Genomic DNA, 57,671 nt, shown 5'->3' on the forward strand with positions numbered 1-57,671 from the left:
CTAACAGAAAAAAAAGAGGAATTTGTAATATTCTTTATGAAATTGTCGGTGTTTGTATTGATTCTGTTACAGAATTAACAGGATTTACTCTTACAAGTATGACATCTTCCCCAATTTTCACAATTTCCTTCCAAGGAATTACAATCTCAACATCTTTTCCAAAAATACCTAGCATACGTGTCTGTTTGGAAATAATAACAGAACAAATTTTCCCTGTGTTCATATCAATTTCAATATCTCCAATATTCCCAATCCTTTTTCCATCTGAAATATTTATAACATCCTTCATCTGTAACTCTGAAATTCGTATCACCATTTTTATCCTCTCCCTTATATGACGAATTGGAAACTGTTTCTCATATTTACAGGAAGCCACCTATACGAAACACCATGATAGTTTCATTATATGAACACTAATCCCCTACTATGAGCACAAACCATATTACATATAAAAAGGTCTCACCATAATTGGTGAGACCTTATCCTTGAATCGTTTTATTCATTTGTTTAATGGCTGACTTCTCTAAACGTGATACTTGCGCTTGGGAAATCCCAATTTCTTCTGCAACTTCCATCTGTGTCTTTCCTTGGAAGAAACGTTTTCTAATAATCATTTTCTCTCGATCATTTAAACGCTTCATTCCTTCTTTTAATGCTAATTCTTCAACCCACTGCTCGTCCTTTTGTTTTTCATCACTTAACTGATCCATAACAAAGATAGGATCTCCTCCATCATTATAAATCGGTTCAAATAATGAAACTGGGTCTTGAATCGCATCTAAAGCAAATACTATCTCTTCATGAGTTACTTCTAGCACTTTTGCAATATCCATTGCTGTTGGTTCTTTTGAATTTTCTGCAATCAACTTTTCTCTTACTTGCAAAGCTTTATACGCAATATCTCGCAATGAGCGCGATACGCGAATTGGATTATTATCACGCAAATATCTGCGTATTTCCCCAATAATCATCGGCACAGCATACGTTGAAAATTTTACATTTTGGCCTAAATCAAAATTATCAATTGATTTCATAAGTCCAATGCAACCAACTTGAAATAAATCGTCAACATATTCTCCTCTGTTATTAAATCTTTGGATGACGCTCAGTACAAGACGTAAGTTTCCATTCACTAATTTTTCTCTTGCGCTTATCTCTCCACTTTGCATTTCACGAAATAATTTACGCATCTCTTCATTTTTTAATACTGGAAGTTTAGCTGTATCAACACCGCAAATTTCTACTTTGTTTCTCGTCAAAGTGTTCCCTCCTATCGGGAGTTGCTGTACAGTGTAAAGTATTTCCTTTGAAGGGGATTTTATGCATATGGTTTTTTCACGATTTTTTATTTAAATTATCTTTCCTAATACAACTAAATAGAATAAGACCAGCCTACATAACGGCTGGTCTTATTCTTCACACCATTTTATTAAATTCTTTTCGTAATCTTTTTATAATTCTTTTTTCTAAACGCGAAATGTATGACTGTGAAATCCCAAGCATATCCGCCACATCTTTTTGCGTCTTTTCCTCTCCTCCAGCAAGACCAAACCGAAGTTCCATAATTTGTTTTTCACGATCATTTAATTGGTGTAATGCTTTCATTAAAAGGTGACGATCTACAGTAGCTTCTAAATCTTTTGTAATAATATCATCATCTGTACCTAACACGTCAGACAACAACAGTTCATTCCCATCCCAATCAATATTTAGCGGTTCATCAAAAGAAACTTCTGAACGATTTTTGTTATTTCGACGTAAATGCATTAAAATTTCATTTTCTATACAACGCGATGCATATGTTGCTAATTTTATTTTCTTTTCTGGATTAAATGTATTTACCGCTTTAATAAGGCCGATTGTTCCTATACTAATCAAATCTTCAATATTTATCCCTGTATTTTCAAACTTTCTTGCTATATATACAACGAGCCTTAAGTTACGTTCAATAAGTAATGACCTTGCTGCCTGATCTCCCTTTGGCAATTTATTCAAAAGAACTTCCTCTTCTTCTTTCGTTAACGGTGGTGGCAACGCTTCACTTCCACCAATATAATAAATTTCATCGGTCTTAATTCCTAATTTCAGCAATACTTTATACCAAAGGTATACTAAATAAAATTTTAATTTCATCATATTATCCCGCCTCTCATTATTAAGCGATCACCATTTTTTGTGAAATCAACATTTTTGGATGCACAATACATTGATACTCCCCATTTGTAGACAGTTGTTGTGTATTTAATCCAATTAATACTTTGTTTACAACAATAGAACTACCTTCATGATCAACTTGCACACTGTCAGGCTTAATTGCCCACAAAAATTGACTTTCTACTCCTACTGCACGGAAAGGAATTAAACGTAATTTTGTCGCCCAACCAGAATCATTTTCTGGTATTTGAGGAATTTCTGTTTTGGAATAAATTTGTTCTGTTAACCAAGATGGTAAGCAATGTTCTAATGATGAAACATGCATAATCATAACGGGTGTTTTTGTTAATGGATCGTAAAGTTGGTTCCCACTGTCAATAAGACCTGCCAGTTCTAGTTCTTCTTCGGCCAATTGAATTTTTACTTTCACAATTTGGTCATAGTGTATTTTCGTGACCTCTACGCTTTCAATACGCTTTTTAGAAAAATAATAAATTACCGGAAAGCCAAAAATAACAAATAACCAACTAATTGGATCGCCGTAAGAAATTGACTGAGATTGAACCAATCCATTTACCATTTCATTCGTTTGCAAAAAGAAATGAGTTCCAATTAATCCTCCGCCAACCATAAAGGTTACAAAGTAAAAAGTAAAAACAGTCTGTGCATAATTTCTAAATGTTGTAAACCCAAATGCTGTATACACAATAAGTAACGAGTACAGTAGTTTCATAATTGGATGTGTCATCATAGAAGCAAAAGGAGTAAAGGCAAAAATAACAATAGTTGAACCTATAAATGCCCCTAACACAAGCCTCCATCTTTTGATTTTCTTTTTTAACACGGTAGCTGTTAATAAAAGCAAAAGAAAATCAATGCAGGCGTTTAACAACCAAACAACGTCGGCGTAAACAACCAAACAATTCACCTCTTTTTTCAAGTTGAGACTAGTATAATGCATATCCAATAGGAAAGTGTGTCAATTTGCGGAGGTGTTTTTTTGTTATTTTGTGATTTCTAGACATAATCTGTCGGTAAAGAATAAAAGTACAAATTCATAGAATGATATACTCTTATTTTCACCAACAAAATATATTGAAATATACGAAATAAAAAAAGACCTGCTTAGCAGGTCTTTTCCATTTAAAAAACAAAAAAGGAGCATGAAAGCTCCTTTTTTTATCGTCTACGACGGTTACGTAAAAATGCTGGAATATCGATATCATCTGAATCTGAATGACGTTCATGTACAACTGGCTCTTCACGCTTCATTTCACGTTTTACTTCACGTTGTTTTGAAGGTTGAGCTACTGGTTGTTGCTGTTGTTGCGTGTGGTTCGCATTCGGACGAATAATTGGTTTTGGTGGTTGAGTTGCAATGCTATCATCAAAACCAGTTGCAATTACAGTTACAACGATATCATCTTTTAATCCTTCGTTAATAACAGAACCGAAGATCATATTTACTTCTGGATCTGAAGCTGAGGCTACGATATCTGCCGCTTCTTGTACTTCATATAAGCTTAAGTTAGCGCCACCCGTAATATTCATGATAACACCTTGAGCTCCATCAATAGATGTTTCTAGTAATGGACTAGAAATCGCTTTTTTCGCAGCTTCTGCAGCACGATTTTCCCCGTTACCAGAACCAATACCCATTAAAGCAGAACCTCTATTAGACATAATTGTCTTTACGTCTGCAAAGTCTAAATTAATTAAACCTGGCGTTGCAATTAAATCCGAAATACCTTGAACACCTTGACGTAATACGTTATCAGCTTCACGGAATGCTTCTAACATTGGCGTATTTTTATCAACGATCTCTAATAAGCGATCGTTTGGAATTACAATAAGAGTATCTACATTTTCTTTAAATGCTGCAATACCAGATGCTGCTTGCGTTGCACGTTTACGTCCTTCAAAAGTAAATGGACGTGTTACAACACCAACTGTTAAAGCACCTAATTCTTTTGCAACTTGAGCAACAACTGGAGCTGCACCAGTTCCAGTTCCACCGCCCATACCAGCAGTTACGAAGACCATATCCGCACCACGAAGTGCTTCTTGGATCTGTTCTTTACTTTCTTCTGCAGCTTTTTTCCCTACTTCAGGGTTTGCGCCTGCACCAAGTCCACGCGTTAATTTTCCACCAATTTGCATTTTTGTTTCAGCTTTTGATAGATTTAATGCTTGTGCATCAGTGTTCACAGCGATAAAGTCTACACCTTGTACACCGTGTTCAATCATACGGTTTACAGCATTGTTTCCGCCACCGCCGACACCGATAACTTTTATATTCGCTAATTGATCTTGAGTAGTATCAAACTCTAACATGTCGAAATCCCCCTAGAACCTCATTTTTCGTGTCCAATTTTAATCCCATAAATAACGGAATACACGTTTTACTTTTGACATCATACGGTCATCATTTTGATTATTATTGTTTTGATTACGAGTTTTTTGTTTCGCAGGTTGCTGTTGTACCGGCGTTGGTGCTGGTGCTGGTACTGTTTCAAAATGCTCTTGCTTTTCCTGCACATTTTTCCCACGTAATTTAGCTTTTTGATAAGAATGTTTAATTAATCCAACTCCGCTTGTATATTGGGGCTCACGCACACCAATATAATCAGGAGTTGCTACACGAACATTTTCATGTAAAATATCATATGCAAGATCAAGAACACCTGGCATAGAAGCAATTCCGCCAGTTAGTACATAACCAGAAGCCACTTGCTTTACTCCTAACTTACGCACTTCATCTTGAACAAACATTAAAATTTCCTCTACACGAGCCTCTATTATATCCGATAATTCCAACTGAGAATATTGTTCTGTTTGATCACTTCCCATAATAGGAACCGTAAACATCTCTTCTTCAGATGCTGTATCATAAAAAGCATGTCCATATTTCAACTTAATTTGATCTGCATTTTCTGTTGAAGTTTTCAACCCAATTGCAATATCCTTCGTTATATGGTCTCCACCTAATGGTAATACGCTCGTCGCTTGTAACTCTCCGTCTTTAAAAATAGATAAAGTTGTAGATCCTCCCCCCATATCAACAAGGGCTACTCCTCTATTTTTTTCATCTGAAGATATAGCAACTGTTGCAGCCGCTAAAGGTTGAAGACAAATATCAACAATTTCAAGACCTGCTTTTTCTACACAACGAAGTAGGTTATGTAGTAAAGTTCTCGAGCCTGTAATAAGTGTACCTTCCATTTCTAATCTTACACCGATCATCCCGCGTGGATCGTTAATCTCGTCAAGACCGTCTACGATGAACTGTCGAGGTACCACATCAATAAACTCACGTTCTGGAGCAATTGACACAACTTGTGCTGCATCTAGAACGCGTAAGACATCTTCATTCCCGATTTCACGATCTTCATTTGAAACAGCGACTACTCCGTGACAAGGAAGTAGCTGTACCTGGTTTGCATTGACACCTACTACAACTTGCTCAATATGGATTCCCACCATACGCTCAGCTTGTTCAATTGCTTTTTTAATTGATCGAACAGTCTCGTCTATATCAACTATCGATCCCTTCTTTAAACCATTTGATTTTACATTTCCAACACCAATAATGTTTAAGCTGTCATTAACCATTTCACCAATGATGACTTTAACATTGGATGTACCGATGTCAAGACTAACATATATTTCATTGCTGTTCATTCTTTGGCACCTCCTTCTTTATTTATACCATACAACTCAATATATGGAACAACAATCGCAACTTTACTATTTATAAGAAAAATATTCAACGTCTTTATACGTTTCCCTTTTTTAACCCTATATTTTTCTTATTTTTATTTAGCATTCAATTAAGAATATCGCAGTAAACTATGAATAACTGCTTATCTTGAAATAATTCTATTTCGAGTGTAAAGTTTACCGCCAAGTATAAGTCTACACTAAGATGTACTCATAGAAAAGTGAAACTTGTACCAATACTAGTATGAATCTAAGAATTTTTACATATTTTTCATCAAATGAACCATTCTTCTAAATTCGTATGCATATAATAGAACGTTTGTTTTGTTTTTTCTGCTATAAGCAACGAAAACTACCATTCTATTCTTTTTTTTCTTCCGCACCTAATTCTTTCGTATATGCACCTACTTCTAAATCAATTAATACCTTCTTACCTGGCTCAATTGTTTTTAAAATAAGCGGATAGGCTTCCATACGTTTTGCGAAATTTTGAATCGTAGTGCTCACTTCATAACCTTCATTCATATATAAAGTAAGATGATCTTCATTCGCATTCGTTGGAGAATAGCGAATCTCCGAAATAGATTTTAAAATAGCTGGTGTTAATTTTTCTAGTTCAGCGATTAACTCCTTCATTTTCTCTTCTTTAAAAGGTTCGAAAATCGGTGCTGCAACAGGAAGTTTTCCATTAGGTAGTACATCAAGTGTTTTTCCATTCTCTAATAACGGTTGTAATTTTCCCTCTTTATTTATATAACCAATCGTTAAATATTCTTCAATATGAACATCAATCTTGTTTGGAAAACGTTTTTTTACATTTACTGCTTTAATTTCTTTTCGCTTCGTTAAGTTTTCTTCAGCTTTATGTGCTGTCACTCGGAAATAACTTGTATCATATGTCACGCCTGAATCCTTCATTACTTGCTCATCCGTCATATAATGATTTCCAAACACACTAATCTTTTTTATATTACTAAGCGGAGACCGAAAATAAATTAAAAAGAGCACTAATAAAAATAAAATTGATATGTATAAAATCAATCGATGATTAACATTTTTTTTGTTTTTTTTCTTTTGATTTTTCAATTTTGGTACACGATCTTGTAGTTTAATCACTTTACTATTATTCATGTACGATCCCCCTATGTAACATAAAGAACGGCATGTTCCTCATGCCGTTCTTATCTTCTTATTATAACATAAATGATAATGAGCGGAACGAATAACCGTTATCTTCCAATGATTTCTACTTCTGTGTGCATATCTACATCAAATTTATCCTTAATTGTATGTTTTATTAATTCAATTAAGGACAATACATCTTGCGCTGAAGCTCCCCCGGTATTAACAATAAAATTGCCATGCATTTGAGAAATTTGAGCTCCACCAATCCTATAACCACGAAGCCCTGCTTTTTCTACTAAATCGCCTGCAAAATGTGGGATTGGATTCCGAAATATACTTCCTGCACACGGGTGATTCCATGGTTGCGTTTCACGGCGGTAATCTTTATTATTTTGCATGCTACGTACAATTTCTTCACGTTTTCCCGCCTGTAATTGAAACTCCGCCTCTAAAACAATACCAGGCCGTTTCGTTTGCAATACAGATGCCCGATAAGAAAACTCCAGTTCTTTATTCGTTAACCAGTCAATTGTACCGTCTTCAAACAGAATGAGAGCCTTCGATAATACACTCGATATATCCGATTTATGTGCACCTGCATTCATATATACTGCACCACCGACACTTCCTGGAATGCCGCTTGCAAACTCCAATCCAGCTAACCCTTGACGACTAAGTAAAGTTGACAATTTAATAAGAGAATATCCACTACCAACTCTTACCTTATGTTTTTCGACCTCTAAGTGATCTAATCCTTCTCCTAAACGAATAACAACACCTTCTATGCCTCGATCAGATACAAGAAGGTTTGAACCGCGCCCAATTACAGTCCACTTCGTTTTGTATTGCTTTACTAACTGTAATGTTTTTTCAATACCGGCTACATGCTTAGGCACAATTAAAATATCCGCTGGTCCACCTATTTTCATAGTTGTATAACGCGCTAACGACTCGTTAACTAAAACACGACCAACGTCTGCTTCTATAAGCTCATTTACTAATTGTTCCATAGACAATCTCCCCCATATTAAGTCTCCTTATGACAATAATATGCAGGGCGTTCACCTAACGTTATCCCTCTATTTACGGGCATTACAGCTCCTAAATCAAAATTCGGCGGTAACAAAGAAGTTAGGCGGTATCGGGATGCCAGTAAACATCCGATTAGTGAAAGGTAATAATCAACGAGAGAGAATCACTCCCCACTGATTAAAGCCTCACTTTATTTTTTTACAAGCTTATTCATTACTTCATACAGCTTATTTGCTGCATCTGGAATACCTAGTTTCTTAGCAGCTAGCTTCATATTTTGTAATGTTTGTGCATCCAATAAAATCTCATCAATATCACGAATAAGTGTTTCAGCTGTTAAATCTTTTTCAAGTAACATTTTTGCCGCTCCTTTATCAACAACTGAACGTGCATTCTTTTCCTGATGATTATTTGTTACGTACGGACTCGGTATTAACACACTTGGTTTTCCTAACGCTGTTAATTCTGCAAGTGTTGTTGCCCCAGCCCTTGAAACAACAAGGTCTACACCAGTTAGTACCTCTGGCATATTATGAATGAACGGCTTAATAATAACATTGTTCGGGTTCCCTTTTTGCTTCACGGCTTCCATCACTTTGTCATAATGTACTTCACCTGTTACATATAGTATTTCGTAGCTTTTGTTCCCAAACTGTTCAATTGCTTCAACGAAGGCATCGTTAATCGGTCTAGCCCCACGACTTCCACCAAATATAAGTACAGACTTTTTAGGAAGAGAAAGCCCAACTGAACGTTTCCCTTTCATTCCATTTTGATCCATTACCTCTGATGCTCGCGGATTACCTGTCATTACCACTTTTGACTCTGGAAAATGCTCTGTAGCTGCTTCAAAACAAACAGCAACTTTATCAACATAACGACTTAAAAATTTGTTCGTTACACCTGGTACACTATTTTGTTCATGTACAATAGTCGGAATACCTAATTTGGCTGCAGCGTATACAACTGGTCCACATACATATCCACCCGTTCCAATTACGATATCCGGATTAAAACGGCGAATATATCGTTTACTATCCTGTACACCTTTTAGAAAACGCATTACTGTTTTCACATTATCTAATGATATTTTTCGTTTAAATCCGCTTATAACAATAGATTGAAATGGTATACCTGCTTTTGGAACGATTGTACTCTCTAGTCCATTTTCCGTACCAATATATAAAAATCTTGCTTCTGGATTTAACTTTTTTATTTCTCTAATTAAAGCAAGAGCTGGATAAATATGACCACCAGTACCCCCACCACTCACTAATACACGCACTACTAACTCCTCCGCTTCTCTTTTCTTATTTCCATTATATTTATTTCTATATACATATTGCATTTTTACACACATACGAAAAACCCTGTCTTATAAACAGGGTTTAGTAGCGAGAATGGCGACTTATATTTAATAATACACCTACTGCCATTAACATTAATGTCAAACTTGATCCACCATAACTTAAAAACGGCAAGGTAATACCCGTAACGGGCATCAGTCCTGTTACAACACCAACATTAATCATTACTTGAATCGCAATCATCGCCACAATACCTACTGCTAAAAACGTACCATATAAATCTGGCGCTCCTAATGCGATACGAATCCCGCGCCATAATAATAGACTAAATAATAATAACACAAATGAACCACCAATAAAACCTAATTCCTCGGATAAGATTGCAAATATAAAGTCAGTTTGTGGTTCAGGTAAATAAAGAAATTTTTGTCTACTTTGTCCAAGCCCAAGTCCAAATAATCCACCGGGTCCAATTGCGAGTAATGATTGGATAATTTGAAATCCACTTCCAAGCGGATCTGCCCACGGGTCTAAATATGATGTAATGCGCTTCATTCGATACGGTGCTGATGCGATTAACCCTACAAACCCTGCTACACCAAGCAAACCAAACATCGCAAAGTGAAAGACCCTCGCTCCCGAAATAAATATCATAATGATACATGTCCCAACCATTACCGTTCCTGTCCCAAGGTCTGGCTGTAACATAATCATCCCAAAAGCAAGAAACACAAAACTAAGAGCCGGTAATAAACCACGTTTAAAAGATGTAATCAATTTTTGCCGTTCCGCTAAAAACTTTGCCAAGAAAATAATCATCGCAAACTTCATAAATTCTGACGGTTGAATCGAAAATGCTCCGATCCCAATCCAACTTCGTGCTCCTCCTCGAACAAGACCTACTCCAGGAATAAGAACGAGAATAAGAAGAATGAAGCAAACTAGCAAAATTACTTTTGAATACGTACGCCACACCCAATAATCAATTTTCATAATAAAAAACATAGCTACTACACCAAGACCCGCAAACAGTAATTGTCTTTTGGCAAAAAAGAATGAGTCCCCCATTTTATAAGAGGCCCAAACTGCACTCGCACTATAAACCATAATCATTCCGATTGTCAACAATGAAAGTGTTACGATGATGAGAATAAAATCAGGCGTTTTCTTCATTACCCACAAACACCACCTCTTTAGGCAGAACCTTTTGCCCTATGTAACAAAACATCAGTAGGTGTTAGCCTACTGATGTTTTGATTTACTTTATATAAGTTTATGCACAGCTTGTATAAAAATGTCTCCTCTTTCTTCAAATGTTTTAAATTGATCCCAGCTTGCACACGCTGGAGAAAGAAGAACAACATCATCTTCTTTAGAATGAGCATAAGCTTTCACCACTGCTTCATCTAAAGTATCGACACTTTCAATTATATCTAATCCCGCTTTTTCTGCCGCTCTTACTAGTTTGGGAGCTGTTTGTCCAAATGTTACAATCGCTTTTACATTTTTGAAATACGGAATTAAATCATCGAATTCATTTCCGCGATCAAGCCCACCTGCTAGTAACACAATCGGTTGTGTAAACGCAGATAGTGCTTTCTCAGTCGCTAACATATTCGTTGCTTTTGAATCATTATAAAACTTACGGTTGTTAATCGTTGTTACATATTCTAAACGATGTTTTACACCAGTAAAACGTTTTAACACGACCGTAATTGCTTCATTAGAAGTACCTAATAATTTCGCAATACTCATCGCAGCTAAAATATTTTCTAGATTATGTTGACCAGGTAAAACGATATCACTTACTTCAACAACTTTTTCACCTTTGAAATAAAGAGCGTTATCTTTTATACACGCACCATCTTCAATTTCTTTCGTTGTCGAAAACAGGATTTTTTGACCTTTAGTATCCGCAGATAACTCCATCACATCTGCATCATCCGCATTTATTACACTATAATCGTTTTCTGTTTGGTTTTTAAAAACATTTGCTTTTGCTAAACCATATTCCTTCTTCGTCCCATGGTAATCTAAGTGGGCTTCAAATAAGTTTAAGAACGCTGCAATTTTAGGTTGGAACGATTCTACTCCCATCAATTGGAACGATGAAAGCTCTGTAACTACAACTTCATTTTCTTTTGCATCCTGTGCTACTTCACAAGCTACAGTTCCTATATTCCCTGCAATAACAGGATGCTTTTGCCCTTCTTTTAACATTTCAAATGTCAGCATTGTTGTCGTCGTTTTACCATTAGACCCTGTAATTCCAACAAATGGTGCTTTTGAAATACGATATGCTAATTCAACTTCCGTAACAATTGGAATTTCTTTTTCTTTCGCAGCAACTAATATTGGATTAGAATACGGGATTCCTGGATTTTTAACGACAAGAGAAATATTTCTCTCTAATAATTCTAAAGGATGGCCACCGCATACAACGTCCATTCCTTTTGCTTGTAATTCTGCAGCAAGTACATTGTCTGCTAAAGGCTTTCCGTCATTTACAATGACATTCGCCCCTAATTTTTGCAACAAAGTAGCTGCTGCATAACCACTCTTTGCAATGCCTAATACAAGAATATTTTTATTTTGAAATTCAGTTACAGTTTTCAATTACATCCACACCCCGATATAAATTCCTAACACAGCTAATAAAAATCCTACAGACCAAAACGTTACAACAACGCGCCATTCTGACCAACCACATAATTCATAATGGTGGTGTAATGGACTCATTTTAAAGACACGTTTTCCTGTTGTTTTAAACGAAATAACTTGAATAATAACAGATAAAGTTTCCATTACGAATACTCCACCAATAATTACAAGTAGTAATTCTTGTTTTAATAAAATTGCTACAGCTGCGATAGCTCCACCTAAAGCTAAGGAACCTGTATCCCCCATAAATACTTTTGCTGGATTCGCGTTGAATACTAAAAATCCCAGTACTGCTCCGACAACTGCCATACAGAATATCGCAACTCCAAATTGTTCTTGCGCTACTGCAATAATACTAAATGCTCCAAATGCAATAGCCGCTGTTCCTGATAATAAACCATCTAAACCATCAGTTAAGTTAACCGCATTCGAGCCACCGATTAGCATAAATAGCACAAGTACAAAATACGCCCAACCTAATTCAAACTTAACATCCGTACCTGGAATCATGATATATGTGTGAAATGCTTGCCCTTTTCCAATTAAAAAGAACGCAATAGCAATAACAAGCTGACCTACTAATTTTTGTTTTGATGTTAAACCAAGATTTCTCTTCTTAACTACCTTTATGTAGTCATCTAAAAATCCAATCAATCCATAACCAAATGTCACTAATAATAATAACGAAACCTCTGCACCTAAATGATTAAACTTAATCGCCATAATAAGTGAAGTGACCATCATAGATACATATATGACAATACCGCCCATTGTCGGTGTCCCTGATTTTTTTTGATGTGACTTTGGTCCCTCATCACGAATACTCTGTCCGAACTTTAATTTTCTTAAAAATGGAATAAACAATGGCGAAAGGGCAACAGAAATTAAGAATGCTACCCCAGCCGTTACTAATAAACCTTGCTCAAGCACATGTAGTCCTCCTCTCACGTTGTTACTCTTCGTTGTTTAAACGCCCTGTAATTGCTTCTTTCGCAACTTCACGATCATCAAAATGATGAACTTCTTTACCAATAATTTGATACGTTTCATGACCCTTACCAGCAATAATAATGATATCATCTGCTTTCACATTAGCGATCGCATGGTGTATCGCTTCTTTTCTATCAATAATCACTTCATAATTATTCCCACTTGCACCCTGTACCATATCATCTAAAATAGCCGCTGGATCTTCACTTCTTGGATTATCTGATGTATAAATTGCATGAGTTGCATATTTTGTTGCAACACTTGCCATTATCGGTCTCTTTGTTCGATCCCTATCGCCGCCACAACCAACGATACAATACACATCACCTTTTGCAAATTGTTTTGCAGTTTTTAATACATTTTCTAAACTATCCGGCGTATGCGCGTAATCAACAATAACTGTATAATTTTGTCCGCCATCAACAACTTCAAAACGTCCTGGAACCCCAGCTAGTTCTTTTATAACAGCAATGATTGTTTGTAATTTCACACCCGAAACAAGTCCTGCTGCTGTTGCTGCAAGTACGTTATATACATTGAATTTACCTATTAATTTCATCGTAACATTTACACTTTCATACGGTGTGACAAGCGTAAATGTAGTCCCGCCACTCGTCATAACGATATTTTTTGCCATAATGTCACTTGTTGTATCAATACCATATGTTACAACTGTTGCTGCAGTACTTCTCATATACTCTTCTGTTACATTATCATCGCTATTCAGCACAGCGTACTTTTCACGATTATGATTATAACTATTGCCAAGCTGTGCAAATAGTAACCCTTTTGCATGTTTATATTCTTCCATCGTTTTATGATAATCTAAATGATCTTGTGTTAAATTCGTAAACACCGCTACATCGTAATCACATCCGTGTACACGACCAAGATCTAACGCATGTGACGAAACTTCCATTACCGTGCTGTCCACACCTTGTTCAACCATTTTTGAAAACGTCTGTTGAAGTGTTAGTGCATCTGGTGTTGTATTTTTCACCTCAAATGTTTCATCACCGATTTTCATATTAATCGTCCCAATTAGCCCTGTTTTATGACCATGTGCTCGCATAATCTCATCCATAATATGCGATGTTGTTGTCTTTCCATTTGTACCTGTAATTCCGATTAAATGTAACTTGTGTGTCGGTTGACCATAAAAATAATCAGCTAAAACCGCTAACGAACGAAAAGTATTTTTCACAAGTACAACTGGAACGTCAACATCAATTGGTCTTTCCGCAACAATAGCAGCCGCTCCTTGTGCCGCTGCTTGCTTAGCAAAATCATGGCTATCAACCGTATATCCTTTCATACATACAAATAAGCTTCCTTCTTTCACTTTACGTGAATCAGCTTCTATAGATGTGATTTCTGGATTTTCTTTTGGAACAACTGGAAAATCATGCAAACATGATAAAAGTGTATGCAACTTCATTTCACTAAACCCTCTCTACATTGTTTATTTATCTTTTTTTCAGTAAGCAACACATTACCTCCTATATAAGGAGGTAATGTGTTGCTGGCCTATTTATGAATGAGACACTTATTGTCTCACATTAAGTAACTGTTCTATAAAGAACTCACTTCCACCAATTGTACCATAAAACGTACTATGTTACCTTTAATTCCCGAAGTAAATTCTAATTTTTGAGCCTTCTTTTACTTTAGCTCCCGCTTCTGGTGATTGCTTAATTACTTTCTCTCCATCTCCACTTATATCAAGCTGCAAATCGACGAGTTGTGTTTGTAAGTCTTTCTTTTTCATTCCAATTAAATTCGGAACTTCCACAGTTGGTGTATCGCCCCATTTATATTCTTTCTCAACTTGTTCTTTTCTCGGTTTCACTCCCATAACAGGAAGAGCATCTCGAAGGATATTCCCGACAATTGGAGCTGCTACCACTCCACCAAACTGTGTAACCCCTTTTGGATTATCCACAGCAACATACACAACAATCTCTGGATCATCCGCTGGGGCAAATCCGATAAAAGATACAATATAATTATTCTCTAAATATTTACCATCTTTCACCTTTTGAGCAGTACCCGTTTTTCCACCTACACGATATCCATCAATATAAGCTCCTTTACCAGAACCTTTCGCTACAACATTCTCTAATGCATAACGAACTTTTTCTGAAGTTTCCTTGGAAATAACTTTTCTTTTCTCAACAGGTGTCTTTTTACTAACAACTTGATTATTTTTTGGATCAATAAACTCCTTAGCTATATACGGCTGATACAATGTTCCACCATTTACAGCCGCCGCTACAGCTGCTACTTGTTGAATTGGTGTAACAGAAACCCCTTGGCCGAATGAAGTTGTTGCTTGCTCTACTGGACCAACTTTATCTAAATTAAATAAAATCCCACTACCTTCACCTTGCAAGTCAATTCCAGTCTTCTGCCCAAAACCAAAATTACGAATGTATTTAAATAATCGGTCTTTACCAAGGCGATCACCAAGTTCAATAAATCCCGGGTTACATGAGTTTTGAACGACTTCTAAAAACGTTTGACTGCCATGACCTCCTGCTTTCCAGCATTTCAATCTAGCTCCACCGACTTCAGCTGCTCCATCATCATAAAACGTATCCTTCTCTAAGTCTACTAAATTTTCATTCAATGCTGCAGCTAATGTAATGATCTTAAATGTTGAACCAGGCTCATACGTACTCCACACAGGTAGATTTCTGTTATACACTTCTGGAGAGACACTTTGAAAATCCGCTGGATCAAAACTCGGCCGACTAGACATACCTAAAATTTCACCATTTTTAGGATTCATTGCAATCGCAATCATACCGTCTGGATTATAAGTTGACTCCGCAATATTCATTTCTCTCTCCATAATCCTTGTAATACGCGCATCGATTGTTAATCCTAAATTTAAACCAGCTTCTGGTTTTTTGAAATCATCACCAACATTAGGCATCCTTTGTCCTTTCGCATCTGCAAAAAAACGCACATGACCTTTGTCCCCATTTAGCTCCTTATCATAATATTTTTCTAGTCCCATAAGACCTTGGTTATCGCTACCTGCAAAACCTAATACATGTGATAAAAAATTCCCAAATGGATAGTACCGGATAGAATCCTCTGCGATATACACGCCCTTCAAACTTAAGCCTCGTACCTCTTTCGCTTTGTCATGTGATATTTTCCTTCCGCCTTTATCTAACCTTACAATCGATTCTTTTTTTGTAATCCTCTTATAAATCTCATCTTTTTCCACACCTAATACTGCAGCTAACTTCTCTGCAGTCTCTGCTGGTTTTTCAATTTGCCTCGGTACAACAAAGACAGTTGGAGCACTTTTATTCGTGGCAAGTTCCACACCATTTCGGTCTAAAATTTTCCCACGTTCGGGTTCAAAAGTAATATTACGACTCCATGAATCTTTCGCACGATCCGTTAACATATTCCCAAGAAAAAATTGCACATATCCAAGACGAATATCGATAATAGTGAAGATAAGTATACCTGATATAAGTATAAAAATAAGTCGTTTTCTAACTGTTACATTTGATACACGCATATCGGAACAAGCCTCCCTTACGCCTAGCTTGTTCCAATATATGCTTGTACTTATTTAATTAGAACTTCTTCTCTTTTACCATTACGGCTTTTCTGCTTCTTGTTGTGGTTCAAGTGGCGGTACGAGTGTGACACCTAATTCTGTACCCGGTTGTAATAATGTTCCTTCCGCCACACTTTGTTCTGTTACGTATCCTGTACCAGAAGGCTTCAAGTTAAGCTGTAATGTCTTCGCTAAATTCATAACATCACGCAGTGCCCATCCTTGTATATTTGGCATTGTAGGTTTATCTCCTACCAAGAAGACTCGGTCGCCTTTCAATGTTTGTTCAGTCGCTTTTGGTACTTGTTGCTGTACTTTCCCTTCACCTAATACGATTGGACGAAGTTTTGCTTTATCAATTGCTTTCCCCGCTTCAGCCATCGTTTTACCAGTTACATCTGGAACAGTAGTTTGTTGCTCTTTCAGATGTTTTTTCGGATCTTTCACTTCATTTGGCTTAATCTTTAAATACTCTAAACTATTTTTTGTTACATATTTAAAAATATCAGCTAAAGGCTGTGCACCGTTCTCATCATCTTTTAATTTCGGCTGTTTTACAGCTACATACACAACAAGTTGTGGGTCGTCCATTGGTGCCATACCTAAGAATGAGAATATATAATTCTGTCTTCCTGTCATATAGCCGCCTTTTCCATCCGGAATTTGCGCTGTACCTGTTTTACCACCAACTGAATATCCATCAATTTTATAAGCTGTCCCTGTACCTTTCGGAGATGTAACAACACGTTCTAATAACTGTCTTACTTGCGCTGCTGTTTCCTTTGTAACAGGTTTTCCTACTTCTTCTGGCTTATGTTCTAATTTTACTTTCCCTGTTATCGGATCTACAATTTTATCAATTGCATAAGGTTTCATCATTTTCCCATCATTTGCAATAGCTGTTGCAGCTTGTACAAGCTGAATTGGTGTTACAGTGGAACCTTGTCCAAAAGCTGTTGTCACTTGTTGTATTTGCTGATCAAATAAAATTGTATTCGATCCTTCACCTGATAAATCAATGTTCGTTTTTTCATCTAATCCAAAACTATGAATATATTTTCGGAAACGTTCTGGACCAAGTTTTTGATCTCCTAAAATTGCAAACGCTACGTTTGAAGAACGTTCTACCCCTTCATCAAACGTGATAGAGCCCCAACCAGCACCGCCGTTATGATCTTTTATTTTCCTATTTCCGACTTGATATGTCCCGGACTGATAATAATCTTGCCCTTTGTACACACCTTCATTAATAGCTGCCGCTAACGTGAAAATTTTCATTGTTGATCCAGGTTCAAATGCATTGGCAATTGCGTCATTGAAGAAATATTTAATTTGACGATCATTAGGGTCATAACTAGGTTTAGTAGACGTCGCTAATATTTTTCCAGTTTTCGGATCTGCAACAATCCCTATTAAACTTTCTGGTTCATATTGCTTACTTGCTGCTTTCATCGCGTCTTCTAAATAACTTTGGACACGGTGATCAATTGTTAAATACGCGTTATCTCCATTTTTAGGTGCCTTTACATTAACTTTTCCACCATCAAGAGACACACCTTTACGGTCACCTGTATATGCTACTTCTCCGTTAGAAGCACTTAAATATTTATCCAAGCTTTTCTCTATGCCAAATTGACCTACCGAGGTTCCATTCTCATTTGGTTTTGCATGACCTATAACGTAAGATGCGAAATCACCGTTTGGATACACCCTTGCATTTTCTGTAATAAAAGATATTCCCGGCAACTTCAACGCTTCTATTTGTTCCTTCTTTTCTTTCGTCAAATCCTTACCTAACGTTCCAAATTCGACTTGACTTCTACCTTCCTTATTTAAAGAAGCTAAAATATCCTCTTCGCCTTTTCCAAGTACTCCTGCAATTTTCTTTGCAGTATCTTCTTTATTCTCAACAGAGTTAGCACCTTTTAGGGCGGCTACTATTTTATAAGAGTTTGCGTCTTGCGCTAACACATGACCGTTTTGATCATAAATGGTTCCTCTGTTCGCTTCAAGAACTCCTGTTTTACTATGCTTTTGTTTAGCAAGTGCATCTAAATCTTGATTATGAACTGTTCCTGTTGATTGTATGTAAAAAAATCGGGCTAATAACAGCAAAAAGAGCAGGAGGAAAAATATCATAAAATAACCTGCTCCCTTATTGGTATGAAATTTAGTCATATTCTTCTTCATCGTTCCTTCACACCTATTGCCTTATTTGAGGCCTTTCACATTATTCGCATTAATTTCTAGCCCGTGTTTTTTTGCAACTTCAGCGATTCGTTCATAGCGACTTAACTTCTCTACTTCAGCTTGTAATTCTTGATTTTCTTTTTGCTGCTGTACAATTTTTTCTTCTATCGTCGCTGCTTCTACATTAACTTGATAAAGGCCTGCTTTATTTCCAATAAACGCGACACAGGCATACAATAAAAAGCCAATAAACGCTACATACAACAGTTTTTCGATTCTTGTAATTTTCGCTTTAACTTTCGGCTTAACCATCTGCTGTGGGGGCGTTTGAATTTGCACCTCTTCTTGCGCTTGTTGTTTGTACTTTACAGCTAAATTAGTCATACCTCTCTCTCCCTTTTATCGTTTTTCAGCGATTCTCAACTTCGCAGAACGCGCACGATTATTTTCTTCTAGCTCTATATCAGAAGGTAAAATCGGTTTTCTTGTAATAAGCTTTAATTTCGGCTTAAATTCATCAGGAATAATCGGTAATCCTGGCGGCAATTGTGGCGTTGTACTATTTCGCTTAAACGTTGTTTTACAAATACGATCTTCTAATGAATGGAATGTTATAACACTAACTCTTCCACCTGGCTTAACCATCTCAATAGCAGATTCCAATGCTTCTTCAAATACTTTTAATTCATCATTTACAGCTATACGAATTGCCTGAAACACTCGCTTAGCAGGATGCCCACCAGTTCTACGAGCAGGAGCCGGAATACCTTCTTTAATTAGCTCTACTAATTCTCCTGTCGTTTCAATAGCTTTATTCTCACGATAAGCTTCAATTTTTCTTGCAATTTGTTTTGAAAATTTCTCTTCACCGTATTGGAAGAAAATCCTTACAAGTTGTTCATATGACCAACTATTTACAACATCATATGCTGTTAATGGGGCATCTTGATCCATCCGCATATCTAACGGTGCATCATGATGATAACTAAAGCCTCGCTCTGGTGTATCTAATTGTGGGGATGAAACACCTAAATCAAATAAAATACCGTCTACTTCTGTTATACCTATTTCCTGCAGTTTTTCAGCTAAATAGCGGAAGTTACTCTTTACTGTTATAAACTGTTCACCGTATGAAGAGAACTTTTCTTTCGCGTTTTGAATCGCTATCTCATCTTGATCAAACGCTATTAATTTTCCACCTTCAGTTAATTGGGATAATAAATAAGAACTATGTCCTCCTCCCCCCAGTGTACAATCTACATATGTACCATCTGGCTTTATATCTAAGCCGTCTACTGTTTCCTTTAAAAGCACTGTTACGTGTTTAAACATTGTTGCACCTACTCTTTTTCCAATTAATTATGTTGAATGTATCCCTTCCTCTAAACACATCTTTCACGCTTAGAGAATGAAATAATACGAAAGAACGACTCATTTAACTTACCAATAAAGGCAACATACTATACAAATCGCTATTTTCTTTTATTATATACTAAATTTTATCATCTTTTGCGGGAATTTAAATAAAAAACTGTCGAAAAAGCGAATAATACGTTTACATTTTGTGCTATTTTGTCATATATTTAAGTATCCAACACAATTATCACATCTATTTTTTTGATTGATAATTCAGAAAAAAATCACTTCACAGTAAATTCAACGGAATAAAAATAAAATCCTGCTCCAAGGAGCAAGATTTTATAGTTTTATAACATGATGTTTTCCGTCCCAAGAAAAAGGGTTTTCCATTACACGATCAACGAAATCCAAACCAAACTGATTTAAATAATAACATACATTCCACACACGTTCTTGCGGCGCACCTAATGGACGAAGTGCGAATTGTATACGGCGAAATTTATTTAGCTGAACCTCATACTTTTTCTCAACATTTCTTTTCAACATTCTTTCCAGCAGTTCAATTTGTTCATTAATTTTCAATTCGTTTTTCCCTGCAAACGCACCTAACCCCGGCTCTATTTTCTTTACAAATTGCTGTAAAGATGTATGAATATCGGCAATTTCTTTTTTCGCCTTTTCAAAATGATCATCAATCGGTTCCTCTATTTGATTAGACAACCAGTTTTCACGCAGTTTATCGACATCATTTAAAAACGGATCACTTTCTCTCAATTGCAGATCGAATAAATCTGTCGCTATATATCTCTCCACATAAGTAATTGTAAGACGAGGAACGACAGGTGGCATTTGAAAACCGACAGTATGGAATACTTGTTGTAATTCACTCCAATAAGCTAATTCCCCTGGACCTCCAATAAATGCGAGCGTAGGAAATACATACTCTTGCATAAGAGGACGTGTTACAACATTATTACTAAAACGTGCCGGATTTCTCTCCATCTCTTCAATCAACTCTTCGTATGAAAATGAATGCGCCCCATCCTTTCCAACAAACTTACCTTGATGCTCTTCAAGCAATACTCGTTCATTATCTATTTCCATAAATATATGCACTGCATGAGACTTCGTTTCAATAATCGGTTTGTATCCTAGTTCTTTAATTACTTCCTGCTGATTACGAAGGCCCTCTTGTACCTCTTTATACTTACTTATAATTCGCTTAAAAAATGGAATTTCTAACTTTCTTAATTCAGGATGATGTGAATCAACAAGGATTAAACCAGAATTAGCAAAGATTTTCGTAATAAGATGAGCAAAGAAATCTACATACGTATTCGATTTTTCCAAAGCATCATCAACAAATTTTAATACATCCTTTGTAAAATTTGTTTCTGGATATGTTTTAAAAATCTCTTCAATCCAATTTCTACAATCTTCAACAGAAAGTTCAGACTCAGAAGCACTCGCCTTTTTCGGATTACGATCATAAAAAATAGTTTTTTTCATCTTTTTATTTTTCGCTAAAAAAGTATGGTTAATCTCATCCATATCATGGTCTTCACCCGCAATCCAGAAGACAGGGACAACTTTCACCCCTAAACTTTCTTCTTTTTCCTTTGCAAGCTTTAAAATTGAAATAACTTTATGAATTGTATAAAGCGGTCCAGTTAATAACCCCGCTTGTTGTCCAGCTATTACAACATATGTATTTTCATCTCCAAGCGCTTTTACATTTTGAAGTGTAGATTCTCCCGCTTGTAATTTTGTATTATATTCTAATAAATGCGCTACTACATCTTGGCGGAAAAACTCCCTTTCACGCAAATCATGTAAACGCTGTTTAAAAGCATCTTCTGTTAACATATAATCAAAACATGACTGTATCTCTTTTTTACCGTTCATATAGTCCGCTACAACACCTTGTTGCGGAACAGAGATTTCTTTTATCTCCATATAATTCTTCCTTTCGTATCCAGTTCTCTCACCAATCCACATTGTAGTCAATGTTTCACGTAAAAGCAAAGAATAACACTTATACTCTTGTTTCTAACCCTTTTATTGCATCGAACAAAAATTGAAGTGTCGGAACTGGTCGTTGCTGTTTCTTAGCCTCTTCTAATACATATCCAACAATCGCATTAATTTCCGTCTGTCTATTCGCTCTTACATCGGCTAGCATAGAGGATGTATTACGAGACGTTCCTTCACACACATTGCGTACCATTTGCCATACCATCTCTTTTTCTCCTCTAATAAGAAAGGCGACCTCCTGAAACACTTGCTCCATCATTTGATAAAAAAAACGATTCTTGATTAATTCACCATTCTTAACTCCCAATAACGCCGTCAACGGATTGATACATACATTTACCACTAATTTTTTATGCATAATCTCTTTCCAATCCGTTTCTATTTGAACTGGAAAATAAGAAACGGGAAAAGAATGGAATACACTTTCGAAATGTATAGATTGACCACAAACCACTCCAAATTTCGTTACCCCAACTCCAGTATGATGAACGATATGCCCTCCCTCTTTTTTCGCACCATGTTCTACAATACCAACAGCTATATTTTCACACCCTATGTTCAGCATCTTTTGAAGATGTGACATTCCGTTTTGCAAAAAGATTAATGATGCTGCCCCTTCCACAAACGGTAGTATGTCATCTATATGATATTGCTTCACAGCAATAAATATATAATCTAAATTTTGCGCTACCATACTTTCTATCGGTAAAACAGATGGATATACTGTTTCACATGTTCTATCTCTAATACAAGTTACACCTGTTTCATTTAACTCTTCAGCCTGCTTAGCTGTTCTTGTAAACAACGTAACATTTTGGTTACTTTTTTGTAAATAAAATGTATACAATAGACCAATAGCACCTGGTCCGACAATTCCAATTTTCATTTTCACACAAGGGATTCACATTAAGCGCCCTTGCCGCCCCCCTTTTTTTATATCTTTTTAAAGTACATGAGCACGCCCTATAATTTCGTTGTCCTCTGCCAAACAAATACACTCTCATTTTTCACTACGTATATACTGCCTATTAATACACTTATACTCTTAGTTTAGCAAATCCTCAAAAAAATAATAAAAGAAATATACTATCTTCTTCATAAAAATAAAAAAATGAGTTATACTATTATTGTAAATATTTTTACTTTTCTGCATTCAACGAGATAAGAAAAGGATGTGATGTAATGGGATTCCCAAAAGTTGAGCGCTTGCTCATCAATTATAAAACGTTAGATGAATTTAAAAAATTTAAAGGGTGCGGAGCCCAAGAACTATCTATGCTGGAAGAATTGCAAGCAAACATTATTGAAAACGACAGTGAATCTCCATTTTACGGTATTTATTATGGCGGATCACTAATTGCACGTATGAGTCTATATATGAAAAGAAACGGCGGAGAACCATTCGAAATTACAGGTCCTTACCTAGAACTTTATAAACTTGAAGTATTACCAACTTTTCAAAAACAAGGATTCGGGCAAATACTTGTAAATCATGCGAAACAAATGCAATTTCCTATTAAAACGATAGCGCGTATTCATTCATCTGGTTTTTGGGATAAATTAAGTTTCAACCCCGTATCAGTAACTGATGGAGATTTTTATATTTGGCATCCAGAAACAAATTTGAATGCGGTTACAAACGAAGAATCGGCTTAATAAATAAATAAAAAAAACAGCTGTATAACAGCTGTTTTTTATTTCTTAAGCTTCTCTAACTTTTCATTCGAGCGAGCGTTGTTTCTTTCCACTACCATTACACTTCTTTTTTGATCGATATAATCAAGTAATGTTCTATACTCTTCCTCATATACTGATAATCGCTCCAGAAGACGCTCTCTTTCTGTTTGTAATGATTCAACTTGTTGTTGCAACACCGTTAAAGAGTTTTCATCTTTATAATTTTGCAAGAAGTCAATAACATCATTCAACGTAATTGACGTAGGTTCTAACACCTTCGTCTCTTTCACTTCATAATTTTCTACTTTACGAAGTTGCTTTGCTTCCTCAATACGTTCTTTATATTGCTTTCTTACGTAAGAATTCCATCTAAATCCACATGCTGCTGGTGTACGTGATAAATTTTTTCCCACTTCCTTAAAGGCAGAAAGTTGTGTCCCACCTTCTCGAATATGCCGGAGTACTACTTCTGCCAGAAGCAAATCTTCATCATCAGTCCAAGCATCTTGTCTTGTTGTCGCCATCTCTCTAGTCCTCCCTATGCATTTTTTATTAAGCATATGCAGTTACTAGAAAAGATAGAATACAACAACTAAAGATTAAGACAAAAAAAATAAACGCAGAAGATATCTTCTGCGTTTATTTTCCCGCAATTACTTGCTGATTACTTCTTTACCTTTGTAAGTACCGCATGCTTTACATACACGGTGAGCTAATTTCGCTTCACCACAGCTTGGGCACTCTACCATACCAGGTACTGATAATTTGAAATGCGTACGACGCTTTCTTTTTACTGTTTTAGAAGTTCTTCTAAAAGGTACAGCCATTCTTCCCACCTCCTTAAAAGAAATAGTTATTTTCATATGAAGGCCTGAACCAGTCTTCCGATTATTTGTCAAAAAACTTTGCAAGTCCTGCCAATCTTGGATCAACAGTCTTTTCTTTGTCTTCTTCCGAAATCACTTGCCAGTCTTGACCTTGCGTCGGTGCTCCACCAGAAACATCATCACTGAAAATTTGCATTGGAATCTCCAAAAGTATATTTTCCTTGATTACGGGCAGTAAGTCAAGTACTTCTCCTTCTAAAGAATGAATTTCAGCTTCAGTTTCAAATTCTTCTTGTGAAGTTTGGAACACCTCAGTTGTTTTAATGTCAAATGGTAATGTCACATCTACTAAAGAGCGAGAACATGGTAAAACCATGCTTCCAGTTATATGTAGATGAAACGTAAACTTACCGGAGCCAAAATCAACTCTTCCCATTACATGCACAGGATTAATTTCACGAATATCTTTCTCGACCTCTTTTAGCTCACTTACATCTACCATCTCATCCAATGTCAATCCTTTATTTCTCAATTTATTCAATTGATGGATGGACCATTTCATATCATATCACCTCAAGGCAACAAACAAAATTATAGCTAGCCATTTTATATTTGTCAATGTTTTTTCTTTACACTATAATGAAGTCATCATAGTAAATAATATATAGAGTATCACGTTTTTCAAAAAGATGCTACATCGAAAGGAGAGATTACCATAAAAGCTGGTGGTATTGTTGTTGAATATAACCCTTTTCATAACGGTCATCTTTATCATGTGCAACAGACAAAAAAGTTAACACAATCCGATATAATAATTGCCGTTATGAGTGGTCCTTTTTTACAGCGTGGTGAGCCCGCACTCATTTCCAAATGGTATCGCACTAAAATGGCCTTAGCAAACGGCGTAGACCTTGTTGTAGAGCTTCCATACGTCTTTGCAACACAAAAGGCTGAAACCTTCGCAAATGGTGCTATTTCCATTTTAAATGCCCTACGTGTTTCTGAAATTTGTTTCGGTAGTGAGGATGGACAAATCAAAAACTTTTATAATACCATCTCCGTACAAAAAAACGAAGAAGAGACTTTTAACTGCCTTGTAAAACAATTCATGGACGCTGGTAATAGTTATGCAAAAGCAACATCAGATGCTTTCTCACACATTTTAACATCCGAAAACAACATTGATATGTCACAACCAAATAATATTTTAGGCTTCCAATATATGAAAGCAATTCTGTCACAGAATAGTTCTATACAAGCTCAAACTATACAAAGATTTGCCTCTCATTATCATGATGAAACATTTAATGACCAATATATTGCAAGCGCGACAAGCATCCGAAAACAACTCTTTAGCGAAGAAGGATCATTTACAACAATTGAACCTTTTCTCCCACAGGCAACCACTTCGCTTTTAGCAAATTACAAACAAAACTACGGGATATTACATAATTGGGAACAATACTTTTCATTTTTTAAATATAAACTCATGACGATGTCTCCAGGGGACTTACGACATATATATGAAATAGAAGAAGGTTTAGAGCATCGTATTTTATCAAAAATACAAAACAGTTCCTCCTTCTATTCATTCATGGAAGCATTAAAAACAAAACGTTATACATGGACTAGATTACAAAGAGCTTGTACACACATTTTAACAAACACAACAAAAGAGGAAATACGTAGCGCAAATATAGAACAACACGCACCATATATCCGCCTGTTAGGCATGTCACAAAAAGGACAAACTTATCTTTCAAAAAACAAGAAAAAAATCGAACTTCCAATCCTTACTCATACAAAAACATTTGACCATGCCGCTTTAGATATAGAGAAAAAAGCAAACTCTGTATATTTCTCCATCATGCACGAACCGTTACGCACGCAACTATTAAAACAGGATATAACACACCATCCTATTCGCTATGATGAAACAACTACAAAATTCCTATAAAAAAACCTCTCTATTTCAGAGAGGTTTTTTCCTTATCCATCTTTTCTAAATATGTTAACGCATCATCCAGCGTATCCACTGGTATAATTTTCATTTTTGTTTTAATATCCTTTGCAGTCTCAAGTGCATCTTTATAGTTCGATTTCTCCGCACCTTTTTCATTTGGCGCAAAGAACACTTCAGCCCCGGCATCGCTAGCAGCCACCACTTTTTGATTTATACCACCAATTGGGCCCACTTCTCCTTTTTCATTAATTGTACCTGTTCCAGCTATCTCATGTCCTTTTGTTAAGTCTTCTTCCACAAGTTGATTATATATTTCTAATGTAAACATTAAACCTGCGGATGGTCCACCAATTTCATGAGAATTAATTTTCACTTTCGGATCGACCACTAATTCTCTTTCCGTAACGATAGAAACACCTATACCGACACGTCCATTTCCATTAGGAATCGTCTTTACATTTAAATTTTCTTTCAATTGTTTTCCATTTCTCATGTACTCAATACTTACAGCATCGCTTTCTTTTTTCCCAGTCATATATTCAATAAATTGCTCCGTCTTTTCAAATGTTTTTCCGTCAACAGCTATAATAACATCACCAAGCTTAAGCTTTCCTTCTGACGGCATTCCTTTTGCCACACCAGCAACTAATACACCTTTATTTTCAAAAGAAACAGAGCGATTTGCACGTTTATATGCATTATAAATTGCGGCATTTTGTGAATCTTTCATCGCATAATTTTGGCGAAATTGATATTCTTCATCACTCTCACCTTTTTGCAATATTTCTTCCGCTTTCGAAATATGTGTATATTTATTAAACTGTGCCGCTATTAAATTCACCACATTTGCTGGCCCCATTGAAACCGTAACAAGCATAAAATCACCAGATTCTTTCGTTCCACCCTCAACTTGAACGTAAGGCTCTAATTTGGCAGCCATTCCTGGTTTTGTTACATAATACGGTAAACGTACGTAAACAAGTAACATCGCCAATATAACCCCTATTAAGATTGCATATATAAACCGAAAACGCTTAAACATTATGTTTCTCCTTCCACTGCTCAATTAATAAATAAATATTTGAAACATGTTTTTCCGCTTCTACTTCTCCAACTCGAATAATGTCTTCAATGTTCGTAAAAGCACGTGAACTAAATTGCTCTACAGCTGGTCGCATCATTAAATCCGATGCAATTTGCCGATTCATTACAAGCTCATGCTGCATAATTTCAATACTTTGCATGATTACGTCATAAATGGACGTAACATCTCCATTCACCTTAATTGGAGATACATCAACAGCGATAACAATATCGGCCCCTAACTCTTTCACAACCGATACTGGGATGCGATCAATAACTCCACCATCCACTAATAATCGTCCATCTATTTTTTCTGGTACAAACACTCCAGGAACAGATATGCTAGCCCTCACCGCATCTGCAACTGGCCCACTTGTAAAAACCACTTTTTCCCCCTTCAGTATGTCAGTAGCCACAACAGCCGTCGGGATATCTAACTCTTCTAAATTTTTATTATATGTAAACATTTTAATCATATCTTTGACACGTTTTCCAGCAATAAATCCCATTTTTGGTACCGTGAAATCTAAATAATACTTCCGCTTAAAAACAGATGCCAATTTATACAATCTTTCAACGTTACTACTTGCCGCATAAAACGTACCTATTAGCGCCCCCATACTACTTCCTGCAATCATATGAATAGGGATACCCGCTTCCCTTAAAACCTTTATTACACCAATATGAGCAAACCCTTTCGCTCCTCCAGACCCAAGCGCTAAACCAATCTTTGGTTCTTTCATTTTTCTCACCCTTTAATTTTTTTCATTCCTTTTTCATACTTATGGTCTAAATTCACTACGTATCCACGTATACTGAAATGAACGTTTTTTGGGACAAAGGGGGATTTACTTACATGTATGAAAAATGGAAAACCGCTTTCCTTACCATATCAACGCTATTTTTAACCTTTTCTCTTGTACTCCACCCCCAAGCCGCTTTGCAAGCTTCTATTCGCGGGTTAAATATATGGTGGGAAGTTGTATTCCCTTCACTACTACCGTTTTTCATCATTGCAGAACTTCTAATTAGTATCGGTGTTGTAAAATTTATTGGCGTTATATTAGAACCACTCATGCGCCCACTTTTTCGCGTTCCAGGGATAGGTGGATTTGTTTGGGCCATGGGAATGGCTTCTGGTTTCCCTGCAGGCGCCAAATTAAGCGCTAGACTACGAAAAAGCAATCTTTTAACTCAGATTGAAGCGGAGCGCCTCGTTTCTTTCACAAATTCTTCTAATCCACTTTTTATTTTCGGTGCTGTGTCTATCGGTTTTTTTAATAATCCGAAATTAGGAATTATATTAGCGGCTGCCCATTATTTCAGTAACTTTGCCGTCGGATTAATTATGCGTTTTTACGGACATAATACCGCTTACAAAAATAATACACACACTACAAAAAAACGCCGCTTTCAAAACCCTTTTTTAATTCTTCACGAGACGCGCTTACAAGAAAAAAGGCCAATCGGTAAATTACTCGGGGATGCTATCGTTTCTTCTATTCAAACATTACTTATGATTGGCGGATTTATTATTTTATTCTCTGTGTTAAATAAAATGATTACTGTATTCCACATTACAGCAGCTCTTTCTTTTATTATGCAACATATTTTATCATTCTTCCAACTAAGTACGGATTTTAGTATACCTATATTATCAGGTATTTTCGAAATGACACTCGGAAGCCAAATGATTAGTCAAATAAATGAAACACCGCTCTTACAACAAGCTATGGTAACAAGCTTCATTTTAGCATTTAGCGGTCTTTCTATTCAGGCACAAGTTGCTAGCATATTAGCTGAAACAGATATCCGATTTAAACCCTATTTTTTCGCACGAATTATTCAAAGTATTCTTGCCCCTATTTTTACATTTGTATTTTGGACACCATTTTATGAGAAAGTGAGTTCTTTCTCACCTATACCAAAAGATATTCCTGTATTTTTATCCAAGCATCCTTCTATACTACATGAAATTTGGACATCTTTTATACATTACGGACCAATTTTCACATTATTTTGTCTATACTTATATGTTATTTTATTATTTTTGCGCACGTATAAAGAAAAACCCCGTTCACTTTAACGGGGTTTGAAACTTTTCTTTTAAAGCACGCTCCACAATAGGAGGTACAAGATCTACTACACTTCCTCCATACCTCGCAACTTCTTTCACAATACTCGAGCTTAAAAATGAATATTGGTTGTTTGTCATAATAAAAAATGTTTCAATATTTTCATCTAATTTTCGATTCATAGAAGTAATTTGCATCTCATATTCAAAATCAGAAACTGCTCGTAAACCACGTAATATTGCATTTGCATTACGCATTTTTGCATACTCTACTAACAGCCCACTATGCGAATCTACTTTTACATTCGGGATATCCTTTGTCGCTTCTCGAATTAGTTCTAATCGCTCTTCAACTGAAAAGAATGGTTTTTTTGATGAATTGTTTAAAACGACTACGTACACCTCATCAAATACTTTTGCTCCCCTTTTAATAATATCCAGATGCCCAAGGGTAATTGGATCAAAACTTCCTGAAGAAATAGCTATACTTGTCATTCTGTCCCCTCACCTTCATACTTATAAATCGATATTGCAGTAATCCCATAATTCTCAGCTCGTACTTTCACAAGCCTGCCTATTGAATTAGGTAAAACCACATCATTACCATGCTCTGCCATAATTAATCCATCACTATGCAGCAATCCATGTTGATCCATTACACTAATTAAAGATACAATTTTTTGCTCTTTATATGGAGGATCTATTAATATAAGATCGAATGACATTTCACGTTTTATTAGCGCCTTTACTGCACGTTCCGCATCATTTCGATATACTTCAGCTTGTTCCTGTATTCTACAACTTTCTAAATTTTGATGAATTACTTTTATCGCTTTACTATCCCTATCAACAAAAATCGCTTTATCGATCCCTCTGCTCAAAGCCTCAATTCCAAGACCACCACTACCACCAAATAAATCAAGGGCAATACCACCATCAAAATAAGGACCTATCATATTAAAAATAGATTCTTTTACTTTATCTGTCGTTGGACGTGTTGTATTACCAGGAACCGCTTTAAGTGGGTGTCCTTTACATTTTCCTGAAACTACTCTCATCTGTTGTCACTACCTTTATTTCAATCTATCGAGCGATTATACAAAGCCATTCCCACTTCGGTAACCGTTAACAAATTACATTCACCTAAATATCGGAAAACTCACCATCAAATAACCGCTCATTATTTTTATGTATTCATCTCATCATTCACTAATATGAATCCAATATGTATATTAGTTCCACTTTATCTTTTTTATCCTATCACAAAATAAAAAAAAGAAAAATAAAAAGCCCAACATAAAATTTAATTTCATTATGTATATCTTCATTTAGATTGGACATAAATAATTATAACAACATCACCTTCGATGTTGTTGCCAACCGCGGAGAAGACTTACGTTTCCCCATAAGTTCTTCCTCCGGTTTCTCCTCTCCCTTTTCCTTCTTACTAGTACATGCTAGTATAAGAAGGGCCCTGCTATGCAGGGTTTTTTTCTTTGTGTGCTTTTCATTTAAAAAGTGAAATGGTACAGTAAAAGAAAGAGGAGGAAAAAATATGATTCAACGCTTTATAGAACTCGGAGAAGGCTACTCTGATTTATATGAATTACTTGAAATTGCCAAAACAAATCAAGAACGTATAGCACATATGTTACAATTTGAAACGATAAAAAACGATAAAAAAGTGTGTTCGCTTGTTGTAATATTAAAACCAACTACTACTGGTGATTTCCAACCATTATACATATGTCGTGAAGGCATTCCTGTATTTGAAAATAAAAAAAGTAAACGTGTCATTTTATTTGAAGAAACGGCAGAGCAACTCGGAAAAAAAGTGGCTACTTTTACTGTAAAGCCATCTACAACTTTCCCAGAAAAAGAACTATTTTTTAATCATTTAATTGGCATTTTACGAATGAACAATTTCATTCCTCCGATGAAATAACACTTTATTTCAATTAAAAAATCCCCCGCTAAACTTAGCAGGGGATTTTTTCTATTAGCTATAATCGTATTCTTTTGCTCGATCAGGACGGGAATTTTCAAATTCCGTTTTTAAATACGGGCGATACGACTGTTCTATCTTTTTCACAAAAGGAAGTTTGTTCAACTTATGCATCATATGCTCAATTTGTTCCATGTCACAATATACTACAGCATATTTTAATCGTTTTGATATGTAATGTATGTTACCATATTTCCTTAAAATCTTGGCATGTTTCAATGAATGTAAATAAACAATCATACTTTGTCGTTGCCCGAACATAATCTTCTCCATCTTCTCCTTTTAAAAACATATATTTTATATTCTATGAAAACCAATCAGAAATTTATAACATTACAGGACAAACTCTGTATACGTTTTCTTCCAACTTCTAAAAAACGGGGTACATCACCCCGTTTTTTTACAACCACAACCTCCGCCAGTACCACAACCTCCACCACAGCCACCAGCATCAAAGAATGGATTTCCTGTTGGTACTTTAATGGAAGAAGACACTTCCGAACCGATTGCTACACTAACTTCATCTAATAACTTCTGCAAAGCAGTTTCTGCTCTTTTAAAAGCTGCAACCTTATCATGTAAGTCCACAGAACGCTTTAATTCTCTCATTTTCATTGATACGGTAGTGTAGTCAGGATGGTATTTTCCAAAACGCTGTACTTCCTCATACCGTTCTTTCATCGCTGTAAATTGCTGAATTAACGTCTGAAGTTCTATATCTTCATGTAATTCTCTATAATACTTACGATAATCTTCTGCTATATCTGAACAGATAATCGCTTTTGCAAGCTGCTCTGCCTTATCTAATATTAATACGCTTTCTAGCGTCGCTACAATCATGAGAGACACCTCCGAGTATCCATCATACCACATTTAGATTAGAACTACTAATTGAAGTGACTTACTCAAAAGAAAGATATAATGAAACTATTTTCACACTATATCCGTACACACTTATACATTAATATGTTCCGCTATATTATATTTAAGAACATCCCATTTCCCACTATTTTGTTTCACATAACTAATACACGCATTTTTTAATGGTGTCTTAAATGTAATTTCATCTGGTTCAATGGCATGTAAAATTGCTTTTATCGCGTGTGAGTGAGCAACAATAATAATACGTTTGCCAAAATGAGTTGTTGCAACATCTTCTAAAGCAGCAAAGCAACGAGCTACAATCTCTTCATCTTGCTCCATACCTTCTACTTTACCCTCAGCAATCAACTCTCTAACAGTCGCAACTGGCTTCCCTGAAGCTTCTCCAAAATTCCGTTCAACAAATCGATCATCTAATAAAATCGATTGTAATCCAGCCGCCTTTGCGATTTCATTAGCCGTTTCTTGCGCTCTAATTAACGGGCTACTTATAATGATATCCCACGTTTCTTCTTGTAAAGCAGCTGCACTTTGACTCGCTTGCTTCTTACCAACTTCATTAAGCGGAATATCTTCTCGCCCCTGAATAATTTCTTGAAAATTCCAATCAGTTTGTCCATGTCGTACTAAACAAATTTCCGTCATGCTGCAACTCCTTTTTAAATAATCAATCTCTATTGTAACAAAAGTTCTGCATGACGGACATATTTTTCACTTGCAATTAGGTTGCATTTTGTTGCTTCATATACTGAAACATATCAATCATGATCGAAGCAACAGCCAATTGATTTTGAAATTTTTCCACTTTATCTGGTATTGTTTTTTTGAAATGTTGCATCGCCGCTAACTCAAAAGCCTCTTTTTCTTCAGGATTTCGTGTTAATTTTCTATACCAGTACGGTTGCTCTCTAATATAGCGAGATAAATCCTCATCAGCCTTTATAAACTCCATAATTTCTGCTCTCATCATCTTTCCCCCTAATCCTTTTGAAAGAAAAACGGGTTATTTTCTGAAGTACTTTGTTCTTGCTGCGTACGGTTACCTTGAAATTGCTGAATAACTTGTTGCACGCTCCCAATAGCACTCGTCACATTGGCTAAATGGTTCTGCATTTGTTCCACGTCCAACTTTTTAAAAAAAGAAAGCATTTGCCCCATCACATCAGCAGTTTTTTCCTCTTCAGTTCGATTATCTTTTTCTTTTTTATTTTCTTTTACCGAAGAAAACGCAGGCGCTCCATCCGGTCTATAAGTTGCCCATATTGGATCTTCTTCACCAAGTAAGTACCATTCTTCATAAAATTGTTGCCAAGTTTTGTGACCATTTCTAACCTCATGAACCATTTTAGGGTGATGGTTTACAAATTCTTTAAACTGTTGAACCGATGGATGTAACGGCCCTTTTGTTGTTGGCATAATCCTCACCTCTCCATGTATATCTACTATATAGTAAGAAAAAAAAGGCACATGGTTCGCCTATTTTCAGACGATTCATGCACCTTTTTTTCTGCTATTTGCATACGGTCAGATTCCCACCTACAATTCAGTGAATACGAAGTAACTAATTAGGTGATGTAACACCCCACCGCTTACAGTTTCGCTTTATTTTCGAATAAAGTTTTGTGTATAAAATTTATCGTATACACCAACACCTAATCCTGTAAATTGTTCATTTAATAAATTCTTTCTATGCCCCTCACTATTTAACCAACCTTGCACTGCCGCAATTCCATCACTATGTTGCGCCGCTATGTTCTCACCAGCAAGTTGAAATCCTACTTTCCCGCGTTGCAAACGATCTCCTAGCGTACCTAATGTAGGTGAGTCATGAGAAAAATAATTATTGTCTTTCATATCTTTACTGTGACCAACAGCAACATCTGCTGTTTCCTGATCCCATGTTAATAATGATAATTTATGACGACTTCGAATGATATTTGTTAAATCAAAAATTTGTTGCATATTCCCATTTTCTACTTGTTTTATTTTTTCTGGAGTCAATGGTTGTTCTGCTATTAATTCACCTGAATAAACGAGCTGATACGGTCTTTGGCGTAATAATGTTTCATCATCCATATAACGAACACCCACAAGCTCATGTGTAAATTGATCAAAATACAATTGCGCCCATCCATCTTCTACAGGTATTAACGGTTGTTCCATGACTTCGGTATCAGATAGTTCAAATTGATAACTATTTTTCCCTCTTTTTAACGCAATTTCATGCGAAGGCGGACTTTTTTTATATACTTCTTCATATTTTTCATTTATATAATAAGGTGGAACCTTAACTTGTTCACCAGCAGCATACGCCGTTACAACTTTACGTTCAGAAACTCCAAATTGAGCATACTGAGTTAAATCCTGATTGTATACCCACCATTCATATCCGTATGCAGACGGCTCTATTCGAGAGGGTTCTCCCCACTTCGCCAATAAATTTTCAGAGTCTTCACCAATCATATTTAAAACAGTGTCTGAGGAGTCTTCCTTAATTTGCTTTTTCTTTTTCACAATTTTATTTTCTTGCTTTGATTGAGATGGGGTTAATATATATTGTGAAACGAGTAATTTTCCGTATAAATCAACAGCTAAAATTAAAAATGTAATCATTACGATACGCAATAATTTCTTCAAACGATATACCTCCTGAACAAAACATAAAATTGAGATATACACAAATCCTTTTCTTTCTTTTTGTGTGTACCGTACTCTTTTCACTATATCATATTTTCGTGAAAAAAGTCTGGATTATCCCTTTTCTCTCAATATGAATTGCACTTTCTTATTATTCATACTATTATAAAAATAATGGTGTAACATTAAAAAAGGAGGTATTATATGCAATTTACAAATACGAAATTTAATGGAGCCGTCGTTGAATTAACTCTTTTAACTGAAATCATGGAAAACAACCACTTCGTACTTGCTGGACAGTGGGATTATGAACGGGTTACATACGATTATAAATTTGAAATATTAAAGGATATTTATTATTTACGAGTGCAAGGAGTTGCTGTTGAAGGTGACATCGGCAGTAGACACGCTGAAGTAAAACTACTCCCCCCCTTATTAGGAAAACATTATTATCCTCACGGCGTTGAATATGGTGATGATGAGACTTTCCCAACGAACGTACTTCAAAAAAGCGAACAACTCCTACAAAATGTCGAAAAAGAGTTAAAAGAATTTCAAATTATTGATTAACAAAAACAAGCGCATCAATATGATGCGCTTGTTTTATTTCCCTTCCCTAAGAATGAATCGTTTTTTTTACTGGATATCCATAAATAGATCCATCTTTTACTTTAATCTCATCTTCCCAAGGAACCTTATATTTACCTTCAGCTAAATCTTTTACAAACGTATATGGATTTTCTTTCACCCCACCAGGAGTTGCTACATATCCTCTTGAACCTAGATTATATATATTATTTTCTAATCCCCATCCTAATCTAGCCTGATCTGCTAGTTCTGGATATACTTCAGCAGTAACAATCTCCCAAGGATTTCGATGCCCCTGTACTAAAGTAGTCCCATCAAAATTACATACTTGTCCTTCACCAAAGTAATAAAATACACCATCATAACCCGCTAAGTTTACCGACAATGTATACATTAAATTCTGCCATGCATTTGAACGATTGGTTAGCATCCATTGTTCACTAACTTGTGTGCTATATCCAGAAATACGAATCAAGACATTTGCACCTTTATAGGCCGCTTCACGAGCTACTTCAGGGAACATGCCATCATGACAAATACAAACAGCTAATTTACTTCCTCCAGGTCCAACACAAACAGGTAAGCCTAAATCTCCAGCTTTCCAAGGCTCGACTGGTACCCAAGGATTTAGCTTACGATACTTCAAAATCATTTCACCTTGTGGATCAATAATAACTGCTGTATTATATGGCTCTCCACCACCAGGATTTTTTTCCATTATCGAAAAAACACCATATACTTTAGATTCTTTACATGCCTCAGCAAATAAGTCGGTTTCTGGCCCAGGCACTGTACATAAAAATTCTTCTGTGGTCCATTTTTTTGTATTGAGCCCTTGTGTACTATATTCAGGAAATACTATTAATTCTAATCCAGGATAACCTGATTTGGTCGAATGAATTGTTTTTATGATTTGTTGAATTTGTTTATCAATGTCTGCACGTGACTCTACTACTGGTACTGGATATTGAATTAGTGCTGTCAAAAAACCACTAATCGGCTTTACCATACTTCCACTACTACCCATTAAAATTCCCCCTTAAAATAGTTCGTGTTTATTAAAGATAACAATATATATTTGTAACTCTCTAAAAAACTTGCACTACATATGGAATTATTACGCATGAAAGCTAGTAGTAAATTTTATATCCACTTTTAGTACACGCCTACACTAACTTAACATAAAAAGTCAGAAAATTCAACCTTCTTAAAAAGAGCTAAAACTAAAAAGAAAAAGCGCATGGAATCCCATACACTTTTTCACTTAGTCTGTAAATACGGCGGCAATTGTTGCAACTGCTCCTTATCCTTTTCACGTTCTCTACGTGCCCACCTAAAAAATACATAGCCTATAATTGTACCGTACACTATTTCCTGGACAATTTTCATTATGATACCACCAGTTTGCTGGTCTTGTACAACTGGCATCCAGTGCAAAAATTCTGGTCCCGTTATATTTAAATCTGATAAAGTGCCCGCTGGTACACATAGTTCCATCGCTTTCATCCAAGCAGCCGGATCCGTATACGTTGCAAATAACGGGGCTGTCGCAAAAATGATTAACGCACAAGCAGGCGTTAATAATATACCGTTAGCAAACATATAACCAAGTTTCTTTATATCACTTAACGTTTGATATTCTGGTAATGGATTTAACATCGGCCACCACATCATAATTGCTGTAAAAAACAATATAGCTAAACAAATAGGATGAGCTATTTGACTTTGTTTTACTGTATCAAAAACAACTGGTAAATGATAAAAAGAAAACAGGCCGTTAAATACAAACAACGCAATAAGTGGTTTAGCAAATACCTTTAATATAATTTGAACGAACTTAAAAGAAGTAATGTAACGATATAACCAAATCGGTATACCAAGCAACAGTAACGGTGGAACTGCAATATACATGACTGCCATTTCAAACATATGAGCACTAAATATAATATGGCCAATTAAATCAATAGGCCCTCCCTTTACAAAATACAAAAGAACAATACCAGTCGTAAAATAAAAAATTTGCTTCTTACTTACCTTCGTCGCATTTTCAAATCGCATTCTATATGGACCAATAATTAAGAAGTACCCAATAAGAATCGACAGCATAAATATTAAAAAGATTGGACTCCATAAAGCCTGAAATCCAAATATCCACAAGTTACTCATTTTCACACCTACCTTCGTAAGGTTATCCATAATATGAAGAGGGAGCTGTGACAACACAAGCTCCCTTATTTTTCACTTTTCAAATCCAGACGATTGTCATAAATGCTAAAATTGTAATTAACCCTATTAGCAGACCAGAGTATAGAAAGAAACTTGCTGCTTCATGTCCTTTATGACTCATATGCATAAAATAATACAATTGAAAAATTACTTGTACCACTGCTAATAGTAAAATAAATGGAACAGAGAAAGTCGGACTAAAAGTTTTTGGATACGCCACTGCTACAAATGCAACTAATGTTAAAAAAATCATTAATGCAAACGTAATAACTTGATGCTTCATTTCCTCCGCACTTTTTCTCTTCCGATAAACAAGATCAACTTTAGGATTATTCGTTTGCTTTATCGCCATTGTTTATCCCACCATTCCCATTAAATATACTACAGTGAAAATAAACACCCAAACTACGTCAATAAAGTGCCAATAAATCGATGCAACATAAAACTTTGGTGCATTGTATAAATTTAGACCTCTCTTCGCATTTCTAAAGATTAATGTTAAAATCCAACATAACCCAAACAATACGTGGAGTCCATGTGTACCAACAAGAGCATAAAACGCAGAGCCAAACGCACTACTTCTCATAGTATGCTTAAATTCATGTGTATAATGATAAAACTCATATATCTCAAACCCTAAAAACCCTAAACCTAGCAATACAGTTACTAGTAACCAAAGTTGCATTTTCTTAAAGTTAAAGTTTTTCATGTGATACATCGCATATACACTCGTTAAGCTACTCGTTAATAAAAGCATCGTCATAATGAAAACGAGTGGCATTTGGAACATCTCTTGAGATGTTGGTCCACCATTTGTAGAATTCTTTAACGCTAAATATGTGCCAAATAAGGAAGCGAACAATACTGTTTCGCCTCCAAGAAATAACCAAAAACCGACAAACTTATTTTTCCCTTCAAGGGTTGCTTTTTCAGGCTCTGCTGGAAATGTTTCATTCGTTAATTTTTCATCTACATGCATTATGCCTTGCCCCCCTTATCATCTAAATCTTCTTTATGAATATGATATCCATGATCATCGATTACTGAACGTAGGAACATTGCGCCAAATGTAATGATTAAACCAATAATTGCTACCAATAACCAGAACTTATCTTTTCCACCCTGCATATACATTGCACCAAATGCCGCTATAAACAATCCAAAAGAAATGACAAATGGTGAAAACGAAGGATTTGGCATATGAATATCACCAACTGGTTCCGCTGCTGTCATCTCTTTATTACCTTCACGTTTTTCAATCCAAAATGGATCTAATCCGCGAACAAATGGTAATTGTTTAAAGTTATATTCTGGTGTCGGTGCTGGCATTGTCCATTCTAATGTACGTGCATCCCACGGATCACGACCAGCTTTTTCTTTTGATACTGTCGTTTTAATTACATTGAATAGAAGAACAATAGTCCCAAGAGCCATAAACACCGCTCCAATAGAACTAATCATATTCCCCATTTCCAACCCTTGCCCTTCAAGATATGTGTAGTAACGGCGTGGCATACCAATCAAGCCAAGGAAATGCTGAATAAAGAACGTTAAATGGAAACCAATAAAGAATAGCCAAAACGTTATCTTTCCTAATGTTTCATTTAATACTTTATTAAACATCAGTGGCCAATAATAATGAGCTCCTGCAAGTAAACCAAATACAACACCGCCAACGATTACATAATGAAAATGTGCTACTACGAAATAGTTATCATGAAATTGATAATCAGCTGGTGCAGATGCTAGCATAACCCCTGTAACTCCACCCATTACGAATGATGGAATGAAAGCTACTGCCCACATCATTGGTGTCGTAAAACGAATACTTCCGCCCCACATTGTAAAGAGCCAGTTGAATATTTTGATACCAGTCGGAACCGCAATCGCCATTGTTGCAACTGAGAAAATAGCATTAGCAACTGGACCAAGTCCAACAGTAAACATATGATGGGCCCATACCATAAATCCTAAAAATCCAATTAATACAGTCGCAAACACCATCGATGAATAACCAAACAATCGTTTTTTCGAAAATGTCGCGAAGATTTCTGAGAATATTCCGAAAGCTGGGAGTATAAGAATGTATACTTCTGGATGACCGAAAATCCAGAATAAATGCTCCCATATAATTGTATTCCCGCCCAATGCTGGATTAAAGAAACTTGTTCCAAATAAACGATCTAACATTAAAAGTCCTAATCCTACAGTTAACGGTGGAAAAGCGAATAATATAAGCGAAGATGTTACAAATGTCGTCCATGTAAACATTGGCATACGCATATACGTCATTCCTGGCGCACGCATATTAATAATGGTTACAAGGAAGTTAATACCTCCAATTAATGTACCAATACCTGAGATTTGCAAACCGAGTACATAGAAATCAACACCATGACCTTTAGAGGCTAAAGCTAAAGATGCATAAGATGTCCATCCTGCATCAGGTGCTCCACCTAAAAACCAACTTAAATTTAAAAATACTCCACCAAAGAAAAACAACCAAAATCCGAGTGAATTCAAAAACGGGAACGCTACATCACGTGCACCAATTTGAAGTGGTACAGCGGCGTTCATAAATGCAAACACGAGTGGCATAGCTGCGAGGAAAATCATTGTTGTACCGTGCATCGTCAATACTTGATTATAAGCATCCCCAACAAGAAACGCGTTGTTAGGAATTGCTAATTGAAGGCGAATAAATAGAGCTTCTATTCCGCCTATTACAAAAAACAATCCACCTGCAATTAAATAGAGAATGGCAATCTTTTTATGGTCTACTGTCGTTAAATAATCCCATATGACAGCACCCATCCCCTGTTTTTTTGCTACAGAACTCACGTTTTCAACCTCCCCTTCACGAATAATCCCTCTTTACTTTTCAACTTTTAACGTTTGTAAGTATGCATTTAATGCATCAATTTGATCATCCGTTAAGTTGCCATATTTGCCAGTCATTTTGTTTCCTGGCTTCATATTTTCAGGATCTTTCAGCCATTTTTTTAAGTTTTCTTCATTGTTTTCGGCAATACCGGCAACCATATCGCGATCCGCAAAGTTTGCTAAGTTTGGTGCGATACGAGCGGAAGGTGGTCTACTATCATTAGATCCAACTGCGTGACAACCAATACAGCTTTTATTAAATATTTCTTGGCCCTCTTGTGCCTTTGTTGAAGCTACTTCTTTCTTCCCATCAATCTTCTTCATATCAGCAAGCCAATTTTTGTACTCGCTTTCATCTAAAGCTTTCACTTTAAATTGCATTAAAGAATGTGATGGGCCGCAAAATTCTGTACAAAAACCATTATAAGTGCCCGATTTATCTGCCTTTAACCACATTTTGTTCACATTGTCTGTATTTGTATCCATTTTCCCAGCTAAAGATGGAACCCAAAATGAGTGTTTAATATCGGCACCCTTCAAATTTAAATACACTTTCTTACCTGTGGGGATGACTAAATCTTGTGAAGTTACTATCTTTTCTGATTTGTAAGAAAATTCCCACCAATAAAGATTCGCTGTTACATCAACAACGATAGTATCTTTATCAATATTCTTTTTCTCCATCGCACTTACATCAGCAAGTTTGAATGTATATGTAACCGTTGGAACAGCTAAGATTAGTAAAAGAATAATCGGAATAACTGTCCATATAATTTCTAGCTTGTGATTTCCTTCAACTTGCTCTGGAATATAATCTTCCTGACCTTTCTTTTGTCGGAAACGCACAATTACATACAAGAAAATAATAGTAACTACTAGTACTACTCCTACCATGATTGCACTCGCCAGTAGAAGTAAATCATATTGCATTTTTGCTACTTCTCCTTGCGGAATTAAAGTAGATTGAAAGGCTTTACCGCATCCCCCTAACAGTAAAGCCAGCAGTGAAACGAACGAAAGCAGTCGCCACTGTTTCTTCATACAAACAACCCCCACTTTCCTTGTGAATTAGATTGTACTTTATAGTTAAGTAAAGTAAATCTCAACGTAAAGAAATCCAATTATGTCGTTGTCTTAGAAGAATGTAACTACAATCATTGATACAAATAAGATTGTTAAATAATTTAGGGAATAAACAAACATTTGCACGGACCATTTTATGTCATCTTTCTTACGGAAGCCATAAAATCCTAAAGCGATCCATCCGATGTTAAGCAGTGTTGCAATTACCATAAATGTTATCCCTAGTCCACTCATATAAAATGGTAGTGGTAATAAACATACTGTCCAAATCATAATTTGGCGTTTCGTAATTTCAAATCCATGAACTACAGGAAGCATTGGAATTCCTGCATTTCGATATTCATCAACACGTTTCATCGCTAATGCAAGGAAATGTGGGATTTGCCAAATAAACATAATTAAAAATAACATCCAAGCAATTGGATGACCTAAAGATGGATCGATTGCTGCCCATCCAATTAAAGGTGGAACTGCTCCAGATATACTACCTACAACAGTATTTAGTGTATACTTTCTCTTTGTCCATAAAGTATATAGGACAACATATGTGAAAGCACCAATAAATCCCATTAAAACTGCCATTGGTGTCGTTAATAATAAGAATACAAATCCAAGAAGTAATATAACTAGTCCAAATGTAAGTGCAAATCCTGGTTTATACTTTCCAGTAACCGTTGGACGAGTCTTTGTTCTCTCCATTAACGGATCGATGTCTCTATCGATGTAGTTATTTAAACAACATACCCCCGCCATAATTAATCCAGAACCAACGATTGTAAAAAATAGCTTATCCAGATTGTCCATCACACTTAATCCATTAAAGTGTAACGCCAACCAAAATCCTGTAAATACAGTAAGTGTATTTGAGTTTACAATCCCCATTTTAACGAGTGCTGATAAATCTTGTAACCGAGTTGTTTCCGGTACACTTGTAACAGCGGACTCATCATGCAGCTCACTTGTTGCATGGTTCATCACTCTAACCCCCTCTTAAAACTTTCATCTTTCTTTTTGCGCCTATTTCAAATGAAATAATTCGCTTCTATATAGCAATATTATTACAGTAGAAACATTGTTAACCCATTCTACTACTAATCTACGCCCATACTCCAATATATTAAATCATATTTCCCGAACATTTTGTGAAGAAAACATGAACTTTTTGTGTCGAATATAAAAAACTTCATTCTGACTTGTCCTTATCATAACATGATGTTACATTCTATAATAAACTATTTTCTCCTATTTAACACGTATTCTCCCCATTTCTTTTCAAAATAGCCTATTTTTCACCTAAATTTTTCCTTACGAACCCTGTTTTCACACCTATTTTCTCTCCCTTGTCTTCCCCCTCCATTTCTTTGCTATTTTATTATTTTTTATATATCATAGGAACTAGCGCGTTTTATTCTATACATAATGGAATGAAAATATTTCGCAATAACTTCATAGCAGAAAGATGGTGAAAGAGATTGCAACGCTTTATTAAATGGTTAGCAGTCATTACAAGCCTTGATTTATTAATAGTTTTATTAGGAGGCGCTTTAGTTACAAAAACAGGTTCTGGTCAAGGTTGTGGTAAATCATGGCCACTTTGTAACGGTGAATTTGTTCCATCTAATTTATCAATGGAAACTATTATTGAACTTAGCCACCGATTAACATCAGGATCAGCTGGAATTCTTGTCACTCTCCTTTGTATTTTGTCCTGGAAATATTATAAACATGTGCGTGAAACAAAAACGTTAGCAATTTTATCCTTCGTATTTTTAGTTGCACAAGCATTAATGGGAGCAGCAGCAGTTGTTTGGGGACAAATGCCAGCTGTACTTGCTATCCATTTCGGTATTTCCTTAATTTCATTTGCTTCTGTCATTTTATTAACGTGTCTTATCTTTGAAATTGACCAAAAATTTGATGCACGTTCACTTATTATGGACAAAAAAATGAAATTTCATATTTATGGTGTAACAATTTACAGTTATATCGTCGTCTACACAGGTGCTTTAGTACGTCACGAACGAGCTAGCTTAGCTTGTCCAGATTTTCCTTTATGTAGCAAAAACAGACCTATGCCAACTCAACTACATGAATGGGTTCAAATGGGCCATAGAGTTGCAGCGATGTTAATTTTCGCTTGGATACTATACGCGATGATTCTCGCTATTCGCCATTACAAGCAGCAACCTGTAGTATATTGGGGATGGATCATTTCATTTATCCTTGTTACACTTCAAGCTGTAGTAGGAGTTTTAGTTGTATTTACAAACGCTAGTTTAGCGATGGCATTGTTACATTCTCTATTCATTTCTTGCTTGTTTGCCGTACTATGCTATTTAGTTATGTTAGGAACAAGAAGTAAAGTGAATGCAAAAGAAGCCGGATCAACTTCTAAACAAACAAAATAATTTAAAACTAAAATCCCTTGCCAATTAGGCAAGGGATTTTTTGCAATAAAGAAAAGAGCTGTATTTACACAGCTCTTTTCTTTATTTTAGTGATCTAATTCAATAAGTAAATCACCCGTTTGAATTGCATCACCATCGTTAACATATACTTTTTTCACTTTACCATTAAACGGCGCTTGAACTGTCGTTTCCATTTTCATTGCCTCTGTAATTGCCATAGAATCGCCTTTTTTCACTTCATCGCCTTCTTTTACAACTACTTTAATTACCGTTCCTGGCATTGTTGCACTAATGTGATTTGGATTTTCACGGTTTCCTTTCACACGTTGTGCAACTGTTGCTTTCACATTCTCGTCTTTCACGACAATTTCACGTGGTTGACCATTAAATTCCAAGTAAAGGACACGATTTCCATCCGGCTGTGGTTCTCCAATTGATACAAGTTTAACCATCAATGTCTTACCTTGTTCAATCTCCACATCAATTTCTTCACCTAGTCTCATACCATAGAAGAACGTCGGTGTATCAAGTACAGATACATTTCCATAAAGCTCAGCAACTTTTTCATAGTCCATAAATACTTTTGGATATAATGCATATGCAACTACATCAAAAATTGTTACTTCGCGTCCAAGTTTATGGAATAATTCTTCTTTTAACGCGTCGAAATCTACTGGCTCTAGTAGTTCACCTGGTCTTACTGTTAACGGCTCTTTCCCTTTTAAAATAATCTTTTGCAATTCTTTCGGGAAACCACCGTACGGTTGACCTAAATCACCAGAGAACATTTCAACAACAGATCCCGGGAAGTCCAACGCATGTCCACGCTCTAAAACATCTTGTTCTGTCAGGTGGTTTTGAACCATAAATAATGCCATATCGCCAACAACTTTTGATGACGGTGTTACTTTTACAATATCTCCAAACATGTCATTCACACGACGGTACATTACTTTCACTTCATCAAAGCGATCTCCTAAACCAACCGCCTTCGCTTGTTGTTGAAGATTACTATACTGTCCACCTGGCATTTCATGCATATATACCTCTGTGTGAGGTGCATTCATACCACTTTCAAACGGTGCATAGTATTTGCGTACATCTTCCCAATAATGAGATAGCTTTTCTAAAGAATCGATATTAACATCTGGTTGTCTTTCATTTCCACCTAGTGCATAGAATAATGTGTTCGCACTCGGTTGTGACGTTTGACCAGCCATAGAACTCACCGCTACATCGACAATATCAACACCTGCTTCAATTGCCTTCGTATACGTTAATATACCATTTCCACTCGTATCGTGCGTATGCAGGTGAATCGGAATTGATACCGTCTCTTTTAATGCTGAAACTAAATCATATGCTGCGTTTGGTTTTAGTAAGCCAGCCATATCTTTAATACCTAAAATGTGAGCTCCCGATGCTTCCAACTCTTTTGCTAAGTTTTTATAATAATTCAAATCATATTTACTACGTAATGGATCATGAATATCTCCTGTGTAGCACATTGTTGCTTCTGCAATTTTACCAGTATCTCGTACAGCATCAATTGCAACTCTCATGCCTTCTACCCAGTTTAAACTATCAAAAATACGGAATACATCAATGCCAGCTTGAGCAGAACATTCTACAAATTTTTGGATTAAATTATCTGGATAGTTTTTGTATCCAACTGCGTTTGAAGAACGAAGTAACATTTGGAATAACACGTTCGGCATTTTTTCACGAAGATCTAGTAATCGTTCCCATGGATCTTCTTTTAAGAAACGATACGCAACATCAAACGTTGCACCGCCCCACATTTCCGCTGAGAATAGGTTCGGTAACATTCTCGCTGTTGGCTCTGCAATTTGATGTAAATCTTTTGTACGAATACGAGTTGCAAGTAATGACTGATGTGCATCACGGAATGTTGTATCCGTCAAAAGTACACGTTTTTGATCCTGTACCCACTTTACTAATCCGTCCGCTCCACGCTCATCCAAAATTTGTTTCGTGCCATTTTGGATTGGCTCTGAGTGTAATACATTCGGTATACGAGCATCTGGAAAAATTGGTTTCTCTTTTTTCCCTACTCCTGGGAAGCCATTTACTGTTACTGAACCAATATAATTTAACATTTTCGTTCCGCGGTCTTTACGTTTCGGGAACAAGAATAGTTCAGGTGACACATCAATAAACGAAGTATCATATTCTCCTGATAAAAAGTTTTTATGTTTTACTACATTCTCTAGGAATGGAATATTTGTTTTAATACCACGAATACGGAATTCTTTTAAGTTACGTTCCATTTTTGCAGCTGCTTGCTCAAAAGTAAGTGCCCAAGTTGTAACTTTTACAAGTAAAGAATCGTAGTACGGTGTAATAACTGCACCTTGGAAGCTATTTCCTGTATCAAGACGCACACCAAAACCACCGCCTGATCGATACGCCATAATTTTTCCTGTATCCGGCATAAAATTATTTAGCGGATCTTCAGTTGTTACACGAGATTGAATTGCAAATCCATGCACAACTACTTCCTCTTGCTTCGGCACACCTACCATTTTGCTATGTAATGAATGTCCATCAGCTATTAAAATTTGTGATTGAACGATATCTACTCCTGTAATCATTTCTGTAATCGTATGTTCTACTTGAACACGTGGATTTACTTCAATGAAGTAAAACTCATCATCTTTTACAAGGAATTCTACTGTTCCTGCATTTAAATAGTTTACATTTTTCGTTAACTTCACAGCAGCATCACAAATACGCTGACGCAAATCATCTAAAAGTGATACACTCGGTGCTATTTCTACAACTTTTTGATGACGACGTTGTACAGAACAGTCACGCTCGTATAAATGAACAACATTGCCTTCTTCATCTGCTAAAATTTGTACTTCTATATGTTTAGGTTTTTCAACGAATTTTTCGACGTAAACTTCATCATTACCAAAGGCTGCTTTCGCTTCTGATTTCGCTCGATTATATGATTCTCCTAATTCCTCACTAGTACGCACAATACGCATACCACGACCGCCACCACCAAGGGACGCTTTAATAATAATCGGGTAATCATACTTTTCAGCAAATTTTTCGACTTCTTCTAATGAATCTACTGGACCATCACTACCAGGTATAACTGGAATTTGTGCTAGCTGCGCTTGTGTTCTTGCTTTCACTTTATCTCCAAACATATCTAAATGCTTACTTTTCGGACCGATAAAGATAATTCCTTCTTCTTCGCAACGTTTCGCGAATTGAATATTTTCTGACAAGAAACCATATCCAGGGTGGATTGCATCTACATGATTACTTTTTGCAATCTCAATAATGCCTTCAATATCTAGATAAGCATCAATTGGTTTTTTTCCTTCCCCAACTAAATAGGACTCATCGGCTTTATAGCGATGATAAGAACCACTATCCTCTTTAGAATAGATTGCAACTGTTTTTAATCCTAGTTCCGAACAAGCTCGAAACACACGAATTGCAATCTCTCCACGGTTAGCTACCAATACTTTTTGAATACGTTGCAGCTTTGTCATGATTTTCCCCCTCTACTTTCCTACCACTCTAGAGATAAAATATATACACACCTTAAAAAGCGTGAAGTTCTTCACTTTCCACATTATATTATACTTAGAAAGCTTCACTTTATTTTTATCCATCATACCTTATTTTTTAACAAATGATAAGTTTTCTGTGCAATTTGTTTCACAAAAATAGTATAGCATACCTCTTCCTTTTCTAACAACTTAATTGTATATCACATTCAACTTAATGTGATATATCTTTTAACTGAAATATATATTAATACATCACATTTAAAACTACTTAAAAATAAAAAACACATTATGCTCTAAAGCACAATGTGTTTTTTATTTTACAACTACAAGATGTGGTCCATTTTGTTCTTTTTCTTTCATTAATCCATTCTGTTGTTTCTCTTGTCGTTTCACGTGACTAGCAATATTGAGTAGTATCCCCATCGCAAGTAGATTAGCTAATAAAGAACTACCACCGTAACTGACAAACGGTAATGGTACTCCGGTAAGTGGTATTACCCCAGACATACCACCAACATTAATAAACGTTTGAACTCCAAACAAGCTTGCAATTCCGATAGCTATTAAACTTCCAAATGGATCTGTACACTTTTGTGCAACTCTAAATGACCGAATAATAATTAGTAATAAACAGATTAAAATGATAGCTACACCTATAAAACCAAGTTCTTCAGATATAATTGCCATTATAAAATCCGTTTGCGGTTCTGGTAAATAACCATATTTTTGTACACTATTCCCTAATCCTCTACCATTAAGCCCTCCAGAAGCGATTCCAATAAATGAATTCACTAATTGAAATCCATCCTTTTGAGGATCATTAAACGGATCAAGGAAAACAGAAAAACGTGCCTTTTGATATGGATTTAATGCATAATTACCAAGCAGATATAGTGCTGGAATCCATACTATAGAAGTTAAAGCAATTCGTTTAATCCATAAGTTAACCTGTACTCCCGAACAAAGAAACATAATTCCTACTGTTCCTGCAATTAACAAATCAGTACCTAAATCATTTTGCTTTAATATTAAAAACATGATTATACCAACACCAATAAGTACTGGACCTGACCCTTTGGAAACAGGTGTATTCGTTTCTTGTCTTTTGGCAAAGAAATGAGCTAAGACGAGAATAACTGTTATCTTAACAAATTCTGCAGGCTGTATTCCAAATATCCACCCGTTTGCACCGTTTACTTTCTTAGTGAAAAAAGCAGCTGCAGCTAATAAGGCAACACTAGCACCGTAACTCCCCAACAAAAAAATTCGTTTTCTCCAAACTTTATATGGGATAGTAGCAATAATTATTAATACTATTGTCCCAACAACTAAAGTAATTAATTGTCTTTTAAAAAAGAAATTTGCTGGTTTATCAAATCTCGAAATCGCAACAATGGAACTAGAACTATATACCATTATAACTCCCAGCACACATAAGATAACAAGAGGAAGTACCAATGAATAATCCATTGATTTCCATACTTTTTTCATTTCATTTCCTCTTTCTGTTTCAATTTAATTATTGTTGTATTCCATATGTACATTGATTCTTCCTGCTTTATTATACAAATAAAAAGCTCAAACTAATTTAGTTTGAGCCCCCTTATTTGAACCCGTTATTGTTGTTTGTTTGTAAACGCTTCATGAAGTGCAGATAACTCACGTTCGAGCTCACCTAACATTGCTTTCCCTTGTTCTTCTGCAATAAGACCAAGGCGAACTGCAAAATCGACCTCGCGGGATAGTCCAAACATTTGTGTGTCTAACACTTCTTCATATAATGGACATTGCGGCATTGTAAGATGGTCCATTTGCACCTTAATAAGTCTTAAAATCTTCTCTGCATCCGCTTGTAGAAGGGCTAGTGCCTTTTCCTGATGATTTGCTACTGTCTCAGACGCCAAATTGATTCCCTCCGTTTCCGTCCTACTCTCCTCTATCCTATCTATTAATATTAGCGATAGTTTTCATAAATTGCAATAGAAACATTTTTTGTGACAACAGTGTCTAATACTATTATACTGAAAAGTGGGAGTATAACACAAATGGGGGAAGAACAATGAGCGAAATTTTATTTATTAACGGAAAAGTACGTTTTCCAATCACTATTGATCCCACTGTTTGGATCTTTGATGATCGAAAAGTAGATTTGACAACTTACTTTGATGAAACTAGAGAAAACACGTCTGAACTAGAAACTTATTTAAAAAACACTTCAGAACATTGGGATCGCGAAATCCGTGATGGTGCCGCTTTTCCTCCAATACAACAAAGTGTGAAGAAATATAAAAAAGAACAGCTGATTACTGGAACATTTGGTATACCATTTCATCCATTCCTTGCTAACGCTGAAATTTTAGAGGGCACTACGCAAGTTGAAATTGAAACGGTAGATCATACAATGACACTTCCATTAGAAACTGTCAAAAATGCTATACTAGGCTTTTCAAAAGAAGGAAAACCATTAAAAGAAGACGGACCTGTTCATCTCTATTTCAATGATGGATCTAATCGACAAAATCCAATCCGGAACATCCGTAAATTTACAATTATTTAAAGAAAAGGAGTGAGCTTAAGCTCACTCCTTTTTACAATAAATCTGCTGCTAGTTGAGCTAAATTAGATCGCTCCCCTTTAACAAACTTCACATGACCACTAATGCGCTGTTCTTTAAACTTCTCTACAACATACGTTAAGCCATTATTATATTCATCTAAGTATGGGTGATCAATTTGCTGAGGATCTCCCATCAATACAATCTTACTCTTTTCCCCTACCCTAGTTAGTATCGTTTTCACTTCATGCTTTGTTAAATTTTGTGCTTCGTCAATGATAATGAACTGATCTGGAATACTTCTCCCGCGTATATAAGTAAGGGCTTCTACTTCAATTGAACCCATTCCAGCTAAAATAGCATCTAACTCTCCTGGCTTTTTCGTATTAAATAAATACTCTAGGTTATCAAAAATTGGCTGCATCCATGGTCTTAACTTTTCTTCTTTTTCTCCTGGTAAATAACCGATATCTTTTCCGACTGGGACAATTGGTCTTGCAACGAGTAATTTTTTATATAACCCTAAGTCTTCTGTTTGCATAAGTCCCGAAGCTAATGCAAGTAACGTTTTTCCTGTGCCGGCTTTCCCTGTTAACGTTACAAGCGGAATATCTTCACGAAGCAACAATTCTAATCCCATGATTTGCTGCACGTTTCGTGGTCGTATCCCCCACACTTGTTCATTGTGAAAAATAAGTTTCTTTACCTTCTTACCTAAGTGATCCACGATGCCAAGCGCAGAACTAGAGCCCCCCAATGCATCTTTCATTACTACAAATTGATTTGGGTAAAAAGGGTGATTCGCAATTTCAGATAGAGGCAATTCACCTTTCTCATAAAAATAATCCAATTGTTCTTTTGATATATATCCTTCTAAAAAGCCAGAATATATATTTTCTACTTCAATTACGCGATCACTTAAATAATCTTCAGCCTTCAAACCAATTGCATCAGCTTTTACCCTTACGAGTACATCTTTACTTACTAAAATAACAGACTTCCCGTCCTCTTTTTCCTGTTCTTCTAAAGATAGATTTTTTGCTACAGCTAAAATTCGATTATCATTTGTTTTTTCTACAAAAATATCTTGTAGTTGCACAAATGAACGATGGTTCAATTCAATACGAAATGTTCCGCCGTTTTCTAGCGGGATACTTTCATGCAGCTTTCCTATTTCACGAAATTTATCTATTAACTTAGATACATAACGAGCGTTTCGTCCTACTTCATCCATATAACGTTTTTTCGAATCAACCTCTTCTAATACAACTGCTGGAATCACTACTTCATTGGTTTCAAATGAAAAAATAGATAAAGGATCCTGCAAAAGTACATTCGTATCTAACACATAAATTTTATCCAACCTGTTACCCCCTGACTCCACTTTTAAATTTGTAGAACAAGGGTTTCATCCATAAAATATGGACGAACCATTGTTATAATTATATGTACCGTGTAAACGAGGTAGAATCGAAAATCATAGTCATTAAACCTTTTATTTATTCTTTATTCATTTCTATTCAATATATTACCTTTTATTATAATTATTAACGTTAAATCACAATAACCGATTACAAAAGTGAATAAACGAATTTCTTATTTAGCATCTTTATAATTCTCTTATCCCTACTAGCACTTCGTTATCCAGCTTTTTCGCTGCCCGAAGATCATATGTTTTTTCATATGTTGGTTCAATTGCAAGTTTCGCTCCATAAAACATAACATCACGCACTTCTTGCACATTTACTTCTATTACAGTTAATTTTAAAGAAATGCCTTCCATTCTATCTGTCAAAATTTCACCTGCACCACTTATGGAAAATACGGATTCATTCGCCATTATAGTCAATACCACACCTGTATTATGCCGTATATTTTCCACAATACGTGAACGTTGATCTACTGCAAATCGAATACTAGTTTTACTCACTGCATACACCCAAGAAATAGCACTTACGTTAGGAACTTGTTTTTCGAAATCTGTCGTTGCTATCATAACAATACACTCTTTACGCAACGTTTGTACTAAACCCTCTGTTAAGGTAGGCTCTACTACATTCGCCATATTTTCACCTCCAAACATACTTGGTATATCCTTATCATAACTTATTTTTTGAATTGCGAAAATATTATTTTTTCCCACTATTATTCAAAAACATTATACTTCCATGATATACTTATACTGATAGAATTCGTATTGAGGTGACGAAATGAGAGTCAAATGTATGATTTGTGATAAAAAAGATATGTTAGATGATGAAAATCCTATGGCAAAAAAACTGCGTAATCGCCCTATTCATACATATATGTGCATGGAATGTTCGGAACGAATTGCAGAGCGTACAATGGAACGTCATGCAAGTGGTAATTTCCGATTATATCGTGATAAAAAAATCGAAGACGATTGGTAAAATATAAATAAGTCCTTACTCATATAGATAAGGACTTATTTATATTTTTCTGGTTCACGATTCATCTGATCCAAAAAACAATCAATGGCTTCTAGCGGAAACCTTGCAGATTTCCTTTCCCCATTCATTTCGTATGTAATTAAATACATCTCCTCGTTCTTTTCGACTTCCACATTTTTTAATTTATGTTCTTCATATATCATATTTTGAAATAACAAATACGTTTCTTTTGCAGCACTATCATCTGGACGTGCTTCAGCAACTGTTTTAATTGTTAACCAATTATATAGTGCATCTTGTACTGAACGCATAAAAACTCCCCCTTCCTCATCCTACTTTTTGTTGTTTCGCTTGACGCAAACGTAATCTATAAATCCCAAGTACAATTGCTGCTACAACAAGTCCTTCTCCAACGGGTAAAAATACAGCAAAAAAGGTTAATACTGTACATCCAATTGCTAATGATATGTATATCACAATATTTTTAAGTACAGACAACTTTCTAGCAAACCCTAAATTATAGACGAGAGCACTTAATATAATAATCGTCCCATAAAGTAACCACATTCCTAACTCTGGATTTTCATCTACCTTACACAATTTTGCAAAAAAAGACATCCTTTCTAACACACTCTTCCCCCCTAGCAGTAAAATACAATTTTCTTTATACACTTAATACAAGAGTAACTCGCAAAAAAAATACTGTCCACAAAAAAGAGTAAATATTCTAAAAAATAAACAAAATAAAAAACAACGACCTTTTATAAAGGTCGTTGTTTTTTTGTTTTTACGCTTCAACCGATTTCTTTTTCTTAGCAGCTCTTTCGCGCTCACTCTTATCAAGAATCTTTTTACGCAGACGAATTGATTCTGGAGTTACTTCACAGAACTCATCATCGTTTAAGTACTCTAATGATTCTTCTAAAGTCATTAGGCGTGGTTTCTTCATTGTTGAAGTTTGATCTTTCGTCGCAGAACGAATGTTAGTTTGTTGTTTCATTTTCACAACGTTAACTGTTAAGTCGTTCTCACGAGTGTGTTCTCCAACAATCATACCAGCATATACTTCTGTACCTGGTTCAACGAAGATTACACCACGGTCTTCAACTTGCATAATACCGTATTGTGATGCTTTTCCTGTTTCAAGTGAAACTAGAACACCTTGGCGACGTCCACCAACTTGTCCAGCGTGTACTGGTTGGTAGCAATCGAATGTATGGTTTAAAATACCGTAACCACGAGTTAATGTTAAGAATTCTGTTGTGTAACCAATTAAACCACGTGCTGGAACCATGAAAGTAAGGCGCACTTGACCGTTTCCGTTATTCACCATATCTAACATTTCACCTTTACGTGCACCCATAGATTCCATAATAGAACCAGTGTATTCTTCAGGTACATCGATTTGTACGCGCTCTACAGGTTCACATCTTACGCCATCAACTTCTTTAATGATTACCTCTGGCTTAGATACTTGTAATTCATAACCTTCACGACGCATGTTTTCGATTAAGATAGATAAATGTAGTTCCCCACGTCCAGATACGATCCACGCATCAGGAGACTCTGTATTATCTACACGTAAACTTACATCTGTTTCTAATTGTGAACGAAGACGCTCTTCAATTTTACGAGATGTAATGTATTTACCTTCACGACCTGCAAATGGGCTGTTATTTACAAGGAACGTCATTTGTAGTGTTGGCTCATCAATACGTAGTAATGGTAACGCATCTTCATGCTCAACCGGACATACCGTTTCACCAACGTTAATGTCTTCCATACCAGAAACGGCTACTAAGTCCCCAGCTTTTGCTTCTTCGATTTCTTGACGTTTTAATCCAATGTAACCGAATAATTTCGTTACGCGGAATTGTTTTACACTTCCGTCAACTTTCATTAAAGCAACTTGTTGTCCAACCTTCATTGTACCGCGGAATACGCGTCCAACTCCAATACGTCCAACATAGTCGTTGTAATCAAGAAGTGCTACTTGGAATTGAAGTGGCTCTTCACTGTTATCAATCGGTGCTGGAATATGTTCGATAATTGTATCGAATAATGATTTCATATTCTCTTCTTGATTTGCTGGGTTTGAATCTAAGCTTGCTGTTCCGTTCATTGCTGATGCAAATACAACTGGGAACTCTAATTGATCTTCGTTTGCACCAAGCTCAATGAATAAGTCGATTACTTCATCAACTACTTCATCAGGACGAGCGAAGTCACGGTCAATTTTGTTTACAACTACGATTGGAGTTAAGTTTTGCTCAAGAGCTTTCTTTAAAACAAATCGTGTTTGTGGCATACAACCTTCATATGCATCAACAACAAGTAAAACACCATCAACCATTTTCATGATACGTTCTACTTCTCCACCGAAGTCAGCGTGACCTGGTGTATCTAAAATGTTAATTCTTTTATCTTCATAGTGAATCGCTGTATTTTTCGCTAAAATTGTAATACCGCGTTCTCTTTCTAGATCATTTGAATCCATTGCGCGTTCTTCAACGTGTTCGTTCGCACGGAAAGTCCCCGCTTGACGTAATAACTGGTCAACAAGTGTTGTTTTACCATGGTCAACGTGGGCAATAATTGCTATATTACGTAAATCTTGTCGTTTTTTCAACATGTCCAACTCCTAATGTCTTTTTAATCCTTCTCTATTATAAGAGCGAAGGGGATACAATAGCAATTAAAATAAAAGCAAGAATGAAAATATAGTTGTATTCTTACTTTTGTGAAAGTAAAATGAGATTGGAGGGTGAAGAAATGGAACACATTCAATATCGCTTTTTATTAACCGCAATTATCGGTGTTATTTTCTTAATCGGTATCGGCATTATGATTGCTGAAAATAGTCCAATCGGTATTATTATTTGCATTATCGGCACATTTGTTGCAGTTGGGTACGGTTTTGTAACAAAAAGAAAAATGCGCAAATCACAATAACGCTAAAAAGTAAGAAGCTTATACACAGCCTCTTACTTTTTTTGTTGCTCTAATATAAACGATAACACTTCTTCATACACTCCTGGTTTTGCAACTAACACACTGCTCTTCTCTATGATAGAAAGTGGCGCTCCAGAGAATGTCGTCACCTTACCTCCAACTTCTTCTACAATTATCTGTCCTCCGCCAAAATCCCATGGTGATAATCTCGGCGTTACATATGCATCTATTCTTCCTGTTGCAACGTATATCATCTCTAGTGCTGCACAGCCATATGATCTCGTGCCCCTTGCTTTCTTAACAAGTGCCATCATACTTTCCATATTAAGCAATGGATTATCTGTAAGCCATATCGCATTTAAAGCTACAATACCTTGCTCTACAGTTCCTTTTTCCAATGGAGGAATTGATATATCATTACAAAAAGCTCCGGATCCCTTGACTGCATGATATAGTTCATCGTGCACTGGATCATAAATAAGTCCAATCTTTCCGATACCGTTCTCATAAATACCAATTGAAATCGCAAAATTTCTTTTTTGATGAACAAAGTTCATCGTACCGTCAATTGGATCAATTAACCAAACAACCCCGCCAGAAGACGTTATCTCGTCTCCATAACCCTCTTCTCCTAAAATATTATGATTCGGGAATGTTTCTTTAATTTTCCCAATTAAAAACCGTTCTATCTCTCGGTCCATATTTGTAACTAAGTCAGCTGCATTTGATTTTGTTTCTATAATAAGTGCTTTTTTCATTGATGCCATCAAATGCTCTCCTGCATCCCGAATCCACCGTTTGGCGTGTGCATCGATGTCTTTCCATACTTCTTGCATGTTTAAACACTCCGATCTATACTGTTCACAGAAAAAACGAACCCTTTATAAGGTTCGCACCAACTAATTTTTTATACATATACTATTATTACGCTTCTAAACGAATCATTTCAAGTCTTAACACTTCTAACTTTTGTACACACTCTTCTTTTTTCTGTTTATCATCTTCCATCATCGCATCATATAAAGTTGCTAATTCATAATCTAGCTCCAAACGTAGCACCGGTATTCTCTTTTCGGCATCTGTTCTCTTTAACGCATTAATCACCTGTCTCATATTATTTGCCTCCTCCCAATATTCGTCTGCCCTCGGACTAGAATTAATTCAATTTTCTGATTTTTTGTTTTATACTATACTATGTTGGATAAATCATCTATGCAACAAAATTATATTTTTTATTTTAATTTTTTTGTGCTGTTTTTTTTATGAATAGTACAAGCTATGCTAAAATAAAAGCAAAATAGGAGTTGGAGGAACAATCATGACAATACAAACATTCAAGTCAACTGATTTTGATGTCTTTACAGTTGATGGTCTCGAAGAACGAATGAGTGCAATTAAAACGAACATTCATCCTAAGCTAGAAGCTTTAGGGGAACAATTTGCAGAATACTTATCCAAACACACTGATGAGAACTTTTTTTATCATGTTGCAAAACACGCACGACGGAAAGTCAATCCACCAAACGATACTTGGGTTGCTTTTTCAACAAATAAACGAGGATATAAAATGCTACCGCATTTCCAAATCGGCTTATGGGGTACTCATGCCTTCATATACTTTGGTTTAATCTATGAGTGTCCACAAAAAGTTGAGACGGCTCATGCCTTCTTAGAACATTTAAATGATTTAAAAACAAATATTCCAAATG

At 35.9% G+C, this 57,671-nt stretch carries 59 protein-coding genes (1 of these 59 running past the window's edge); 10 read left to right on the plus strand and 49 right to left on the minus strand.

Annotated features, from left to right (window positions below; translation table 11 throughout):
* Window positions 1–34: 34 nt before the first annotated feature.
* The 19 genes from MR167_RS11315 to panE all read right to left on the minus strand — a co-directional run bounded on the left by MR167_RS11315 (window position 35) and on the right by panE (window position 23,041).
* Window positions 35–316, minus strand: coding sequence for a YlmC/YmxH family sporulation protein (locus MR167_RS11315; RefSeq protein ID WP_000236745.1), 282 nt, complete (start codon window positions 314–316; stop codon window positions 35–37).
* Window positions 317–479: 163 nt separating this feature from the next.
* Window positions 480–1,259, minus strand: a complete 780-nt coding sequence (sigG, locus tag MR167_RS11320; RefSeq protein ID WP_000197755.1) for an RNA polymerase sporulation sigma factor SigG — start codon at window positions 1,257–1,259, stop codon at window positions 480–482.
* 157 nt (window positions 1,260–1,416) lie between these two features.
* A complete protein-coding gene (gene sigE / locus MR167_RS11325; protein ID WP_000976948.1) occupies window positions 1,417–2,136 on the minus strand; it encodes an RNA polymerase sporulation sigma factor SigE in 720 nt (239 codons plus the stop codon).
* 19 nt (window positions 2,137–2,155) lie between these two features.
* Complete coding sequence (spoIIGA, locus tag MR167_RS11330; RefSeq protein WP_000261975.1) at window positions 2,156–3,073, minus strand: sigma-E processing peptidase SpoIIGA; 918 nt, start codon at window positions 3,071–3,073, stop codon at window positions 2,156–2,158.
* Between the two features lie 260 nt (window positions 3,074–3,333).
* Window positions 3,334–4,488, minus strand: a complete 1,155-nt coding sequence (gene ftsZ, locus MR167_RS11335; protein ID WP_000888984.1) for a cell division protein FtsZ — start codon at window positions 4,486–4,488, stop codon at window positions 3,334–3,336.
* Between the two features lie 39 nt (window positions 4,489–4,527).
* The gene (ftsA, locus tag MR167_RS11340; protein ID WP_001087559.1) at window positions 4,528–5,835 is read right to left on the minus strand and encodes a cell division protein FtsA; all 1,308 of its coding nucleotides are present in this window, start codon (window positions 5,833–5,835) and stop codon (window positions 4,528–4,530) included.
* Window positions 5,836–6,234: 399 nt separating this feature from the next.
* On the minus strand, window positions 6,235–7,005 hold the full coding sequence (gene divIB, locus MR167_RS11345) for a cell division protein DivIB (RefSeq protein WP_001065791.1): 771 nt from the start codon (window positions 7,003–7,005) through the stop codon (window positions 6,235–6,237).
* 98 nt (window positions 7,006–7,103) lie between these two features.
* Window positions 7,104–8,009 carry a UDP-N-acetylmuramate dehydrogenase gene (gene murB, locus MR167_RS11350; RefSeq protein WP_000437031.1) on the minus strand — a complete coding sequence of 302 codons (906 nt, stop codon included), beginning with the start codon at window positions 8,007–8,009 and terminating at the stop codon, window positions 7,104–7,106.
* A gap of 212 nt (window positions 8,010–8,221) precedes the next feature.
* The gene (gene murG / locus MR167_RS11355) at window positions 8,222–9,316 is read right to left on the minus strand and encodes an undecaprenyldiphospho-muramoylpentapeptide beta-N-acetylglucosaminyltransferase (RefSeq protein WP_014894899.1); all 1,095 of its coding nucleotides are present in this window, start codon (window positions 9,314–9,316) and stop codon (window positions 8,222–8,224) included.
* A 103-nt stretch (window positions 9,317–9,419) separates the two neighbouring features.
* The gene (gene spoVE, locus MR167_RS11360; RefSeq protein ID WP_000753521.1) at window positions 9,420–10,511 is read right to left on the minus strand and encodes a stage V sporulation protein E; all 1,092 of its coding nucleotides are present in this window, start codon (window positions 10,509–10,511) and stop codon (window positions 9,420–9,422) included.
* 90 nt (window positions 10,512–10,601) lie between these two features.
* The gene (gene murD / locus MR167_RS11365) at window positions 10,602–11,954 is read right to left on the minus strand and encodes a UDP-N-acetylmuramoyl-L-alanine--D-glutamate ligase (protein WP_000860096.1); all 1,353 of its coding nucleotides are present in this window, start codon (window positions 11,952–11,954) and stop codon (window positions 10,602–10,604) included.
* Window positions 11,955–12,929, minus strand: coding sequence for a phospho-N-acetylmuramoyl-pentapeptide-transferase (gene mraY, locus MR167_RS11370; RefSeq protein ID WP_000893058.1), 975 nt, complete (start codon window positions 12,927–12,929; stop codon window positions 11,955–11,957).
* A gap of 22 nt (window positions 12,930–12,951) precedes the next feature.
* Window positions 12,952–14,427, minus strand: coding sequence for a UDP-N-acetylmuramoyl-L-alanyl-D-glutamate--2,6-diaminopimelate ligase (murE, locus tag MR167_RS11375; protein WP_000766291.1), 1,476 nt, complete (start codon window positions 14,425–14,427; stop codon window positions 12,952–12,954).
* A 186-nt stretch (window positions 14,428–14,613) separates the two neighbouring features.
* Window positions 14,614–16,530, minus strand: coding sequence for a stage V sporulation protein D (locus MR167_RS11380; protein ID WP_001266235.1), 1,917 nt, complete (start codon window positions 16,528–16,530; stop codon window positions 14,614–14,616).
* Between the two features lie 81 nt (window positions 16,531–16,611).
* A complete protein-coding gene (locus tag MR167_RS11385) occupies window positions 16,612–18,762 on the minus strand; it encodes a penicillin-binding protein (protein WP_000739962.1) in 2,151 nt (716 codons plus the stop codon).
* Between the two features lie 21 nt (window positions 18,763–18,783).
* Complete coding sequence (gene ftsL, locus MR167_RS11390; protein ID WP_000182806.1) at window positions 18,784–19,146, minus strand: cell division protein FtsL; 363 nt, start codon at window positions 19,144–19,146, stop codon at window positions 18,784–18,786.
* A gap of 15 nt (window positions 19,147–19,161) precedes the next feature.
* Window positions 19,162–20,094, minus strand: a complete 933-nt coding sequence (rsmH, locus tag MR167_RS11395) for a 16S rRNA (cytosine(1402)-N(4))-methyltransferase RsmH (RefSeq protein WP_000472508.1) — start codon at window positions 20,092–20,094, stop codon at window positions 19,162–19,164.
* A 366-nt stretch (window positions 20,095–20,460) separates the two neighbouring features.
* Window positions 20,461–22,077 carry a bacillithiol biosynthesis cysteine-adding enzyme BshC gene (gene bshC / locus MR167_RS11400; protein ID WP_242314655.1) on the minus strand — a complete coding sequence of 539 codons (1,617 nt, stop codon included), beginning with the start codon at window positions 22,075–22,077 and terminating at the stop codon, window positions 20,461–20,463.
* A 79-nt stretch (window positions 22,078–22,156) separates the two neighbouring features.
* Entirely contained in the window at window positions 22,157–23,041 is an 885-nt protein-coding gene (panE, locus tag MR167_RS11405) for a 2-dehydropantoate 2-reductase (RefSeq protein ID WP_033794172.1), read from the minus strand.
* A gap of 296 nt (window positions 23,042–23,337) precedes the next feature.
* Between panE and MR167_RS11410 the strand changes: the two genes are divergently transcribed.
* On the plus strand, window positions 23,338–23,811 hold the full coding sequence (locus MR167_RS11410; RefSeq protein ID WP_242314657.1) for an N-acetyltransferase: 474 nt from the start codon (window positions 23,338–23,340) through the stop codon (window positions 23,809–23,811).
* Between the two features lie 38 nt (window positions 23,812–23,849).
* Here the strand turns inward: MR167_RS11410 and MR167_RS11415 are convergent, their stop codons facing one another.
* The 3 genes from MR167_RS11415 to MR167_RS11425 all read right to left on the minus strand — a co-directional run bounded on the left by MR167_RS11415 (window position 23,850) and on the right by MR167_RS11425 (window position 25,221).
* The gene (locus tag MR167_RS11415; protein WP_000246470.1) at window positions 23,850–24,356 is read right to left on the minus strand and encodes an RsfA family transcriptional regulator; all 507 of its coding nucleotides are present in this window, start codon (window positions 24,354–24,356) and stop codon (window positions 23,850–23,852) included.
* A 129-nt stretch (window positions 24,357–24,485) separates the two neighbouring features.
* Window positions 24,486–24,659 (minus strand): 50S ribosomal protein L32, encoded by a 174-nt coding sequence (rpmF, locus tag MR167_RS11420; RefSeq protein WP_001984764.1) that lies wholly within the window; start codon window positions 24,657–24,659, stop codon window positions 24,486–24,488.
* Window positions 24,660–24,720: 61 nt separating this feature from the next.
* Complete coding sequence (locus MR167_RS11425; protein ID WP_000872137.1) at window positions 24,721–25,221, minus strand: YceD family protein; 501 nt, start codon at window positions 25,219–25,221, stop codon at window positions 24,721–24,723.
* 213 nt (window positions 25,222–25,434) lie between these two features.
* On the opposite strand from MR167_RS11425, the gene MR167_RS11430 reads away from it, so the two are divergent.
* Complete coding sequence (locus MR167_RS11430; protein WP_003307657.1) at window positions 25,435–26,616, plus strand: nucleotidyltransferase; 1,182 nt, start codon at window positions 25,435–25,437, stop codon at window positions 26,614–26,616.
* A 10-nt stretch (window positions 26,617–26,626) separates the two neighbouring features.
* Here the strand turns inward: MR167_RS11430 and MR167_RS11435 are convergent, their stop codons facing one another.
* A complete protein-coding gene (locus tag MR167_RS11435; RefSeq protein ID WP_000476296.1) occupies window positions 26,627–27,664 on the minus strand; it encodes a SepM family pheromone-processing serine protease in 1,038 nt (345 codons plus the stop codon).
* On the minus strand, window positions 27,657–28,448 hold the full coding sequence (locus MR167_RS11440) for a patatin-like phospholipase family protein (protein WP_000662590.1): 792 nt from the start codon (window positions 28,446–28,448) through the stop codon (window positions 27,657–27,659). Before MR167_RS11440 ends, MR167_RS11435 begins: the two co-directional genes overlap by 8 nt.
* 113 nt (window positions 28,449–28,561) lie before the next feature.
* Between MR167_RS11440 and ylbJ the strand changes: the two genes are divergently transcribed.
* A complete protein-coding gene (ylbJ, locus tag MR167_RS11445) occupies window positions 28,562–29,791 on the plus strand; it encodes a sporulation integral membrane protein YlbJ (RefSeq protein ID WP_063675633.1) in 1,230 nt (409 codons plus the stop codon).
* Here ylbJ and coaD read toward each other — a convergent pair.
* Both coaD and rsmD read right to left on the minus strand, forming a co-directional pair.
* Window positions 29,783–30,274 carry a pantetheine-phosphate adenylyltransferase gene (gene coaD / locus MR167_RS11450; protein WP_000200601.1) on the minus strand — a complete coding sequence of 164 codons (492 nt, stop codon included), beginning with the start codon at window positions 30,272–30,274 and terminating at the stop codon, window positions 29,783–29,785. The two genes, ylbJ and coaD, sit on opposite strands and share 9 nt — an antisense overlap.
* On the minus strand, window positions 30,271–30,837 hold the full coding sequence (gene rsmD / locus MR167_RS11455) for a 16S rRNA (guanine(966)-N(2))-methyltransferase RsmD (protein WP_001266977.1): 567 nt from the start codon (window positions 30,835–30,837) through the stop codon (window positions 30,271–30,273). The genes coaD and rsmD overlap by 4 nt, the downstream gene beginning before the upstream one ends.
* 497 nt (window positions 30,838–31,334) lie before the next feature.
* Between rsmD and MR167_RS11460 the strand changes: the two genes are divergently transcribed.
* Window positions 31,335–31,724 (plus strand): DUF7147 family protein, encoded by a 390-nt coding sequence (locus MR167_RS11460; RefSeq protein WP_000616017.1) that lies wholly within the window; start codon window positions 31,335–31,337, stop codon window positions 31,722–31,724.
* 54 nt (window positions 31,725–31,778) lie between these two features.
* On the opposite strand, the gene MR167_RS11465 is transcribed toward MR167_RS11460, so the two are convergent.
* The 6 genes from MR167_RS11465 to MR167_RS11490 form a co-directional block, all read right to left on the minus strand.
* The gene (locus MR167_RS11465; RefSeq protein WP_002082261.1) at window positions 31,779–32,045 is read right to left on the minus strand and encodes a YlbG family protein; all 267 of its coding nucleotides are present in this window, start codon (window positions 32,043–32,045) and stop codon (window positions 31,779–31,781) included.
* 126 nt (window positions 32,046–32,171) lie between these two features.
* The gene (locus MR167_RS11470; protein ID WP_000634361.1) at window positions 32,172–32,624 is read right to left on the minus strand and encodes a YlbF/YmcA family competence regulator; all 453 of its coding nucleotides are present in this window, start codon (window positions 32,622–32,624) and stop codon (window positions 32,172–32,174) included.
* A 114-nt stretch (window positions 32,625–32,738) separates the two neighbouring features.
* On the minus strand, window positions 32,739–33,311 hold the full coding sequence (locus MR167_RS11475) for a histidine phosphatase family protein (RefSeq protein ID WP_000134944.1): 573 nt from the start codon (window positions 33,309–33,311) through the stop codon (window positions 32,739–32,741).
* Between the two features lie 76 nt (window positions 33,312–33,387).
* Window positions 33,388–33,633: a YlbE-like family protein gene (locus tag MR167_RS11480; protein WP_001200990.1), complete on the minus strand. Its 246-nt coding sequence runs from the start codon at window positions 33,631–33,633 to the stop codon at window positions 33,388–33,390.
* Window positions 33,634–33,644: 11 nt separating this feature from the next.
* Window positions 33,645–34,082, minus strand: coding sequence for a YlbD family protein (locus tag MR167_RS11485; RefSeq protein WP_001143333.1), 438 nt, complete (start codon window positions 34,080–34,082; stop codon window positions 33,645–33,647).
* A 186-nt stretch (window positions 34,083–34,268) separates the two neighbouring features.
* Window positions 34,269–35,303, minus strand: coding sequence for a CAP domain-containing protein (locus MR167_RS11490; RefSeq protein ID WP_000735371.1), 1,035 nt, complete (start codon window positions 35,301–35,303; stop codon window positions 34,269–34,271).
* Window positions 35,304–35,507: 204 nt separating this feature from the next.
* On the opposite strand from MR167_RS11490, the gene MR167_RS11495 reads away from it, so the two are divergent.
* Window positions 35,508–35,873, plus strand: a complete 366-nt coding sequence (locus tag MR167_RS11495; protein ID WP_001160944.1) for a YugN family protein — start codon at window positions 35,508–35,510, stop codon at window positions 35,871–35,873.
* A gap of 46 nt (window positions 35,874–35,919) precedes the next feature.
* Here MR167_RS11495 and MR167_RS11500 read toward each other — a convergent pair whose 3' ends face one another.
* The 7 genes from MR167_RS11500 to ctaB form a co-directional block, all read right to left on the minus strand.
* Window positions 35,920–36,918 carry a formamidase gene (locus MR167_RS11500; RefSeq protein WP_199669656.1) on the minus strand — a complete coding sequence of 333 codons (999 nt, stop codon included), beginning with the start codon at window positions 36,916–36,918 and terminating at the stop codon, window positions 35,920–35,922.
* Between the two features lie 233 nt (window positions 36,919–37,151).
* On the minus strand, window positions 37,152–38,057 hold the full coding sequence (gene ctaG, locus MR167_RS11505; protein ID WP_041488175.1) for a cytochrome c oxidase assembly factor CtaG: 906 nt from the start codon (window positions 38,055–38,057) through the stop codon (window positions 37,152–37,154).
* 79 nt (window positions 38,058–38,136) lie between these two features.
* A complete protein-coding gene (gene ctaF / locus MR167_RS11510) occupies window positions 38,137–38,469 on the minus strand; it encodes a cytochrome c oxidase subunit IVB (RefSeq protein WP_000985703.1) in 333 nt (110 codons plus the stop codon).
* 3 nt (window positions 38,470–38,472) lie between these two features.
* Window positions 38,473–39,096 carry a cytochrome c oxidase subunit III gene (gene ctaE, locus MR167_RS11515; protein ID WP_000557861.1) on the minus strand — a complete coding sequence of 208 codons (624 nt, stop codon included), beginning with the start codon at window positions 39,094–39,096 and terminating at the stop codon, window positions 38,473–38,475.
* Entirely contained in the window at window positions 39,096–40,931 is a 1,836-nt protein-coding gene (gene ctaD, locus MR167_RS11520; protein WP_153577875.1) for a cytochrome c oxidase subunit I, read from the minus strand. Before ctaD ends, ctaE begins: the two co-directional genes overlap by 1 nt.
* 60 nt (window positions 40,932–40,991) lie before the next feature.
* Entirely contained in the window at window positions 40,992–42,041 is a 1,050-nt protein-coding gene (gene coxB, locus MR167_RS11525) for a cytochrome c oxidase subunit II (protein ID WP_000745273.1), read from the minus strand.
* Window positions 42,042–42,134: 93 nt separating this feature from the next.
* The gene (gene ctaB, locus MR167_RS11530; protein WP_001015060.1) at window positions 42,135–43,058 is read right to left on the minus strand and encodes a protoheme IX farnesyltransferase; all 924 of its coding nucleotides are present in this window, start codon (window positions 43,056–43,058) and stop codon (window positions 42,135–42,137) included.
* Between the two features lie 497 nt (window positions 43,059–43,555).
* On the opposite strand from ctaB, the gene ctaA reads away from it, so the two are divergent.
* On the plus strand, window positions 43,556–44,491 hold the full coding sequence (gene ctaA / locus MR167_RS11535; RefSeq protein ID WP_001188745.1) for a heme A synthase: 936 nt from the start codon (window positions 43,556–43,558) through the stop codon (window positions 44,489–44,491).
* Between the two features lie 86 nt (window positions 44,492–44,577).
* Here ctaA and pyc read toward each other — a convergent pair whose 3' ends face one another.
* From pyc to MR167_RS11550, 3 genes are all read right to left on the minus strand, one after another.
* Complete coding sequence (gene pyc / locus MR167_RS11540; RefSeq protein WP_242314659.1) at window positions 44,578–48,024, minus strand: pyruvate carboxylase; 3,447 nt, start codon at window positions 48,022–48,024, stop codon at window positions 44,578–44,580.
* Window positions 48,025–48,357: 333 nt separating this feature from the next.
* Window positions 48,358–49,536 (minus strand): FtsW/RodA/SpoVE family cell cycle protein, encoded by a 1,179-nt coding sequence (locus tag MR167_RS11545; RefSeq protein ID WP_000758416.1) that lies wholly within the window; start codon window positions 49,534–49,536, stop codon window positions 48,358–48,360.
* A 125-nt stretch (window positions 49,537–49,661) separates the two neighbouring features.
* A complete protein-coding gene (locus MR167_RS11550; RefSeq protein ID WP_000135694.1) occupies window positions 49,662–49,949 on the minus strand; it encodes an Fpa/YlaN family protein in 288 nt (95 codons plus the stop codon).
* Window positions 49,950–50,104: 155 nt separating this feature from the next.
* On the opposite strand from MR167_RS11550, the gene MR167_RS11555 reads away from it, so the two are divergent.
* A complete protein-coding gene (locus tag MR167_RS11555; protein WP_016077289.1) occupies window positions 50,105–50,602 on the plus strand; it encodes a hypothetical protein in 498 nt (165 codons plus the stop codon).
* Window positions 50,603–50,633: 31 nt separating this feature from the next.
* Here the strand turns inward: MR167_RS11555 and MR167_RS11560 are convergent, their stop codons facing one another.
* Together MR167_RS11560 and MR167_RS11565 are read right to left on the minus strand one after the other, a co-directional pair.
* Window positions 50,634–51,962 carry a PhoH family protein gene (locus MR167_RS11560; RefSeq protein ID WP_000358083.1) on the minus strand — a complete coding sequence of 443 codons (1,329 nt, stop codon included), beginning with the start codon at window positions 51,960–51,962 and terminating at the stop codon, window positions 50,634–50,636.
* Between the two features lie 246 nt (window positions 51,963–52,208).
* A complete protein-coding gene (locus tag MR167_RS11565; protein WP_000024600.1) occupies window positions 52,209–52,664 on the minus strand; it encodes a pyridoxamine 5'-phosphate oxidase family protein in 456 nt (151 codons plus the stop codon).
* 145 nt (window positions 52,665–52,809) lie between these two features.
* On the opposite strand from MR167_RS11565, the gene MR167_RS11570 reads away from it, so the two are divergent.
* Window positions 52,810–53,010 (plus strand): YlaI family protein, encoded by a 201-nt coding sequence (locus tag MR167_RS11570; protein WP_002082250.1) that lies wholly within the window; start codon window positions 52,810–52,812, stop codon window positions 53,008–53,010.
* 35 nt (window positions 53,011–53,045) lie between these two features.
* Here the strand turns inward: MR167_RS11570 and MR167_RS11575 are convergent, their stop codons facing one another.
* The 3 genes from MR167_RS11575 to typA form a co-directional block, all read right to left on the minus strand.
* Window positions 53,046–53,321 (minus strand): hypothetical protein, encoded by a 276-nt coding sequence (locus MR167_RS11575; protein ID WP_001258140.1) that lies wholly within the window; start codon window positions 53,319–53,321, stop codon window positions 53,046–53,048.
* A 16-nt stretch (window positions 53,322–53,337) separates the two neighbouring features.
* Window positions 53,338–53,640, minus strand: a complete 303-nt coding sequence (locus MR167_RS11580) for a YlaH-like family protein (RefSeq protein WP_000893663.1) — start codon at window positions 53,638–53,640, stop codon at window positions 53,338–53,340.
* A gap of 157 nt (window positions 53,641–53,797) precedes the next feature.
* Window positions 53,798–55,642 carry a translational GTPase TypA gene (gene typA / locus MR167_RS11585; RefSeq protein ID WP_000914761.1) on the minus strand — a complete coding sequence of 615 codons (1,845 nt, stop codon included), beginning with the start codon at window positions 55,640–55,642 and terminating at the stop codon, window positions 53,798–53,800.
* A gap of 140 nt (window positions 55,643–55,782) precedes the next feature.
* Here typA and MR167_RS11590 point away from each other — a divergent pair, with 140 nt between their 5' ends.
* Window positions 55,783–55,962, plus strand: coding sequence for a DUF5325 family protein (locus tag MR167_RS11590; RefSeq protein WP_000400123.1), 180 nt, complete (start codon window positions 55,783–55,785; stop codon window positions 55,960–55,962).
* Between the two features lie 32 nt (window positions 55,963–55,994).
* On the opposite strand, the gene MR167_RS11595 is transcribed toward MR167_RS11590, so the two are convergent.
* Together MR167_RS11595 and MR167_RS11600 are read right to left on the minus strand one after the other, a co-directional pair.
* Window positions 55,995–56,798 (minus strand): inositol monophosphatase family protein, encoded by an 804-nt coding sequence (locus tag MR167_RS11595; protein WP_001158709.1) that lies wholly within the window; start codon window positions 56,796–56,798, stop codon window positions 55,995–55,997.
* 88 nt (window positions 56,799–56,886) lie between these two features.
* Complete coding sequence (locus MR167_RS11600) at window positions 56,887–57,075, minus strand: hypothetical protein (protein ID WP_001250164.1); 189 nt, start codon at window positions 57,073–57,075, stop codon at window positions 56,887–56,889.
* A gap of 205 nt (window positions 57,076–57,280) precedes the next feature.
* On the opposite strand from MR167_RS11600, the gene MR167_RS11605 reads away from it, so the two are divergent.
* A protein-coding gene (locus MR167_RS11605) for a YktB family protein (protein WP_000155316.1) crosses the window boundary here: on the plus strand, window positions 57,281–57,671 show its 5' portion. 236 nt of this gene lie beyond the right edge of the window; 391 of the gene's 627 nt are visible here — the first part of the coding sequence; its start codon is at window positions 57,281–57,283; its stop codon lies beyond the right edge, outside the window.

Origin of the sequence: Bacillus cereus group sp. BfR-BA-01355 (assembly GCF_022663675.1) — a bacterium.
In the GTDB taxonomy this organism is placed as follows: domain Bacteria; phylum Bacillota; class Bacilli; order Bacillales; family Bacillaceae_G; genus Bacillus_A; species Bacillus_A thuringiensis_S.

What these genes read in the sequence shown, in the direction of transcription:
- ftsL (WP_000182806.1), bottom strand. Translation starts at nt 19,146, where the DNA reads ATGACTAATTTAGCTGTAAAGTACAAACAACAAGCGCAAGAAGAGGTG.
- MR167_RS11570 (WP_002082250.1), top strand. Translation starts at nt 52,810, where the DNA reads ATGAGAGTCAAATGTATGATTTGTGATAAAAAAGATATGTTAGATGAT.
- MR167_RS11440 (WP_000662590.1), bottom strand. Translation starts at nt 28,448, where the DNA reads ATGAAAGAACCAAAGATTGGTTTAGCGCTTGGGTCTGGAGGAGCGAAA.
- MR167_RS11480 (WP_001200990.1), bottom strand. Translation starts at nt 33,633, where the DNA reads ATGAGAGCAGAAATTATGGAGTTTATAAAGGCTGATGAGGATTTATCT.
- MR167_RS11475 (WP_000134944.1), bottom strand. Translation starts at nt 33,311, where the DNA reads ATGACGGAAATTTGTTTAGTACGACATGGACAAACTGATTGGAATTTT.
- MR167_RS11410 (WP_242314657.1), top strand. Translation starts at nt 23,338, where the DNA reads ATGGGATTCCCAAAAGTTGAGCGCTTGCTCATCAATTATAAAACGTTA.
- ctaD (WP_153577875.1), bottom strand. Translation starts at nt 40,931, where the DNA reads ATGGGTGCTGTCATATGGGATTATTTAACGACAGTAGACCATAAAAAG.
- MR167_RS11385 (WP_000739962.1), bottom strand. Translation starts at nt 18,762, where the DNA reads ATGAAGAAGAATATGACTAAATTTCATACCAATAAGGGAGCAGGTTAT.
- ylbJ (WP_063675633.1), top strand. Translation starts at nt 28,562, where the DNA reads ATGTATGAAAAATGGAAAACCGCTTTCCTTACCATATCAACGCTATTT.
- ftsA (WP_001087559.1), bottom strand. Translation starts at nt 5,835, where the DNA reads ATGAACAGCAATGAAATATATGTTAGTCTTGACATCGGTACATCCAAT.
- MR167_RS11470 (WP_000634361.1), bottom strand. Translation starts at nt 32,624, where the DNA reads ATGATTGTAGCGACGCTAGAAAGCGTATTAATATTAGATAAGGCAGAG.
- MR167_RS11465 (WP_002082261.1), bottom strand. Translation starts at nt 32,045, where the DNA reads ATGTTCGGGCAACGACAAAGTATGATTGTTTATTTACATTCATTGAAA.
- MR167_RS11590 (WP_000400123.1), top strand. Translation starts at nt 55,783, where the DNA reads ATGGAACACATTCAATATCGCTTTTTATTAACCGCAATTATCGGTGTT.
- MR167_RS11565 (WP_000024600.1), bottom strand. Translation starts at nt 52,664, where the DNA reads ATGGCGAATGTAGTAGAGCCTACCTTAACAGAGGGTTTAGTACAAACG.
- MR167_RS11380 (WP_001266235.1), bottom strand. Translation starts at nt 16,530, where the DNA reads ATGCGTGTATCAAATGTAACAGTTAGAAAACGACTTATTTTTATACTT.
- MR167_RS11495 (WP_001160944.1), top strand. Translation starts at nt 35,508, where the DNA reads ATGCAATTTACAAATACGAAATTTAATGGAGCCGTCGTTGAATTAACT.
- bshC (WP_242314655.1), bottom strand. Translation starts at nt 22,077, where the DNA reads ATGGAGATAAAAGAAATCTCTGTTCCGCAACAAGGTGTTGTAGCGGAC.
- ctaF (WP_000985703.1), bottom strand. Translation starts at nt 38,469, where the DNA reads ATGGCGATAAAGCAAACGAATAATCCTAAAGTTGATCTTGTTTATCGG.
- ctaG (WP_041488175.1), bottom strand. Translation starts at nt 38,057, where the DNA reads ATGAGTAACTTGTGGATATTTGGATTTCAGGCTTTATGGAGTCCAATC.
- divIB (WP_001065791.1), bottom strand. Translation starts at nt 7,005, where the DNA reads ATGAATAATAGTAAAGTGATTAAACTACAAGATCGTGTACCAAAATTG.
- murE (WP_000766291.1), bottom strand. Translation starts at nt 14,427, where the DNA reads ATGAAGTTGCATACACTTTTATCATGTTTGCATGATTTTCCAGTTGTT.
- ctaB (WP_001015060.1), bottom strand. Translation starts at nt 43,058, where the DNA reads ATGAACCATGCAACAAGTGAGCTGCATGATGAGTCCGCTGTTACAAGT.
- spoVE (WP_000753521.1), bottom strand. Translation starts at nt 10,511, where the DNA reads ATGAAGAAAACGCCTGATTTTATTCTCATCATCGTAACACTTTCATTG.
- ftsZ (WP_000888984.1), bottom strand. Translation starts at nt 4,488, where the DNA reads ATGTTAGAGTTTGATACTACTCAAGATCAATTAGCGAATATAAAAGTT.
- panE (WP_033794172.1), bottom strand. Translation starts at nt 23,041, where the DNA reads ATGAAAATTGGAATTGTCGGACCAGGTGCTATTGGTCTATTGTATACA.
- MR167_RS11415 (WP_000246470.1), bottom strand. Translation starts at nt 24,356, where the DNA reads ATGGCGACAACAAGACAAGATGCTTGGACTGATGATGAAGATTTGCTT.
- MR167_RS11600 (WP_001250164.1), bottom strand. Translation starts at nt 57,075, where the DNA reads ATGAGACAGGTGATTAATGCGTTAAAGAGAACAGATGCCGAAAAGAGA.
- MR167_RS11460 (WP_000616017.1), top strand. Translation starts at nt 31,335, where the DNA reads ATGATTCAACGCTTTATAGAACTCGGAGAAGGCTACTCTGATTTATAT.
- MR167_RS11575 (WP_001258140.1), bottom strand. Translation starts at nt 53,321, where the DNA reads ATGCGTTCAGTACAAGATGCACTATATAATTGGTTAACAATTAAAACA.
- pyc (WP_242314659.1), bottom strand. Translation starts at nt 48,024, where the DNA reads ATGACAAAGCTGCAACGTATTCAAAAAGTATTGGTAGCTAACCGTGGA.
- MR167_RS11485 (WP_001143333.1), bottom strand. Translation starts at nt 34,082, where the DNA reads ATGCCAACAACAAAAGGGCCGTTACATCCATCGGTTCAACAGTTTAAA.
- rpmF (WP_001984764.1), bottom strand. Translation starts at nt 24,659, where the DNA reads ATGGCTGTACCTTTTAGAAGAACTTCTAAAACAGTAAAAAGAAAGCGT.
- murB (WP_000437031.1), bottom strand. Translation starts at nt 8,009, where the DNA reads ATGGAACAATTAGTAAATGAGCTTATAGAAGCAGACGTTGGTCGTGTT.
- MR167_RS11425 (WP_000872137.1), bottom strand. Translation starts at nt 25,221, where the DNA reads ATGAAATGGTCCATCCATCAATTGAATAAATTGAGAAATAAAGGATTG.
- MR167_RS11595 (WP_001158709.1), bottom strand. Translation starts at nt 56,798, where the DNA reads ATGCAAGAAGTATGGAAAGACATCGATGCACACGCCAAACGGTGGATT.
- MR167_RS11500 (WP_199669656.1), bottom strand. Translation starts at nt 36,918, where the DNA reads ATGGGTAGTAGTGGAAGTATGGTAAAGCCGATTAGTGGTTTTTTGACA.
- sigE (WP_000976948.1), bottom strand. Translation starts at nt 2,136, where the DNA reads ATGATGAAATTAAAATTTTATTTAGTATACCTTTGGTATAAAGTATTG.
- rsmH (WP_000472508.1), bottom strand. Translation starts at nt 20,094, where the DNA reads ATGTTTAAACACGTAACAGTGCTTTTAAAGGAAACAGTAGACGGCTTA.
- rsmD (WP_001266977.1), bottom strand. Translation starts at nt 30,837, where the DNA reads ATGAGAGTAGTTTCAGGAAAATGTAAAGGACACCCACTTAAAGCGGTT.
- MR167_RS11545 (WP_000758416.1), bottom strand. Translation starts at nt 49,536, where the DNA reads ATGAAAAAAGTATGGAAATCAATGGATTATTCATTGGTACTTCCTCTT.
- MR167_RS11435 (WP_000476296.1), bottom strand. Translation starts at nt 27,664, where the DNA reads ATGTTTAAGCGTTTTCGGTTTATATATGCAATCTTAATAGGGGTTATA.
- coaD (WP_000200601.1), bottom strand. Translation starts at nt 30,274, where the DNA reads ATGACAAGTATAGCTATTTCTTCAGGAAGTTTTGATCCAATTACCCTT.
- MR167_RS11315 (WP_000236745.1), bottom strand. Translation starts at nt 316, where the DNA reads ATGGTGATACGAATTTCAGAGTTACAGATGAAGGATGTTATAAATATT.
- coxB (WP_000745273.1), bottom strand. Translation starts at nt 42,041, where the DNA reads ATGAAGAAACAGTGGCGACTGCTTTCGTTCGTTTCACTGCTGGCTTTA.
- ctaE (WP_000557861.1), bottom strand. Translation starts at nt 39,096, where the DNA reads ATGCATGTAGATGAAAAATTAACGAATGAAACATTTCCAGCAGAGCCT.
- typA (WP_000914761.1), bottom strand. Translation starts at nt 55,642, where the DNA reads ATGTTGAAAAAACGACAAGATTTACGTAATATAGCAATTATTGCCCAC.
- MR167_RS11555 (WP_016077289.1), top strand. Translation starts at nt 50,105, where the DNA reads ATGAGCGAAATTTTATTTATTAACGGAAAAGTACGTTTTCCAATCACT.